General features: G+C 60.5%; 50 protein-coding genes, 1 tRNA gene and 1 pseudogene (2 of these 52 only partly in view). 20 read left to right on the top strand and 32 right to left on the bottom strand.

The features are described 5' to 3' along the window. Both AB3G35_RS10105 and AB3G35_RS10100 read right to left on the bottom strand, forming a co-directional pair. Positions 1-1,213: the 5' portion of a hypothetical protein gene (locus AB3G35_RS10105; RefSeq protein WP_369782603.1), read on the bottom strand. 20 nt of this gene lie to the left of the window's left edge; only the first 1,213 of its 1,233 coding nucleotides appear in the window; the start codon lies at positions 1,211-1,213; the stop codon falls past the left edge of the window. A gap of 28 nt (positions 1,214-1,241) precedes the next feature. Continuing rightward, entirely contained in the window at positions 1,242-1,691 is a 450-nt protein-coding gene (locus AB3G35_RS10100) for a YcgN family cysteine cluster protein (protein ID WP_016780096.1), read from the bottom strand. 155 nt (positions 1,692-1,846) lie between these two features. On the opposite strand from AB3G35_RS10100, the gene AB3G35_RS10095 reads away from it, so the two are divergent. Then, positions 1,847-2,440: a nitroreductase family protein gene (locus tag AB3G35_RS10095; RefSeq protein ID WP_016780095.1), complete on the top strand. Its 594-nt coding sequence runs from the start codon at positions 1,847-1,849 to the stop codon at positions 2,438-2,440. A gap of 101 nt (positions 2,441-2,541) precedes the next feature. Here the strand turns inward: AB3G35_RS10095 and AB3G35_RS10090 are convergent, their stop codons facing one another. The 3 genes from AB3G35_RS10090 to rnd all read right to left on the bottom strand — a co-directional run bounded on the left by AB3G35_RS10090 (position 2,542) and on the right by rnd (position 5,024). Further along, positions 2,542-3,474, bottom strand: coding sequence for a D-2-hydroxyacid dehydrogenase (locus AB3G35_RS10090; RefSeq protein ID WP_106117370.1), 933 nt, complete (start codon positions 3,472-3,474; stop codon positions 2,542-2,544). A gap of 126 nt (positions 3,475-3,600) precedes the next feature. Then, a complete protein-coding gene (locus tag AB3G35_RS10085; protein WP_016780093.1) occupies positions 3,601-3,894 on the bottom strand; it encodes a YcgL domain-containing protein in 294 nt (97 codons plus the stop codon). Continuing rightward, positions 3,891-5,024: a ribonuclease D gene (rnd, locus tag AB3G35_RS10080; protein WP_016780092.1), complete on the bottom strand. Its 1,134-nt coding sequence runs from the start codon at positions 5,022-5,024 to the stop codon at positions 3,891-3,893. The genes AB3G35_RS10085 and rnd overlap by 4 nt, the downstream gene beginning before the upstream one ends. 254 nt (positions 5,025-5,278) lie before the next feature. Between rnd and ampC the strand changes: the two genes are divergently transcribed. Then, positions 5,279-6,439: a class C beta-lactamase gene (ampC, locus tag AB3G35_RS10075; RefSeq protein ID WP_106117372.1), complete on the top strand. Its 1,161-nt coding sequence runs from the start codon at positions 5,279-5,281 to the stop codon at positions 6,437-6,439. On the opposite strand, the gene AB3G35_RS10070 is transcribed toward ampC, so the two are convergent. Further along, positions 6,436-7,086: a class I SAM-dependent methyltransferase gene (locus AB3G35_RS10070; protein ID WP_369782601.1), complete on the bottom strand. Its 651-nt coding sequence runs from the start codon at positions 7,084-7,086 to the stop codon at positions 6,436-6,438. The genes ampC and AB3G35_RS10070 overlap by 4 nt on opposite strands. A 184-nt stretch (positions 7,087-7,270) precedes the next feature. Continuing rightward, positions 7,271-8,650, bottom strand: a complete 1,380-nt coding sequence (locus tag AB3G35_RS10065) for a glutamine synthetase family protein (protein ID WP_095040159.1) — start codon at positions 8,648-8,650, stop codon at positions 7,271-7,273. A 444-nt stretch (positions 8,651-9,094) separates the two neighbouring features. On the opposite strand from AB3G35_RS10065, the gene poxB reads away from it, so the two are divergent. From poxB to AB3G35_RS10045, 4 genes are all read left to right on the top strand, one after another. Continuing rightward, entirely contained in the window at positions 9,095-10,816 is a 1,722-nt protein-coding gene (gene poxB / locus AB3G35_RS10060; RefSeq protein ID WP_169908774.1) for a ubiquinone-dependent pyruvate dehydrogenase, read from the top strand. A 226-nt stretch (positions 10,817-11,042) separates the two neighbouring features. Continuing rightward, positions 11,043-11,285, top strand: coding sequence for a ParD-like family protein (locus tag AB3G35_RS10055; protein WP_016780087.1), 243 nt, complete (start codon positions 11,043-11,045; stop codon positions 11,283-11,285). Then, positions 11,282-12,073 carry a type I methionyl aminopeptidase gene (gene map, locus AB3G35_RS10050; RefSeq protein ID WP_086796128.1) on the top strand — a complete coding sequence of 264 codons (792 nt, stop codon included), beginning with the start codon at positions 11,282-11,284 and terminating at the stop codon, positions 12,071-12,073. The genes AB3G35_RS10055 and map overlap by 4 nt, the downstream gene beginning before the upstream one ends. 24 nt (positions 12,074-12,097) lie before the next feature. Then, the gene (locus AB3G35_RS10045) at positions 12,098-12,991 is read left to right on the top strand and encodes a LysR family transcriptional regulator (protein ID WP_369782599.1); all 894 of its coding nucleotides are present in this window, start codon (positions 12,098-12,100) and stop codon (positions 12,989-12,991) included. Here AB3G35_RS10045 and AB3G35_RS10040 read toward each other — a convergent pair. The 3 genes and pseudogenes from AB3G35_RS10040 to AB3G35_RS10030 all read right to left on the bottom strand — a co-directional run bounded on the left by AB3G35_RS10040 (position 12,979) and on the right by AB3G35_RS10030 (position 15,295). Beyond that, positions 12,979-13,761, bottom strand: coding sequence for a carboxymuconolactone decarboxylase family protein (locus tag AB3G35_RS10040; protein ID WP_095040161.1), 783 nt, complete (start codon positions 13,759-13,761; stop codon positions 12,979-12,981). The two genes, AB3G35_RS10045 and AB3G35_RS10040, sit on opposite strands and share 13 nt — an antisense overlap. Next, positions 13,744-14,230 (bottom strand): annotated as a pseudogene (locus tag AB3G35_RS10035) (cupin domain-containing protein); the annotation flags it as partial. The pseudogene AB3G35_RS10035 and the gene AB3G35_RS10040, both read right to left, overlap by 18 nt. Before the next feature lie 15 nt (positions 14,231-14,245). Further along, positions 14,246-15,295, bottom strand: coding sequence for an alpha/beta hydrolase (locus AB3G35_RS10030; protein ID WP_095040163.1), 1,050 nt, complete (start codon positions 15,293-15,295; stop codon positions 14,246-14,248). 227 nt (positions 15,296-15,522) lie between these two features. Between AB3G35_RS10030 and AB3G35_RS10025 the strand changes: the two genes are divergently transcribed. Next, positions 15,523-16,950 carry a mechanosensitive ion channel domain-containing protein gene (locus AB3G35_RS10025; protein WP_369782596.1) on the top strand — a complete coding sequence of 476 codons (1,428 nt, stop codon included), beginning with the start codon at positions 15,523-15,525 and terminating at the stop codon, positions 16,948-16,950. Positions 16,951-17,143: 193 nt separating this feature from the next. Here the strand turns inward: AB3G35_RS10025 and ycaC are convergent, their stop codons facing one another. After that, positions 17,144-17,770 (bottom strand): isochorismate family cysteine hydrolase YcaC, encoded by a 627-nt coding sequence (gene ycaC, locus AB3G35_RS10020; RefSeq protein WP_169844610.1) that lies wholly within the window; start codon positions 17,768-17,770, stop codon positions 17,144-17,146. Between the two features lie 32 nt (positions 17,771-17,802). Beyond that, positions 17,803-19,635, bottom strand: coding sequence for an amidohydrolase (locus AB3G35_RS10015; RefSeq protein ID WP_369782594.1), 1,833 nt, complete (start codon positions 19,633-19,635; stop codon positions 17,803-17,805). A gap of 345 nt (positions 19,636-19,980) precedes the next feature. Between AB3G35_RS10015 and AB3G35_RS10010 the strand changes: the two genes are divergently transcribed. Then, positions 19,981-21,555 carry a sensor domain-containing diguanylate cyclase gene (locus tag AB3G35_RS10010; RefSeq protein ID WP_324708142.1) on the top strand — a complete coding sequence of 525 codons (1,575 nt, stop codon included), beginning with the start codon at positions 19,981-19,983 and terminating at the stop codon, positions 21,553-21,555. Between the two features lie 86 nt (positions 21,556-21,641). Here AB3G35_RS10010 and AB3G35_RS10005 read toward each other — a convergent pair. From AB3G35_RS10005 to dapA, 5 genes are all read right to left on the bottom strand, one after another. Further along, positions 21,642-21,731 (bottom strand) — tRNA-Ser (locus tag AB3G35_RS10005). Positions 21,732-21,822: 91 nt separating this feature from the next. After that, positions 21,823-22,536, bottom strand: a complete 714-nt coding sequence (gene purC / locus AB3G35_RS10000; protein WP_019410660.1) for a phosphoribosylaminoimidazolesuccinocarboxamide synthase — start codon at positions 22,534-22,536, stop codon at positions 21,823-21,825. Between the two features lie 28 nt (positions 22,537-22,564). Further along, a complete protein-coding gene (locus AB3G35_RS09995) occupies positions 22,565-23,323 on the bottom strand; it encodes an MBL fold metallo-hydrolase (RefSeq protein ID WP_016780075.1) in 759 nt (252 codons plus the stop codon). Positions 23,324-23,327: 4 nt separating this feature from the next. Beyond that, complete coding sequence (bamC, locus tag AB3G35_RS09990; RefSeq protein WP_029611313.1) at positions 23,328-24,443, bottom strand: outer membrane protein assembly factor BamC; 1,116 nt, start codon at positions 24,441-24,443, stop codon at positions 23,328-23,330. A 17-nt stretch (positions 24,444-24,460) separates the two neighbouring features. Then, complete coding sequence (dapA, locus tag AB3G35_RS09985) at positions 24,461-25,339, bottom strand: 4-hydroxy-tetrahydrodipicolinate synthase (protein ID WP_016780073.1); 879 nt, start codon at positions 25,337-25,339, stop codon at positions 24,461-24,463. A gap of 327 nt (positions 25,340-25,666) precedes the next feature. Between dapA and AB3G35_RS09980 the strand changes: the two genes are divergently transcribed. Beyond that, positions 25,667-26,227 (top strand): glycine cleavage system protein R, encoded by a 561-nt coding sequence (locus tag AB3G35_RS09980; RefSeq protein ID WP_016780071.1) that lies wholly within the window; start codon positions 25,667-25,669, stop codon positions 26,225-26,227. A 13-nt stretch (positions 26,228-26,240) separates the two neighbouring features. Further along, positions 26,241-26,714, top strand: a complete 474-nt coding sequence (locus AB3G35_RS09975) for a peroxiredoxin (protein WP_169908760.1) — start codon at positions 26,241-26,243, stop codon at positions 26,712-26,714. 116 nt (positions 26,715-26,830) lie between these two features. Here AB3G35_RS09975 and queF read toward each other — a convergent pair whose 3' ends face one another. Both queF and AB3G35_RS09965 read right to left on the bottom strand, forming a co-directional pair. Continuing rightward, positions 26,831-27,661 (bottom strand): NADPH-dependent 7-cyano-7-deazaguanine reductase QueF, encoded by an 831-nt coding sequence (gene queF / locus AB3G35_RS09970; protein ID WP_088379328.1) that lies wholly within the window; start codon positions 27,659-27,661, stop codon positions 26,831-26,833. A gap of 81 nt (positions 27,662-27,742) precedes the next feature. Beyond that, entirely contained in the window at positions 27,743-28,279 is a 537-nt protein-coding gene (locus AB3G35_RS09965; RefSeq protein ID WP_016780068.1) for a plastocyanin/azurin family copper-binding protein, read from the bottom strand. A 155-nt stretch (positions 28,280-28,434) separates the two neighbouring features. Here AB3G35_RS09965 and AB3G35_RS09960 point away from each other — a divergent pair, with 155 nt between their 5' ends. Together AB3G35_RS09960 and AB3G35_RS09955 are read left to right on the top strand one after the other, a co-directional pair. Then, positions 28,435-29,115 (top strand): heavy metal response regulator transcription factor, encoded by a 681-nt coding sequence (locus AB3G35_RS09960; RefSeq protein WP_086796117.1) that lies wholly within the window; start codon positions 28,435-28,437, stop codon positions 29,113-29,115. Further along, entirely contained in the window at positions 29,115-30,464 is a 1,350-nt protein-coding gene (locus tag AB3G35_RS09955; RefSeq protein ID WP_369782592.1) for a heavy metal sensor histidine kinase, read from the top strand. Before AB3G35_RS09960 ends, AB3G35_RS09955 begins: the two co-directional genes overlap by 1 nt. A 118-nt stretch (positions 30,465-30,582) precedes the next feature. Here the strand turns inward: AB3G35_RS09955 and AB3G35_RS09950 are convergent, their stop codons facing one another. The 3 genes from AB3G35_RS09950 to AB3G35_RS09940 all read right to left on the bottom strand — a co-directional run bounded on the left by AB3G35_RS09950 (position 30,583) and on the right by AB3G35_RS09940 (position 33,832). Then, a complete protein-coding gene (locus AB3G35_RS09950; RefSeq protein WP_086796115.1) occupies positions 30,583-31,827 on the bottom strand; it encodes a lipoprotein-releasing ABC transporter permease subunit in 1,245 nt (414 codons plus the stop codon). 63 nt (positions 31,828-31,890) lie between these two features. Then, complete coding sequence (lolD, locus tag AB3G35_RS09945) at positions 31,891-32,574, bottom strand: lipoprotein-releasing ABC transporter ATP-binding protein LolD (RefSeq protein WP_162939374.1); 684 nt, start codon at positions 32,572-32,574, stop codon at positions 31,891-31,893. A gap of 7 nt (positions 32,575-32,581) precedes the next feature. Next, positions 32,582-33,832: a lipoprotein-releasing ABC transporter permease subunit gene (locus AB3G35_RS09940; RefSeq protein WP_016780064.1), complete on the bottom strand. Its 1,251-nt coding sequence runs from the start codon at positions 33,830-33,832 to the stop codon at positions 32,582-32,584. 94 nt (positions 33,833-33,926) lie between these two features. Here AB3G35_RS09940 and AB3G35_RS09935 point away from each other — a divergent pair, with 94 nt between their 5' ends. Further along, a complete protein-coding gene (locus AB3G35_RS09935; protein ID WP_369782590.1) occupies positions 33,927-34,511 on the top strand; it encodes a PilZ domain-containing protein in 585 nt (194 codons plus the stop codon). Positions 34,512-34,547: 36 nt separating this feature from the next. Next, a complete protein-coding gene (locus tag AB3G35_RS09930; protein WP_088379322.1) occupies positions 34,548-35,270 on the top strand; it encodes a glycerophosphodiester phosphodiesterase in 723 nt (240 codons plus the stop codon). 42 nt (positions 35,271-35,312) lie between these two features. Here AB3G35_RS09930 and sthA read toward each other — a convergent pair whose 3' ends face one another. Further along, complete coding sequence (gene sthA, locus AB3G35_RS09925; RefSeq protein ID WP_016780061.1) at positions 35,313-36,707, bottom strand: Si-specific NAD(P)(+) transhydrogenase; 1,395 nt, start codon at positions 36,705-36,707, stop codon at positions 35,313-35,315. A 384-nt stretch (positions 36,708-37,091) separates the two neighbouring features. Between sthA and AB3G35_RS09920 the strand changes: the two genes are divergently transcribed. Continuing rightward, positions 37,092-37,655 carry a chalcone isomerase family protein gene (locus AB3G35_RS09920; protein WP_369782736.1) on the top strand — a complete coding sequence of 188 codons (564 nt, stop codon included), beginning with the start codon at positions 37,092-37,094 and terminating at the stop codon, positions 37,653-37,655. A 155-nt stretch (positions 37,656-37,810) separates the two neighbouring features. After that, a complete protein-coding gene (locus AB3G35_RS09915; protein ID WP_106117163.1) occupies positions 37,811-39,109 on the top strand; it encodes an MFS transporter in 1,299 nt (432 codons plus the stop codon). A 152-nt stretch (positions 39,110-39,261) separates the two neighbouring features. Here AB3G35_RS09915 and AB3G35_RS09910 read toward each other — a convergent pair whose 3' ends face one another. Beyond that, positions 39,262-40,725 (bottom strand): glyceraldehyde-3-phosphate dehydrogenase, encoded by a 1,464-nt coding sequence (locus tag AB3G35_RS09910; RefSeq protein ID WP_083369829.1) that lies wholly within the window; start codon positions 40,723-40,725, stop codon positions 39,262-39,264. Between the two features lie 286 nt (positions 40,726-41,011). On the opposite strand from AB3G35_RS09910, the gene mfd reads away from it, so the two are divergent. Together mfd and AB3G35_RS09900 are read left to right on the top strand one after the other, a co-directional pair. Continuing rightward, the gene (gene mfd / locus AB3G35_RS09905) at positions 41,012-44,461 is read left to right on the top strand and encodes a transcription-repair coupling factor (RefSeq protein ID WP_083369828.1); all 3,450 of its coding nucleotides are present in this window, start codon (positions 41,012-41,014) and stop codon (positions 44,459-44,461) included. A gap of 11 nt (positions 44,462-44,472) precedes the next feature. Then, the gene (locus AB3G35_RS09900; protein WP_203304174.1) at positions 44,473-47,175 is read left to right on the top strand and encodes a DEAD/DEAH box helicase; all 2,703 of its coding nucleotides are present in this window, start codon (positions 44,473-44,475) and stop codon (positions 47,173-47,175) included. A 119-nt stretch (positions 47,176-47,294) separates the two neighbouring features. Here the strand turns inward: AB3G35_RS09900 and AB3G35_RS09895 are convergent, their stop codons facing one another. The 3 genes from AB3G35_RS09895 to AB3G35_RS09885 all read right to left on the bottom strand — a co-directional run bounded on the left by AB3G35_RS09895 (position 47,295) and on the right by AB3G35_RS09885 (position 49,933). Then, on the bottom strand, positions 47,295-48,032 hold the full coding sequence (locus tag AB3G35_RS09895; protein WP_088379317.1) for an S-methyl-5'-thioinosine phosphorylase: 738 nt from the start codon (positions 48,030-48,032) through the stop codon (positions 47,295-47,297). Between the two features lie 13 nt (positions 48,033-48,045). Then, a complete protein-coding gene (nagZ, locus tag AB3G35_RS09890) occupies positions 48,046-49,044 on the bottom strand; it encodes a beta-N-acetylhexosaminidase (protein ID WP_169844879.1) in 999 nt (332 codons plus the stop codon). 181 nt (positions 49,045-49,225) lie between these two features. Continuing rightward, positions 49,226-49,933 (bottom strand): TetR/AcrR family transcriptional regulator, encoded by a 708-nt coding sequence (locus AB3G35_RS09885; protein WP_016780054.1) that lies wholly within the window; start codon positions 49,931-49,933, stop codon positions 49,226-49,228. Between the two features lie 260 nt (positions 49,934-50,193). Between AB3G35_RS09885 and lexA the strand changes: the two genes are divergently transcribed. Both lexA and sulA read left to right on the top strand, forming a co-directional pair. Further along, positions 50,194-50,802, top strand: coding sequence for a transcriptional repressor LexA (gene lexA, locus AB3G35_RS09880; RefSeq protein ID WP_369782589.1), 609 nt, complete (start codon positions 50,194-50,196; stop codon positions 50,800-50,802). An 11-nt stretch (positions 50,803-50,813) separates the two neighbouring features. Next, entirely contained in the window at positions 50,814-51,287 is a 474-nt protein-coding gene (sulA, locus tag AB3G35_RS09875) for an SOS-induced cell division inhibitor SulA (RefSeq protein ID WP_088379316.1), read from the top strand. A gap of 69 nt (positions 51,288-51,356) precedes the next feature. On the opposite strand, the gene AB3G35_RS09870 is transcribed toward sulA, so the two are convergent. From AB3G35_RS09870 to fadA, 5 genes are all read right to left on the bottom strand, one after another. After that, positions 51,357-51,590, bottom strand: a complete 234-nt coding sequence (locus tag AB3G35_RS09870) for a hypothetical protein (protein WP_003446620.1) — start codon at positions 51,588-51,590, stop codon at positions 51,357-51,359. A gap of 119 nt (positions 51,591-51,709) precedes the next feature. After that, a complete protein-coding gene (locus AB3G35_RS09865) occupies positions 51,710-52,231 on the bottom strand; it encodes a DUF6586 family protein (RefSeq protein WP_095041341.1) in 522 nt (173 codons plus the stop codon). Positions 52,232-52,540: 309 nt separating this feature from the next. Further along, the gene (topA, locus tag AB3G35_RS09860; protein ID WP_106117168.1) at positions 52,541-55,168 is read right to left on the bottom strand and encodes a type I DNA topoisomerase; all 2,628 of its coding nucleotides are present in this window, start codon (positions 55,166-55,168) and stop codon (positions 52,541-52,543) included. A gap of 114 nt (positions 55,169-55,282) precedes the next feature. Beyond that, complete coding sequence (locus AB3G35_RS09855) at positions 55,283-55,519, bottom strand: DUF1653 domain-containing protein (RefSeq protein ID WP_016780048.1); 237 nt, start codon at positions 55,517-55,519, stop codon at positions 55,283-55,285. 87 nt (positions 55,520-55,606) lie between these two features. Beyond that, positions 55,607-56,583: the 3' portion of an acetyl-CoA C-acyltransferase FadA gene (gene fadA / locus AB3G35_RS09850; protein WP_086796108.1), read on the bottom strand. It continues 199 nt past the right edge of the window; 977 of the gene's 1,176 nt are visible here — the last part of the coding sequence; its start codon lies beyond the right edge, outside the window; its stop codon occupies positions 55,607-55,609.

Here is a 56,583-nt window from a genome sequence, read left to right as displayed (position 1 = left end):
CCAGTACCTCGGAGGCGCCGCCCAGCACGCTTTCGCTTAGCTGGATAAAGCTCGCGGTGTTGACCTTGTCCATGCGCATCAGCGCCTGACTGACATCATCCAGCGAGCGCTTGCTGTGGGTCTGCAAACGGATTTCACGGTCCAGTGCCTGTAACAGCGTGACTGCCCGCGCAACCATTGCCGCGTTGGCCTGTTGGCCGCGCAGGCGGGTGACGTTTTTACCGGCAGCGTTGAGCTTGTGCTGCAGGGTCTGGTAACGCTCGTCGCTCATGCCGCCAGCGCGGCGCAGCAGTTCAATGGCGTAATACTCGCTCAATCCCTCGCCGATCCAGTCATGCCCCGGCTCGTCATTGATGCCGCTGAACAACTGCACCACTTCACGCAACAGCGGGCTGCTGCCGCTCTCGCTGACCAGCGGCAAACCGCTATAGAGGTAAATCGAGTTGCGCGCTGCCGCGCTGCCTTTCCACATCGGGCTGCCCGCACCGACGATCAACAGTTTGGGCGGGTTACGCGGGAACACCGCCTGCACCTGCGGCCAGACAAACGTCAGCAGGGTCAGCACATCCATACGGTGCATGCCCTGCCCCTTCGGCGCGCTGACCGTGACTTCAGTTTCGCCCAGGGTGGTGCGGCGGCTGCCCAGGTTGCCCGCGAGCATCCAGCCGGTGGGGCGGTCAAACAGACGCGACACATCATCGATACGAAAGCGATTTTTACCGATACGCGGCCAGGCGGTTTCAACGCTTTTCCAGCCTTTGGGCAGTTCGAATTCAAGCCGCGACACCAGCTCGACCCCATCCTGCTGGTCAAGGTTGGCAGGCGGGATCAGTTGTTCACCGCGAATCAACGCCCAGTCAGGGGTAATGCGGGTGTCGAACGCGCCGTTCTTGCGCGGCTGGCTCAGGCGCACGCGGTAACTCAGGCTGGCACTGCCCGATGCCGGGCGCCATAGGCCACGGCTATGTGCCGGGTCAGTGCTCAGTTGCCATTGCCCGTCGGCCTTGAAATCGCTGTAACTGCCCGGCGCGCCCAGGTCGAAGTCCAGGCTGCGCACGGCTGCCCCTTCGGCCAGGGTGATCCGCACCTCGGCCTGATCGCTTTTGGGCAGCAACTGTACGTGATAGTCGAGCGCAACTCTTTGCGCCGCCCACAGCGGGCCCGCCGCCAGCAACAGCAGCAAACCCAGGGGCAATGTGTAACGCAGCGGCATATACGCTCCTTGCTAACCGCTCCGGCACTTAGCCGGCGCGGAAAATCAGATGATCTTCCCAGTCGTCTTCCGGCACGCTGCCTTCGGCCAGCATGCGCCCTGACTGTGAAATGCGTTCATGGTGCACAGCATCCGGGTCGCCGCACACCAGGTGATGCCACAGCGGCAGATCCTTGCGCTCGCTCACCAGCCGGTAACCGCAGGTCGGCGGCAGCCACTTGAACTCTTCGGCCTTGCCCGGCGACAGTTGAATGCAGTCCGGGACTGAATCACGACGGTTGGGGTAGTCAGTGCACTGGCACGTCTTCAGGTCGAGCAGCTTGCAGGCGATGCGCGTGTAGTAGACGCTGTTGTCGTCTTCATCTTCGAGCTTTTGCAAGCAGCACAACCCGCAGCCGTCGCACAGCGACTCCCATTCCTCTTGATCAAGTTGATCGAGGGTCTTGCGGATCCAGAACGGTTCAACGATTGCGGCCATGGTTCAAACATCAACATCAGGGAGTGGAAAAGGCCGCCAGTCTAGTGCCCAAGGCCCCGCGGGCCAAGGGCTTGTCGTCAGACTTGTCAGCTTGACGGCATCCCAGTAGTTTTAGCCGCTGAATTGAGCCGTTACATTTACCTCAGGAAACCGCCATGCCCGCTAGCAGCCGCAAAGCCGATCACAGCATTCACGAGCAATTTACCCAGCGCTGGTCGCCCCGCGCCTTTACCGACGCGACCATCGACAAGGCCACCCTGCTGAGCTTTTTTGAAGCTGCACGCTGGGCGCCGTCGGCCTACAACGCACAACCCTGGCGTTTTCTGTTCGCCCTGCGCGGCACCCCGGAATTCGACCGCTACCTGAGCCTGCTGGTGGAGTTCAACCAGGGTTGGGCCAAGCATGCGGCGGCCCTGGTGGTGATTGTGTCCAAGACTACTTTCGCGGCCCCCGGCACCACCGAAGAAAAACCGGCCCCGACCCATGCCTTTGATACTGGCGCAGCCTGGGGCCACCTGGCCCTGCAGGCGCACTTGAGCGGCTGGCATACCCACGGCATGAGCGGGCTGGATTTTGAGCGCGCGCGCCAGGAACTGAAAATCCCTGAGGGCTACCAGGTCCAGGCGATGGTTGCGATCGGCAAGATCGGCGACAAGTCGAGCCTGGTGGACTACCTGCAAGCCAAGGAAGTGCCAAGCCAGCGCGAACCGCTGAGCAAGCTGGTGGCTGAGGGTGATTTCAGCCTGTAACCCGGCCCTTTGTGGGAGCGAGCTTGCTCGCGATGGCTTCGACGCGATTTACCGAATAGACCGCGTCGCCTGCATCGCGAGCAAGCCCGCTCCCACAGGTTTCAATACCCGCGGTCGAAATCCACTTCGCCACGCAATGGCTCACCTGCCTGATAGGCCCGCAGGTTGTCGACAAACAACTGCACCATCATCGGCGGCGAAGTCGGCGCCGAACTATGACCGGTCAGCAGCAAGCCCCAGGCGGTCCAGAACGGGTGCTTGGCCGGCAACGGCTCCTGACGGCATACGTCAATCACCGCCCCCGCCAGATGCCCCACGCGCAAGGCCTCGACCAGGTCAGCATCGACCACGGCCACGCCACGCCCGGCATTGATAAACACGGCATTGGGGTTGAACTGCGCAAACAGCTCGGCATCGTACACATCATGGGTGTCCGGGGTATTGGGCAGCAGGTTGATCACGTAATCCACCTGCCCGACCAGGCGCGGCAAATCGCTCAGCACGCCCACTTCCTGGAACGGCGCCAGTTCACGGGGGGTATTGGCAATGGCATACAACTCGACGCCAAAAGGCAGCAGAAACTTCGCCACGGTCTGGCCAATATCCCCGGCCCCGACAATCAGCACCTTGCGCCCTACTAGGCTCTGGCCCATGCGGTTATCCCACTTGCGCTCGACCTGGCTGACCAGCCGGGCCATGACTTCACGCTCGTGGCCCAGCATGTACGTCAATACGTACTCGGCCATCACCTGACCAAAAATCCCCACCGCACGGGTCAGCCGGTAATCACGGTTAAGGCCATCGGCCAGCAACGGCGTAATCCCCGCCCAGGTCGACTGCAACCACGCAGGCTTGTGGCCCTGACGCATCAAGGTAGCCAGCAGGTCCGGCTGGCCCAGCCACACCGGGCACTCGCCAGCCATGCGTGACAATTGCTCGGAGTCGCCGCTGGAGTGCACCTCAAGATCGGGGGCAAGGCGTTGCAGCAGTTGGGTGTAGAGCGGGTAATCGTTCTCGGCAATCAGGACGCGCATGTTTGCAACCTTTCCAGAACACTGCCAGCGCCCGCCGCCGGGGTTTGCCCCGGCGCGTTCGGGCACCGCCAATCAAAATGAGTCCGTTTCAGACAGGCGCCCGGAACCGGGCACCTGGCGCTGCACTTACATCGGGTCGTTGCGACGCAACAGCTCTTCGGGCAAGTGCTCGATGTATTCGTCTTCGGCAGGTGGCATTTGCAGGTGGTAGCCCTGGGTCTCCAGGTTTTCCAGCACCTTGGTGATGTCTTCACGCGACAGCTTACGCTCCGGCGTCAGCACCAGGTCAAAGGCATGGATCGCCTTGCCGAACGCCAGCATCAGGGTTTCCGGCACGCGCTCCAGGGCATCGGCCTTGAGCACATACAGGTACATTTCGTTGCGTTTGGTGCTGCGGTAGATCGAGCAAATACGTTTCAAGACGGTTCTCCAGCGGTGGCCAGGCAATCGAGCAAGGCCTGGCCCATCAGCTCACGGCGCCAGCCGCGCAGTGAGTCCGGCAATTGATAAGGGCCATTGGGGAAGCCACTTTTAAGCAGGGCTTCCAGGGTTTTCTTGCGCAGCATCAGTTCCGGCGCGATGTTCAGGCGCTCGGCCTCGGCCTGGCCGATGGCTCGCAGGCGCTTGATCAGCAGCGCGGCCTCAACCGGCAACGGCTCGGGCACGGCAGGCGGCCATTGCTCCGGCGGTAGACTGCCAGCACGCTTGATCAGATCAAGCAAAAACTCGCCGTCCTGACGCACGGTACGCGGGTGCATGTCTTCGATACGCGCCAGCGCCACCAAGTTGTCGGGTTGGGTCTTGGCCAAAGGCCACAAGGCGTGTTCACGAATCACCCGATTGCGCGGCAGGTCCCGGGCACGGGCTTCGTGCTCGCGCCAGGCGCAGATTTCACGCAGTACCGCCAGTTGCGCCCGTGACAGTTTCCAGGCCAGCTTGGCGTCGCGGTACACCTCGTAGGGGTCTGTTTCGCGGCGCAGGTTGGCGACCAGTTCGGCGCCATCTTCCAGCACCCAGTTGTACTTGTCGGCCGACAGGCGCGGGTGCAGCAACTTGTAGACTTCGGCCAGGTGCACGGCATCTTCGGCGGCGTAGCTGATCTGGGTTTCCGACAGCGGGCGCTGCAGCCAGTCGGAGCGGGTCTCGCCCTTGGGCAGGTCGATGTCCAGCACTTCCTTGACCAGGCGCGAATAGCCCATCGAGAAGCCCAGGTTCAGGTAGGCTGCGGCAAGCTGGGTGTCGAACAACGGCACGGGCAGGCTGCCGGTCAGGCGCAGCAACACCTCAAGGTCTTCGCTGCAGGCGTGCAGCACTTTGACCACCGCCTGGTTTTCCAGCAAGGCGGCCAGGGGTTGCCAGTCGTCGATGGTCAACGGGTCGATCAGGTACGCCCGGGTGCCGTCGCCAATCTGGATCAGGCCGGCAATCGGGTAAAAGGTATCGACCCGCATAAATTCGGTGTCGAGGGCTACGAACGGCAATTGTTGCCATTCGGCGCAATGTTGGCCGAGGCTATCGTTGTCGCGAATCCAGTGAATATCGATGGCCACACGGCTCTCCCTTGAAGAATGGCGCGCAGTATATATCGCCGCCAGGGATTTCCGGAGACTGACTCGACACGTTGTACGCGAAAAAGCCTACGAAGTTTCAATCTAAAACCTGCAGCCACTTACTGTTTTTAGTTGTAGGCTGCTCGATTTCCCCTCAAAACGGTTTTGTTACAACACATTATGTGACAAGCCTGATGGGCCACCGCGCGAGGACACGCGTAGATTTACGCCCTATAAGAACCGAGGATGACCCCATGCATATGCCCCGCAAACTGTCAGCTGTTGCGCTTTCACTGGCAGGCCTGAGCGCGTTCGCCAACGTCGCCTGGGCTGAACAGACCGCCCCCAACATCGAGGCCGTTGTGCAAGACGGTGCCAAACAAGTCATGCAACGTTACAACGTGCCCGGCCTGGTCATTGCGGTGAGCGTTAACGGCAAGCAACAGTTTTACACCTTTGGCGTGGCATCAAAGGCCACCAACGCCCCCGTCACCCCTGACACGCTGTTTGAAGTCGGCTCCATCAGCAAGGCGTTTACCGCCACCCTGGCCACCTATGCCCAGGCCCAAGGCAAGCTGTCTCTGAGCGACACCGTCGGCAACTACGAGCCGCAACTTCAGGGCACGCCCTTTGGCAAGGTAGCACTGACTCACCTGGCCACCCATACGGCCGGCGGGTTCCCCTTGCAAGTCCCGGACAGCGTGCAGAACGAACTCCAACTGATGGATTATCTCAAGGACTGGAGGCCGGTGTACCCGACCGGCACCCAGCGCAGCTATGCCAACCCCAGCATCGGCATGCTCGGCGTAATTGCCGCCAAAAGCCTGGACCTGCCGTTTACCCAGGTCATGGAGCAGCAACTGTTTCCGGAACTGGGCCTCACAAGCAGTTACTACACTGTCCCCGAAGGCAAAATGGCGCTGTATGCCCAGGGTTACGACAAGCAGGATGCACCGGTTCGGCTCAACTCAGGCGTACTGGGCAATGAAGCCTACGGCTTGAAGACCACAGCCCGCGACCTGATCCACTTTACCGAACTGAACCTGGGCAGGGGTGAAGCCAGCCCGTTGCTGCGCAAGGCCCTGAATGACACCCACACCGGTTACTTCCGCATAGGCCCCATGACACAGGACCTGATATGGGAACAGTACCCTTATCCGGTCGAACTCAAATCGCTACTGGTGGGCAACTCGAACAAGATGGCCTATGAGAACAATGGTGCCATTGCCCTGAACCCGCCTTTGCCCCCCCAGCAAGCGGTTTGGGTCAACAAGACCGGTTCTACTTCAGGCTTTGGTGGCTACGCTGTGTTTGTGCCGGCGGAGCAAAAAGCGATCGTGATCCTGGCCAACAAGAACTACCCCAACGACGCACGGGTCGAGTTGGCCTACAAGATCCTCAAAGCCGCAGATTAAGTGTCTTTGCGCAAGATGTAGATGCTGCCCAGGCCACAGCCGGGCAGCACCTCATACTGTTTGAGGATGCTGAAGCCGGCCAGCTCAAACTGGGCTTCAATCTCGTCCTTGCTCACCACGATGGGTTGCGGGTCCTGGGGTTGCCCCGCGGGGCGACCAAGGGTGACTGACAGGATCAGGCTGTCACGGCTCACCCGGTGCAACTCGCGCAAAATAGCCAGGCGATGATCAATGTCACGCACATGATGAAACAGCTGCATGCAAAAAATGCAGTCCACCGCGTTTTCCGAAATATCAATGGAAAACACCGAGCTCTGGAACAGCTTGATGCGCGCCAGCAAGCTGGCGGGATGGTGGGTCTGGGCATGACTGAGCATGTCCCGGGATGAATCGCAGGCCAGGATCACCCGGTTGCCGTGCTCGGCCAGCACCGGCCAGTAACGCCCGGCGCCGCAGGCCAGATCGAGGATAAGGCCGGGCTCGCCCGCGACCTTGAGCGCCCGGCGCACCAGGCGCCGTTCGCGCCACAACGCCAGCCTGCGCACAAAGCCTTGCGGCTGTGCCTGCTGGCAAACCTTCGCATGCTCGCGGTCATAACGCTCGGCGAACTCATGCTCAATCGGGGTGGAAGGTGGCTGCGACGACATGGTCCGCGAACTCTTGTGTTTGATGATGATCGACACAGAGATTAACGGGGCGCCAGTGAAAAAATTGTCAGAAATCCATGAAAATAGACATGGCGCGGTTGGAGCGGACTTGCTCGCGATTGAATGGCCCCGTTTACTCAGACAAATCGCCTCACCGCATCGCGAGCAAGCCCGTTCCCACAGGTCAAGCCTGCTGCAAATACCAGCGCCAGTCCTGCTCCCCCACCTCGCCCATAAACTGGCGATACTCCGAATGTTTGACTGCCAGGTACACCTTCAAAAATGGCGCCCCAAACGCTTCCTTTGCCCACTCTGACCCCTTGAGCGCCCGCAAGGTGGTCAGCCAGTCGGTGGGCAGCCGCTCGCTGGCCTGGGCATAGCCGTTGCCTTCAACCGGCGCACCCGGGTCCATCTGCTGGCGAATGCCGCGATGAATCCCGGCCAGAATGGCCGCTGCAGCCAGATACGGGTTGGCATCGGCGCCACAGATGCGGTGCTCGATATGCCGCGAAAAAGCCGGACCGCCCGGCACCCGCAAACTCACCGTGCGATTGTCCACGCCCCATGTTGCAGCCAGCGGCGCATAGCTGTTGCTCTGGAAACGGCGATAGGAGTTGGCATTGGGGCAAAACATCAATAACGAATCGAGCAAGGTGCTGAGCATGCCGCCCACCGCCTGCTTGAGCAACGGCGTGCCCTCTGGTGCTTCGCTGGCAAACAGGTTGTTGCCGTGCTTGTCGGCCAGGCTCACATGCATATGCATGCCGGTGCCAGCCAGATCATCGAAGGGCTTGGCCATGAAACAGGCCTGCATGCCGTGCTTGTGCGCCACGCCCTTGACCAGACGCTTGTAGCGCACCGCTTCGTCCATCGCCTGCAAGGCATCGCTGCGGTGCTCCAGGGTGATTTCCACCTGCCCCGGCGCATATTCGGAAATTGCCGTGCGCGCAGGTATCCCCTGGAGCTTGCAGGCGCTGTACAGATCGGCAAGGAATGGCTCGATCTGCTCCAGCTCGCGCAGGCCGTAGACCTGGGTTGCTCGCGGACGCTGGCCATCGGCATCGCGGGCCGGTTGCGGGCGGCCGTTGCTGTCACGCTGCTGGTCGAGCAGATAAAACTCCAGCTCGGCGGCCATCACCGGGTAATAACCGTCGGCCTTGAGATCGTCGATCACCCGGGCCAGCAAGTGCCTGGGGTCGGCCACCGTGGCGGGCATGCCCTGCTGCGGGTGCATACTGACCTGCACCGCCGCTGTCGGTATCAGGCGCCACGGCATGCGCTGCAAACTGCCACTGATCGGGTAGGCGCGGCAGTCGATATCGCCCACATCCCACACCAGCCCGGTGTTCTCCACATCATCGCCATTGATGCTCAAGCCCAGGATCGTGCTGGGCAACGGCCGCCCGCTTTCATAGACCGCCAGCAGCTCGTCACGGTGCAGCAACTTGCCTCGGGGCACACCGTTGTTGTCGATGATAAACAGCTCGAACATCTCGATGTCCGGGTTCAGTTGCAGAAAATCCAGGGCTTCTTGCAACGGGGCAAAGGCGGTTGTGGCACTCATGGCAATACTCATCGGCTCGTATCAGAAAGGCGCACGGGGGCGCAGTCATTCAGGATTTGACGGGGCGACAAGATCCGGCGGGCGGGCATGACGGCAGTGAAACAAGGCCCAAAAGGCCTGCCAGGGGCACTGAGTGCTGCTCATACCTGCAACCGTTGCCAAAAAGGGAACCCAGCCTCACACGCCCGGGTCGGTTGTTTAAATGCAGGGTTTTATACCTTTGGTTACATCGGCGCTAAACATACGCCCCACTCTGTGGGAGCGGGCTTGCCCGCGATGCAGGCGCTGCGATCATCCGGCAAACCAGGGTGATGCAATCGCGAGCAAGCCCGCTCCCACAACAAGCCACCTTCCAGCGCTCTGGTGAACGTTTCAAACCCCGGCAAGGTCGCATGCAGTGTCTATCCTGCTTGATCCACCCTACTGCTTCGAGGAGCCCGCACCATGACCAGAACCGTTGCCGATTTCATCACCGAAACCCTGCAGCAAGCCGGCGTAAAGCGTGTGTTTGGCGTGGTGGGCGATTCCCTCAACGGCTTTACCGATGCCCTGCGCCGCCAGGAACAGATCGAGTGGATCCATATGCGCAACGAAGAGTCCGCCGCGTTTGCCGCCGGTGCCGAAGCCCATCTGACCGGTGAACTGGCGGTATGCGCCGGCAGTTGCGGGCCAGGCAACCTGCATTTGATCAATGGCCTGTTCGACGCCCATCGCAGCGGCGTACCGGTGCTGGCCCTGGCCGCGCATATTCCCGGCAGCGAAATCGGTATTGATTATTTCCAGGCCACTCACCCCGAAAGCCTGTTCAAGGAATGCAGCCACTACGTCGAACTGGTGTCTGATGCCGGGCAGTTGCCGCAGATTTTGCATCGAGCCATGCGCACAGCCATCGCCAAACGCGGGGTGGCCGTAGTGGTGATACCCGGCGACGTGGCGCTGCAAGCCACCGAGGCCAAGGTACCCCAGTGGCTCAAGCCTGCCACGCCGCAGATTTGCCCGGCCCCTGCCGATATCGACCGGCTGGCGTCATTTCTCAATGATGGCAAGAAAGTCACGCTGCTCTGCGGGGCCGGCTGCGCCGGTGCCCACAGCGAAATCCTCGCCCTGGCCGAACGCCTCAACGCGCCCATCGTGCATGCCCTGCGCGGCAAGGAACACGTGGAATACGATAACCCCTATGACGTTGGCATGACCGGCCTGATCGGCTTCGCCTCGGGGTACAAGGCGATGATGAACTGCGACACCTTGCTGATGCTCGGCACCAACTTCCCGTATCGCCAGTTCTACCCCGAACACGGTTACATCGCGCAAATCGACCTGCGCCCCGAAGCGCTGGGCAACCGCTGCCCGCTGGAGCTGGGGCTGCTCGGTGATGTGAAGCTGACGCTGCAGGCAGTGCTGCCCAAGGTGATGCAAAACCCCGACCGCGAGCACCTCGACAAAGCACTCGACGACTACAAGAAAGCCCGCGAAGACCTCGACGCCCTGGCCGAAAGCGGCCCTGACAGCGCCATCATCCACCCGCAGTACCTCAATCGCCTGGTTAGCGAACTGGCGGCAGAGGATGCGATTTTCACCTGCGATGTCGGCACGCCCACCGCGTGGGCTGCACGTTACTTGAAGATGAACGGCAAACGGCGCCTGATCGGCTCGTTCAACCACGGTTCCATGGCCAATGCCATGCTGCAGGCCATTGGCGCCCAGGCAACATTCCCTGAGCGTCAGGTCATTTCCATGTCGGGTGATGGCGGCTTCACCATGATGATGGGCGACTTCCTGACCCTCAACCAGGTGGGTTTACCGATCAAGGTCATCGTGCTCAACAACGGCACCCTGGGTTTTGTGGAAATGGAAATGAAAGCCGCGGGGTTCCCGGATGTGGGTTGCGACCTGAAAAACCCGAACTTTGCGGCAATGGCCCAGGCGATGGGCGTGAAAGGCATCCGGGTCGAGCACCCGGCCGAACTCGAAGCCGCCCTGCGCGAAGCCCTCAGCCATGATGGCCCGGTACTGGTGGACGTGGTCAGCGCACGCCAGGAACTGGTCATGCCACCGACCAAGACCTTCGAGCAGGCCAAGGGCTTCAGCCTGTTTATGCTCAAGACCGTCATGGACGGCCGCGCACGGGAGCTGATCGACCTGGCCAAAGTCAATTTGTGGCGTTAATGAACTCCCTGTAGCCGCAGTACTTTGTGGGAGCGGGCTTGCTCGCGATGCATACGGCGCGGTCTGTCAGGTAAACCGCGTCGATTTCATCGCGAGCAAGCCCGCTCCCACAGGGAGGCCTTGACCGGCAACAGAGTCTCTACATGATTGAAAAACGCTTCAGCTTGCGATCCCGGGCGGCTCTCGCCTAATATACGTTCCATATACATTTCATATTGGAACGCTAATGGGCATCGTCAAGATATCCGAGCAAATGCACGAAAACCTGCGGGTCGCCAGCAACGCGCTGAGCCGCTCGATCAATGCGCAAGCCGAACACTGGATGCGTATTGGCATGCTGTCCGAACTGCACCCCAACCTTGATCACAACCAGATCTGCCGCCTGCTGGTGCGGGCCGAGCAGGCGGGCGGCCTGGACTTGAATGTGGCACTGCAAGACACCCCCCTCGCAACCGGAGCACATTCATGAAGGCCAGCGTCGTTATCAACACCCCGGCACAGATCGCCCAGTCCAAGGTCGCGGGCAAGCTGGCCGCCGAAGTGCTGGCCATGATCGGCGAGCACGTCAAGGCCGGGGTCACCACCGACCAGCTCGACAAGATCTGCCATGACTATATCGTCAACGTGCAAAAGGCCATCCCCGGCAACGTGGGCTACCACGGCTTTCCCAAAACCGTGTGCGCTTCGGTCAATGAAGTGGTGTGCCACGGTATTCCGTCAAACCGGGTGCTGCAGGACGGCGACATCGTCAATATCGATATCGCGGTGGTCAAGGATGGCTGGTTCGGCGATACCAGCCGCATGTACTTCGTCGGCGAGCCAAGTGCCGCGGCGCGGCATCTGGTGAAAACCACCTACGACGCCATGTGCGCCGGGATCCGCATGGTGCGCCCCGGCGCGACCCTGGGCGACATCGGCCACGCTATCCAAAGCCTGGCTGAAAAGGAAGGCTTCAGTGTGGTGCGCGAATACTGCGGCCACGGTATCGGCAAGGTCTACCACGACGAGCCGCAAGTGCTGCACTACGGCTATCCGGGCCAGGGCATGAAGCTCAAGACCGGCATGATTTTCACCATCGAACCTATGCTCAATGCCGGCAAGCGCCATGTCAAAACCCTGCCCGACCACTGGACCGTGGTCACCAGGGACGGCTCGCTATCAGCCCAGTGGGAACATATGGTGGCCGTGACTGACAACGGCTTCGAGGTGCTGAGCCCGTGGCCGGACACCATGGCCGACTACCCCGCCATTGTTTGACGGGCACTGCACAGGGATGGCGATATGACGGTTGAAAGCTACGACCAGCTGGCGATCTTCGCAGTGGTTGCCCAGGAGCGCAGCTTTACCCGCGCCGCCGCTCGCCTGGGCATGTCGCAACCCGCCCTGAGCCGGGCCATGCGCCAGCTCGAGGAGCGCCTGGGGGTCAGGTTGCTGGCGCGCACTACCCGCAGCGTTGCCCCCACACAAGCGGGTGAGCACCTGCTGCAGGTAATTGCACCACGCTTCGACGAGATCAACAACGAGCTGGCGCTGCTCAGCGAGTTTCGCGACCGGCCGGCAGGTAAATTGCGCATCACCGCGGGTGAGCATGCCGCGATTGCGGTCCTGCAACCGGTACTGGCACAGCTGCTGCCCGACCACCCGGACTTGAGCATCGAAATCATCGTCGACTACGGCCTGACCGATATTGTCGCCGAGGGTTACGATGCTGGCGTGCGCCTGGGCGAACAGGTGGCCAAGGACATGATCGCGATGCGCATCGGGCCTGATATGCGCATGGCGGTGGTCGGCTCCCCCGCTTACTTCAGCCGCTACCCCAAGCCGATGATCCCGGCCGATCTGGTGGCCCACAACTGCATTACCTTGCGCATGCCTACCCACGGCGGCCTGTTTATGTGGGAGTTCGAGAAAAACGGCCAGGCCCTGAAAGTGCGGATCGAAGGCCAACTGGTGTTCAACAACATTGCCATGCGCCTGGAGTCGGCACTACAGGGCCTGGGCCTGGCCTATATGCCTGAAGACGCAGTGCGGCCCCATATCGAGCAGGGCCACCTGATCCGCGTGCTGGAGGACTGGTGCGAACCGTATTCCGGCTACCACCTCTACTACCCGAGTCGACGCCAGTCCTCGCCGGCCTTCACCCTGTTGCGTGAAGCCTTGCGCTACCGCGACTGACGAGCAGCCAGTTGGGCGTCCAGTGCCTCGCTGGCGCGCCGGGCGGCATCGCCATCGCCACTTTCGGCGAGCACCTGGATCACCTCACGCAATTGCGCCTCGCTGAGACCAACACGCAGGCTGGCGCCCATATGTGAACGCAGTTGCGGCTCCACGCCTGGGGTGGCGGCCAGGGCACCGACCGTGGCCAGCTCGCGACTTTGCCAGTCCAGATTGTCCCGGGCAAAAATATCGCCGAACAAATGCGCCTGCAGGTACTGGTTGATCACCGGGGCAAAATCAAACAGCGGGCCCTGCACCGGCGCCCCGGAAATCCGCGTTTGATTGGCCTTGCCCAGAGCCAGCAGCTCTTCACCCGCAGGGATCGCAGCTTCGGGTTCACGCCCCGGGGCGTCTTCAATGCCCCGTTGACGGCGGGCATCGAGCACCTTCATCAACTGACCGAGGGCATTGAGGCTACGCGGGAAGCCCGTGTAAGCATACAACTGCACCAGGATTTCCTTGGCCTCGCTGACCGTCAGACCGGCATCGAGGCCCTGGTTCAAGGCGCTATCGAGCGCGGGCATATTGCTGCTGGCCATGGCGGCGGCGATCAGCGGGATGGCCCGCTGGCGTGGCGTCAGCCCCTGCCCGGCCACCCCGCTGACGGCCCGGGAGCCGTCGACGGGCGGGGCCGCCTGCACTGAATCGATGGTCAGCCCCAGGCTCAGGGCGAAGGCCGCAGCCAGCATGGCTGGGCTCTGGAACTTAACGGGCCTGGTATTGTTCATCCGTCACTTTCTCCATCCAGGTCACGTTTTTGCCGTCCACAGTGCCGGTGACGGCCAGATGGGTCATGGCACCGCCCGGGGCGGCACCGTGCCAGTGCTTGATCCCCGGCGGGCAGACCACCACGTCGCCGGGGTGAATCTGCTGCACCGGTTTGCCCCACTCCTGGGTCAGGCCCACCCCGGACACCACCACCAGCCGCTGTCCGGCAGGATGGGTGTGCCAGGCCGAGCGTGCGCCCGGCTCGAAGGTGACATAGGCCGCCGATGCCTTGATTTCATCGCTGGCGGCAAACAGCGGGTCGACCCGCACCTGCCCGGTAAAGTAATCCTCGGGACCGGCAGTCGAGACCTGGTCGACGCTGCGGATAATCTGCTGCGCCCGGGCCTTGTCGTCAGCGGCTGCCGAGCCGGCGGCGCCCGCCAGGGGCGCCGCTACACACATTGCCAGAGTCCATAGTGTGCGGTTCATGCAAACCTCCTCGTATCAGAGTGTTCTGGCGTAGAAATCAGCCAGCTGGCTGATGGCTGCGTCGACATACTCAGGCACCCAGTAAGTCTGAATATGGGTTGCGCCATCGATCTTGAACAGCGTCTTGTCCTTGGTGCCCGTGGCCTTGGCGAACGCCTGCTCGGTCATGTACAGGGTGTCGGCCTTGCTGCCGGCAATCATCAACAGCGGCTTGTTGAGCAGTTCAAGCTGGTTGGTGGCATCAAAGCTCATCAGGTCCATCAGGCTGCTGAGGGTGTATTTGAAGGTCGAGTTGGGGTGGGCGTGAGTCTTGCCGTAGTACTCGAAGCCTTCGCGATACAGGTCAAAAGGCAGTTTGGCGATTTGTTCGTCGGTGAGTTTGACATCACCGGTGTACACCACTTCGCCGCCTGCCGCTTCCTGGGCACGGGCATCGGAGGCCTGCTGCAGGCGTTCCTGGATGGTGTCCAGTTGCGAGTCCATAAAGCCATTACGGCGCACCAGCCCGGAGTTGAACATGCTTACGGTGGCAATCGACTGGAAGCGCTTGTCGCTCTGCCCGGCCTTCAGCGCATAACCACCGCCGCCGCAGATGCCCAGGAGGCCTATGCGTTTGGTGTCGACACCGGGGTAATTGGCAATAAAGTCGGCCATGCCGTGAATGTCTTCGACACGGTTGGCGGGTTTGTCGACGTTGCGCGGCTGGCCACCGCTGGCGCCCTGGTAGGCGGCGTCGGCGGTAATGGTGATGTAGCCCTTGTCAGCCAGGCGCTGGGCATACAGGCCCGCGACCTGTTCCTTGACCCCGCCGTTGGGGTGCGCGACGACGATGGCCGGGTATTTTTTGCCCGCATCGTAGTTGGCCGGTGTGTACACATTGGCGGCGATATCCAGGCCGTTGAGCTTGTAGGTAACAGGATGGATATTGACCTTGCCCGGTTCGTTGCGAGTGATTGCATCGGCGTAGGTCAGGGTGAACGGGTTGGCCTTGTAGTCCCCCGCCTCGGCGGCTGACATACCGACCATTGCAGCCATGAGCGTGGCTTTAAGTACTGTAAACGTCATAAATATCTCCCTCTCAAAGTTAAACTTCTGCAGGAAACGGCCACCGGGGGCGAGCGCGTATTCAATATAGAAGTAACTTAGCGACTGGGGACTGATTAATAAACGGCGCTTACCGGATAGCACTTATACCCTGTAAGCATAAATCCCCCCTTGCATCCGTGCGCCCCCTTCGCAACATCCGGCTAACCTGTGTTCAGTCCCGCCTGTTTGCTCACCGGAATTTGCCCATGTCCATTTTTCTCGATCATCCGTTGTCCTGGAGTGCCCTGCTGCTGGTGAGCGACGCCGTGCTGTGGCATCTGGCGCCCTTCAGGCAGCGCATTACGCGGGTCGCGGTGCGCCTGGCGCTATTTGCGTTATTCAGCGCGATCATTTTCAACGCCGGGGTCAGCCCGTTGCAGCCGCCGCTGTTTACCGATGATCGGGTCGCCCAGTTGGGGGCCACCGCGCTGGGGATTGTGTGGTGGCTGTATGCGGCGCGGGTGCTCACCGAGCTTATCGGCCTGGCGCTGATGCGCCGCATCGGCCACAGCGGCCGCCTGCTGCAGGATGTCATTGGCGCGCTGGTGTTTCTGGCGGCCATCGTCGCCGCGGCCGGTTATGTCCTGGAACTGCCGGTCAAGGGCCTGCTGGCGACTTCCGGGGTGGTGGCCATCGTGGTCGGCCTGGCGTTGCAGAGCACCTTGAGCGACGTGTTTTCCGGCATCGTGCTCAACACCACCAAACCGTATCAGGTGGATGACTGGGTGGTGATCGACGGGGTCGAAGGCAAGGTGCTGGACATCGACTGGCGCGCCACCCACCTGCTGACCAGCGCAGGCAGCACGGCGGTGGTGCCCAACTCGGTGGCAGCCAAGGCAAAAATCGTCAACCTGAGCCGGCCCGCCAACCTGCACGGGGTGTCGATCAGTATCCAGGTGCCCAACCATGTTCGCCCGCGGCGGGTGCTGGACGCCCTGGAGCGCACCCTGCAGGGCAGCAGCAGCCTGTTGCTCGACCCGGCGCCCCGGGCGGCGCTCAAGGAAACCGGCGAGAGCATGTCCGAATATGTGGCCAGCGGGTTTATTGCCGAGCTGGGCAAAAAAAGCGAAGTGCGCAACCAGTTGTTCGACCTGGCTCACCGGCATCTGGAGGCCGTGGGCATTTCACGCCAGCCCGACAGGGTCATCGAATCCGCGAGCCATGCCCGGGCGTTGCTCGATGAGGTAAAAATCTTCCGCTCGTTGAGTGAACAGGAGCGCGACCAGATCGCCCGCTCGATGGTTGCCCGGCAATACGCGGCTGGTGAAGTGGTGTTGGCCCATGACGAGGTACCCGACAGCCTGATGGTGATCGGCACCGGCGTGATCAGCGTCACCCTGCCGGATCCCAAGGGCCCCGTCGAAGCCGGGCGCATGGGGCCGGGGGAGATCATGGGTGAAGAAAGCGTGCTCACGGACTCGCCGTCCCTGGCGACCTTTACCGCCTTGACCTCAAGCATCATTTATCAGATCGACAAGGCCCTGACCCGGGACTGCATGGTGCAGCGGGCCGAGGTTGGCCAGGCCCTGAGCAAATTGCAGGCGGTGCGCCAGCAAAGCAGCCGCATGGCGCTGATGACCGCGCCGGCGCCGATCAGCAAAGGCGGGTTTTTGAGTTGGCTGCACCGGCATTGAGCAAGGGCAGCCAGCGCCCCGTAGCAGCTGACGAGTGGAACGAGGCTGCGTTCGATTGCGAAGCAATCGTAAACCTGAGCGCGCGGTTTATCTCACACACCGCATGCTCGGGTTTCACGAAGGCTGCCTCGGGGTGCCGCATCTCACCGAACGCAGCCTCGTCCCACTCATCAACAGATACGGAGGTTGAGGGTTATCTGGAGGTAAACGCCGAGTAGCTGTTCATCAGGTTGCGGTAGTTAGGGATGCGTGGTGACAGTAAGTTGGCCAGGCCTTCCATATCGTTGCGCCAGTCAACCTGCAGCTCGCACGCCACCGAAAACCAGTTGACCAACTGCGCACCCGCCGCTGTCATCCGCGCCCAGGCCGCCTGTTGCACGGTTTCGTTGAAGGTGCCCGAAGCATCGGTGACCACAAATACTTCAAACCCTTCCGCCAGCGCCGACAGCGTCGGAAAGGTTACGCACACATCCGTCACCACGCCCGCAATGATCAGTTGCTTGCGCCCGGTCGCCTTGACCGCCTTGACGAAATCTTCGTTGTCCCAGGCATTGATCTGACCGGGGCGCGGGATGTAGGGCGCATCGGGGAACAGCTCCTTGAGTTCGGGCACCAATGGGCCGTTGGGGCCGGTTTCAAAACTGGTGGTGAGGATGGTCGGCAACTTGAAGAACCTGGCCACATCAGCGAGCGCCAGCACGTTGTTCTTGAATTCGTTCGGCGAGAAATCCTGCACCAGCGAAATCAAACCGGTCTGGTGATCAACCAGCAGCACCACAGCATCATCTTTGTTCAGGCGTTTGTATGGAACGTTGCTCATATGGAACTCCTTGATAGATGGGTGTAACGGGATCAAAACGCAAAACAGGAGCAGCCGAAGGCGCCCCAGAAACCGGCAAAATCGCTGACTGGCGCAGTCGACAAACGCGCCTTCTCATGGCCGTGGGCATGCACCGCGCACGGCCCGTTGCACTGGTGGGCCAGGGACGGTGCGCCCGGGCGCCAGTGACCAGGGACTTGCACCACCGGCGACCAGTCGGGCAAGACCGGCAGCCGGGCCGGGCCAAGTTTTTCGAAGTCGTCGGCGGCATACACGACCTCGCCGCCCACTACGGTCAGCACCGACTCGATCCATTTGATAGCCTCTTCATCGACGCTGAAGAAGTCCGCACTAAGGACCGCGACGTCCGCCAGCTGGCCGACCTTGATCTGGCCCTTCTTGCCCTGCTCGGAGGAAAACCAGGCACTGCCGTGGGTAAACAGTTCCAGCGCGGTCAGCCGCGGCAGGCCCTCGGCATGCAGCTCGAGCCCGCCCACGGTGCGACCGCTGACCATCCAGTACAGCGATGTCCACGGGTTGTAACTGGACACCCGGGTGGCATCGGTGCCCGCACCCACCGGCACGCCTTCGGCCAGCATGCGCTGGATCGGTGGCGTGGCTTCGGCGGCTTTGGCGCCGTAACGTTCGACGAAATACTCGCCCTGAAACGCCATGCGATCCTGAATCGCGATACCGCCGCCCAGCGCCCTGACCCGTTCGATGTTCTGAGGGGTGATGGTCTCGGCATGATCGAAAAACCATGGCAGGCCATTGAACGGCATATCCCGATTGACCTTCTCGAACACGTCGAGCATGCGGCTGATGGACTCGTTGTAGGTGGCGTGCAGGCGGAACGGCCAACGCTGCTCCACCAGATGGCGCACCACCGGCTCCAGTTCGTCTTCCATGGTCTGGGGCAGGTCAGGGCGCGGTTCGAGGAAGTCTTCGAAGTCAGCCGCCGAGAACACCAGCATTTCCCCGGCACCGTTGTGGCGCAAATAGTCATCGCCCTGGTGCAGCTTGACGCTGGAGGTCCAGTTCTTGAAGTCAGCGAGTTCTTCCTTGGGCTTTTGCGTGAACAGGTTGTAAGCGATGCGAATGGTCAGTTGTCGGTTTTTGGCCAGTTGCTCGATGACCCGGTAGTCGTCGGGGTAGTTCTGGAAGCCACCACCGGCATCAATCGCGCTGGTGAGCCCGAGGCGATTGAGTTCACGCATGAACTGGCGGGTCGAATTGACCTGATACTCCAGCGCCAGCGCTGGCCCCTTGGCCAGGGTCGAATAGAGGATCATCGCATTGGGTCGCGCCACCAGCATGCCGGTGGGGTTGCCCTTGGCATCACGCACGATCTCGCCACCTGGCGGGTTCGGCGTGTCACGGCTATAGCCGGCCACTCGCAGCGCGGCCCGGTTGAGCAAGGCGCGGTCATACAAATGCAGCACAAACACCGGGGTGTCCGGGGCCGCCTGATTGAGTTCGTCCAGGGTCGGCATACGCTTCTCGGCGAACTGGAATTCGTTCCAGCCACCCACTACGCGCACCCACTGCGGTGTGGGCGTGCGTGCGGCCTGCGCCTTGAGCATGCGCAACGCATCGGCCAGCGATGGCACGCCTTCCCAGCGCAGTTCGAGGTTGTAGTTCAGGCCACCGCGGATCAGGTGCAGGTGCGAGTCATTAAGCCCGGGAATGACGCAGCGGCCCTTGAGATCGATTACTTGCGTGCCCGGACCGCGCAGGGCCATCGCCTGGGCATCGGTGCCGACCGTGACAAAACGGCCTTCACGGATGGCCACGGCACTGGCCTGCGGATTGTCGCGGTCGACGGTGTTGAATTGACCATTGAACAGGATCAGATCGGCGTTCATCACGTTTCCTTGGGCGCACAAAGGACTGGGGAGCTGCGGGATCGAGTTTCAGCGTAGATCCTTTAAGCAAATCCGATGCCGCCATCGGGCGGGAGATTCTGTGCGGGAGCTGGCGGACTAGCGCAGCAAATGGCGCCCTATTGGCAAACGATCGGTGCACTGGCCGCGTTGCCAGGGCGGCAGCCGAGCTTGCCCATGACCGCAGGGGAATAGCAGGTCAGCATTTTTCTTGTTCACGGGTGTGACAGAGCGCTCACCCGTACCTATTCTGCAAATGACCTGCGCGCCGCCAGGTTCTGGAATCCGATCCTCCACTGCAGCTTATTACGCTTATCGAACCTGCCCATGACCGACCGTTTCAAACCATCACGACCATTGCCCGTAAACCTGCGCGGCCTGATCCTTTGCATTGTTCTGATGTCGGTCCTGGCGACGCTGTGCAACAGTCTTGTCGTGGCTTATCGAGTACAGCGCGACGCCCTGATCCATTCGACCCTGGAGTCCAATGCAGCCTATGCAGCAAAAGTCGCCTCCAGTATCGGTGAGTTTTTGCGGGCGGCGCACAGCAACCTCAACTACAGCGCCAAAATTCTCGGCAAGCACTGGGACGATCCGCAGGTACTGCATGAAGAAGCCTTGCGCCTGAAGGCACAGGACCTGTACTTCAATGCCATTGAAATCATCGACGCCAACGGCAACGTCCTCGCAGCGAACCCGCCTGCCTCGCAAGTTGGCGACTCCAGTTTCAGCGCAGACGGCATCCAGCAGGCACTCAAGGAGCGCCGCCCGCTGGTCAGTTCGACCCATATTTCCAGGCAGGGCAATCTGGTCGTGTTCATCTCACAACCGGTTTTCGGTAAAGACGCAGAGTTTCTCGGCGTGGTGGTGGGCTCGGTTTTCCTGCTTGAGCAAAGCGCCTTGCACACCGTCATCAGCAGCCACTTTCATCACGAAGGCACTTTTGCATTTGTTGCCGACAGCAATCGTCGGCTGCTCTACCACCCTGACCCCAAGCGGATTTCCGAAGTGCTGAGCTGGAGCCCGGCGATCGATGCCGCATTGCGCGGCGAACGCGGCTCAATGGAAGTAGCCAACTCGCGGAACGTCGACATGCTGGCCGGTTACGCCCAGGTGCCGGACTCGAACTGGGCGGTGGTCGTGCAACGGCCCAGGGCGCTGAGCCTGGCCACCTTAAGGCAACTGATGCACGACATGCTTATGGGCATGGTGCCGGCAGGTGTTTTGGGGCTGGGCCTGGTACTTGCCGGCACCACCCTGATCGCCCGACCGCTGCGCCAGCTGTCCGCAGCCGCCCAACAGTTATCGGCAGCGCAAACCCCACAGCAACTGCAACGTATCAACGCCTGGTACCACGATGCCTCGGCCATCCGCCAGGCCATGCTGGCGGGCGTACAGCTGCTGCAGCAAAAGCTTGGCCGGCTCAGCCACGAGGCACAAAGTGACCCTCTGACCGGCCTGGCCAATCGCCGGGCCATGGATGAGTTGCTCAATGTACTGGAGCAGACTGAGCAAGCGTACTCGGTACTGGCACTGGATATCGATCACTTCAAAAAGGTCAATGACACATTCGGGCATGACGCTGGCGACGTGGCACTCAAGCAGGTTGCCGAAATCCTCAAGCAAAACTCCCGGGCAAACGACCTGGCATGTCGCAGCGGTGGTGAGGAATTTTCGCTGCTGCTACCGGACACGACACAAGAAACAGCCGGAGCCATTGCCGAACGCATACGCCAAAGCATCGCCGAGGCGCGTATACCGCAAGTCGGCAACCTGACTATTTCCATAGGGGTGGCCAGCAAGGCGAACGCGCCAATGACCGCACAACAGGTACTTAAACTGGCCGACGAACACCTTTACCGCGCCAAGGAAAGCGGTCGCAACCGGGTGGTGTCGGCCTGAGAGTAGATTGGCGGCGCATTTATCGACGCCCACGAAAAAGCCCCTGAAATGTTCAACCATTTCAGGGGCTTCGTCTTGTTCAATAATGGCGGAGAGATAGGGATTCGAACCCTAGGTACTGTCGCCAGTACAACGGATTTCGAATCCGTCCCATTCGGCCACTCTGGCATCTCTCCAACGGCGCGAATAATAGCGCGGTTTTTGATTTTGGCAAAGCCTTTTTTCAAAAAAACCGCGCTGTATCAGTTGCTTGCGCGCCTTTACTGCTTAAAGCGGGACGCCGAGGCGGTTTGCAACTTCTTCGTAGGCTTCGATAACGTCGCCCAGACCCTGACGGAAGCGGTCCTTGTCCATTTTCTTGCCGGTCGCCTTGTCCCACAGACGGCAGCCGTCCGGGCTGAATTCGTCACCCAGGACGATGGAACCGTCGTGGAATACGCCGAACTCAAGTTTGAAGTCGACCAGCAACAGGCCGGCGTCATCGAACAGTTTGTTCAGTACGTCGTTAACCTTGAGCGACAGTTCTTTCATGCGCACCAGTTGCTCAGCCGTGCCCCAACCGAATGCCACAACGTGGGATTCGTTGATGAACGGGTCGCCCTTGGCGTCGTCTTTCAGGAACAGTTCGAAGGTGTAAGGGTTGAGCTTCATGCCCTCTTCCACACCCAGGCGCTTGACCAGGCTGCCCGCTGCGTAGTTACGCACAACGCACTCGACCGGGATCATGTCGAGTTTTTTCACCAGGCATTCGTTGTCGCCCAGCAGTTTGTCGAATTGGGTCGGCACGCCGGCTTCTTCGAGTTTCTGCATGATGAAGGCGTTGAACTTGTTGTTCACCATGCCCTTGCGATCAAGTTGTTCGATACGCTTGCCGTCGAACGCCGAAGTGTCGTTGCGAAACAGCAGGATCAAGCGGTTTTCGTCGTCGGTCTTGTAAACCGATTTCGCTTTACCGCGATAGAGTTCTTCACGTTTTTCCATGATGGGCTCCGCATGCTAAGTAGGTGGGCTAGGCGATTGTGCGCCAGTCGAGCCCTGAATCTTGATCGGCCAGTTGCAGCCAGTCCGGGTCGCACCCGAGGGTGTCGACAAAACATTGCCGGGCCAGCTGCGGCAGGTTGTTCTTGCTGCTCAGGTGGGCCAGTACCAGGTGTTGCAGGTCTTGCCAGCCCAACTCGGCCACCAGGCTTGCGGCCTGGTGGTTGTTCAAATGTCCTTCCTGGCCTCCTACCCGCTGCTTGAGAAAAGCCGGGTAGTGACCACGCGCAAGCAGGTCGCGACAGTGGTTGGCCTCGATCATCAATGCATCCAGACCGCTGTAGCTGTCCAGTACCCCGGCGCAATACGAGCCCAGGTCGGTGAGCAAGCCAAAACGCCGCTTGCCGTCACTGAATACATACTGGGTGGGCTCCTGGGCATCATGGGCAACCAGGGTCACGCTGACGGTCAACGCGCCGATTTGCAGCGTCTGGCCACCCGCCACGTAACCGGCGGCCTCCAGAGGCTTGCGCATCCCGCGCTGGGTGCCACGGCTCATGTACACCGGCAAATTGTAGCGCCGAGACAGCAAACCCACGCCATGCACATGGTCGGCATGTTCGTGGGTGACCAGAATCGCGCTCAATTGATGGGCGCTGACGCCCAATCGTGCCAAACGACGCTCGGTTTCTCGCAACGAGAAACCGCAATCGACCAGTACATAAGTGCTGTCGCTGGCTATCAGCGTGCCATTCCCTTGGCTACCACTGCCGAGAACGGCAAAACGCATAGGATCAGCCCAGGTTGTCTTGAATCACGCCCAACACCTTGCGTGCCACTTCTGGCGAAGCCACGGTGTTGATGTTTTCTTCGACGGTAACCTGCACGCTGTCACCCACCTTGCTCAGGCGAACCTGATAACGCTGGGCACGGGCTTCCACTTCTTCCTTGTCCGGCTTGCTGCCAAAGAGACTGGAGAAGAAACCAGGTTTCTCGTCCTTCTTCTCGGCTTTTTCGGCCAGGTTGATGTAGTACAGGCCCAAGGTGCGGTTGATGTCTTCAACGCGCCATTCGCCCTGTTCAAGCGCACGGCCGACACCTGACCAGGCACGGTCGAGGTCTTCGGTCAGGGTCAGCACCGGGTTGCCGCTGCCGTCTTCACTGAGGGTAACCCGTGCCGGGGTGTCGAAATCACGCGCAGCGAGCAACGAGACCGATCCGCCCTTTTCGGCGTTACGGCTCATGCTGATCAGCATTTCATCAACCAGGGCAGCATCCAGGCCGGTGTTGACCGAACGGTTGCCGAAGTCGACATTGGCACTGCTGCCCGCAGGGCGGTTGGCACTGACCACATAGATTTCGCTGGTGTTGCGCTGCACACCCGGCTCGATGCGTACCCGCAGGCGGGTTTCGCTGTCAGAGGCCAGGCCGCTGCTGCCCACATGGCGGGCAATCGGCGCGGAAAGCTCGTCAGCGCGCTGCCAGCTCGTGGTGAACTCGCCGGTTTGCGGGCGCTGCTCGTCGATACGGAAGCCATTGTCCTGGAAGAACTGCATCGCTACCGGCCAGACTTCAGACGGCGAACGCTGCGCCATCACCCAACGGCTGTCGCCGCTTTTTTGCAGGCTGAAATCGCTGGCACTGGCAGCTACAGCCAAGGGCTGTGGACGCGGTACTTCAAACTCGCCCTTGACGTTGTCGTCGGGCACGTTGCTGGGGATCGGCAACAGCGGCACAAGGCGCTTGTCAGTCTGGACACCCGGCGGCAATTGCATCGGGGCGGTTTGACGCGCCTCCAGGTAATCGCTGCCGCGGTCGCGGAAGTAACCCTCTTGACCCCACAGCCAACCGCAACCGCTGGTGCTGGAAATAATCACGGCTAGTGCGGAAAGTCCGGCCAATCGCTTCATGCGTAGTGCTTCCTCAATTAAACCAAGACACCGGACTGGCGCATTGCCTGACGCAGTGGTTCGTGGCAAGGCTCGCTGAGCCAGGTGAGTGGCAGACGGATACCGTCCGACATCAAGCCCATCTCATGCAGCGCCCATTTCACGGGGATAGGGTTGGATTCGATAAACAGGGTTTTATTGAGCGGCATCAGCTTTTCGTGCAGCGCACGGGCCGTGTCGGCATCGCCACGCATCGCGGCGGCGCACAGGTCGCTCATGTCACGCGGGGCAACGTTGGCGGTTACCGAGATATTGCCCTTGCCGCCGAGCAGGATCAGCTCGACTGCGGTGGCGTCGTCACCGGAGTACACCAGGAAATCGCTGCTCACACCGGCCAGGATGGCGGGTACGCGTGTCAGGTCACCGGTGGCTTCCTTGATGCCGATGATGTTCGGCACGGTGGAAAGACGGATCACGGTGGCCGGCAGCATGTCACAGGCGGTACGACCCGGAACGTTGTACAGGATCTGCGGGATATCGACTGCTTCGGCGATCGCCTTGAAGTGCTGGTACAGGCCTTCCTGGGTCGGCTTGTTGTAATACGGCGTCACCAGCAGACATGCATCGGCGCCAGCGGCCTTTGCATTGGTGGTCAGTTCGATCGCTTCACGCGTCGAGTTGGCGCCCGTGCCGGCGATCACCGGAATACGCCCTGCAACCTGTTTGACGACATGACGAATCACTTCAATGTGTTCGTTCACATCCAGAGTTGCCGATTCACCTGTAGTGCCAACGGCAACAATGGCGTTGGTGCCCTCTTGCAGGTGAAAGTCCACCAGTTTGCTCAGAGCGTCCCAATCAAGACGACCTTGTGCATCCATAGGTGTGACCAGTGCCACCATACTGCCCGCAATCATGCAACCGCTCCTGCCGGAAAAAGAGAGCCGTAATGGTACTGGCGCCATGACCCTTGCACAAGCAACAGCGCGCCCGATGAGCATTCCCCTTCGCGTTGCTTTTCGCTACCCTTCAGCCTTTGATTGGTACTGATGTGCGTGCAAGTCTGTTTCACAGGCCTTCTGCAGGCGTCCAAAGCCCCGTCCAAACGCCGCCAAGCCCGGTTTGCACAGCCTGCAAACCGCCTGTTTCGCTGGCTTGGCGGGCTTGTGGCGCTCCAGCTGCGCCTGCCAGGCAACTTGCCCAGCATCGACCGTACTGACCGCTCATCGTTTTAGGAAGGTTGAATGTCCACCCCCACAGTTCGCGAACAATTCCTTGTCATCAGTGCCCTTGGCGCCAACCCAATGGAGCTGACTAACGTGCTGTGCCGCGCCAGCCATGAAAATCGCTGCGCTGTCGTGACCTCGCGCCTGACCCGCCACGGCGAATGCAGTGCCCTGGTTCTGGAAGTAACCGGTAGCTGGGACGCCCTGGCACGCCTGGAAGCAGGCTTGCCTGCGCTGGCCAAAAAGCACGCGTTCAGCGTCAACGTAGTACGCAGCGCTGCCCTGGAAACCCGCCCGCAGGCGCTGCCGTATGTGGCCTATGTCAGCTCGGCCTACCGCTCGGACATCATCAACGAGCTGTGCCAGTTCTTCATGGACCACAACGTTGAGCTGGAAAACCTGACATGCGACACCTATCAGGCCCCACAAACCGGTGGCACCATGCTTAACGCCACCTTTACCGTGACCTTGCCGGCTGGCGTACAAATCAGCTGGCTGCGTGATCAGTTCCTGGACTTCGCCGATGCGCTGAACCTGGATGCTCTGATCGAACCGTGGCGCCCACAGAACCCGATGTAAGGAAACCGACTCAATGGCCGTTGTAATTGACCAACCCGTAGACGATTTCCAGATCCCGGCAACGAGTGAAAAAACCGTCAGCCTGTCGCAGCTCAAGGGCAAGCAGGTGGTGATCTATTTTTATCCCAAGGACAGCACGCCGGGCTGCACCACTGAGGGCCAGGGCTTTCGCGACCATTACGCGGAGTTTCAGGCGGCCAATACCGAAGTGTTTGGTGTGTCCCGCGACAGCCTCAAGTCCCATGAGAACTTCAAGGCCAAGCAGGGCTTCCCGTTTGAGTTGCTGAGCGACAAGGACGAGGCCCTGTGCCAGCTGTTTGACGTGATCAAGCTGAAAAAGCTGTATGGCAAGGAGTATCTGGGCGTGGACCGCAGCACGTTCCTGATCGACAAGGACGGCGTGTTGCGTCACGAGTGGCGCGGCGTAAAAGTGCCGGGTCATGTCGAGGCCGTGCTGGAACGGGCAAAGGCATTGAATAACAGCTGAGCAATGCCCTGAACGCTGTGGGAGCGGGCTGAATCGCGATTCAGGCGACGTGGTTTGTCAGGCAAACCGCGTCGACACCATCGCGAGCAAGCCCGCTCCCACAAGGCTGAATCGTATTACTGACGCACCAGCCGCACATTCTGGAACTCGACCGCTTCGGTGCTGCGGTACGGGTTGATATCCAGCCCGCCACGGCGCACATAGCGCGCATACACGGTCAACTTCTCGGGCTTGAGCAAACGCTGCAGGTCGAGAAAGATCCGCTCCACGCATTGTTCGTGAAAGTCCGAATGCTGGCGAAAGCTCACCAGATAGGCCAGCAAACTGGCGTGATCCAGTGCCGCCCCACGGTACTCGACCACCACCGTGCCCCAGTCCGGCTGGCTGGTGACCGGGCAGTTGGATTTGAGCAAATGGCTGTAGACGCTTTCTTCGACTACCTGGGAATCGTCGCACTTGAGCAATTCCGGGCGCGGCTGCGCGTAATCACTGACCGTGATATCCAGGCCATCAATGCACACACCCGGCAAAACGCCTACACCATCAGCCTGAACTTCATCCAGACTGCGTACGCGCACGCTGACAGGCTTGCCGGAAGCGGCTGACAAATCTGCACGCAACGTGGCCTCAAGGCTTGGCGTATCGGCAAACACCGTCTGGTTCAGCGAGTTCAGATACAGCTTGAACGACTTGGACTCGACGATATTCGGCGAATCGGCGGCAAAGCAGAATTCGGCGATGGCCACCACCGGCTTGCCCGAGGGCAGCAGCCAGGACAGCTCGAAGCAGGTCCAGAAATCCACGCCGACATACGGCAGGGTTTCGGCGCTCAGCCCCAGCTCGGCCCATTTCGCCGCGCGCGGGATCGGGAACAGCAAGGACGGGGTGTAGGTGCTGATGTATTCACTGGACTTGCCCAGCGGGGAATGTTCGGCGGCGGGATGCATGACAAAAACCTGGCTAGAAAAACCCGGCAATTCTATCGGGTTTAAGCCAGGCTTTCAGCGTTGACTGACGATCAGGGCGTTTTAAGGTGCAACCTTGACCTTGCCGACCATGCCCGCCTGGTAGTGACCGGGCACATTGCAGGCAAATTCCAGGTTGTCGGCGCGGGTGAAGGTCCAGGTCAGCTCGGCGGTTTTGCCCGGCTCGACCAGCACGCTGTTGGGGTCATCGTGCTTCATGCCCGGCATATCCATCGAACCGTGCCCCATCGCCGAGTGATCCATGCCGCCGTGGCCCATGCCGGTCGGGGTGAGCATGCCGCTTTGTTGCATGTCGAGCATTTCCTTCTGATGGGCCGCATGCATCGCCGCATTGCCCAGGTTGAATTCGTGCAGTAACTGGCCTTTGTTGACCAGTACGAAACGCACGGTTTCACCGGCTTTAACGTCCAGCGTCTTGGGGCTGAAGGCGATATCGCTCATCTCGACCTGCACCGTACGCGTCGCGCTGGCGGCAGGTGCAGGCTGGCCGAAATCGAAATGAGCCGCCGGTGATGCCATGACCGGCAGGCTCAAGGCCAATAAACAGCCAGCGAGCGACAAACGGATACGTGCGGTCATACTTACTCCCAGAAACAAAAATGTCAGGCTTGGCAGCACTTTAAAATAGCGGCACTGGCATTTAACTGACCGCAAGATTACAACTTTGTCAGCTTGCCCCCGCATAACCTGCACCAAGGTATAAGGCTGAGGTTAATTTTTACGATGAGTCGATCATGAAACTGCTGATTGTCGAAGACCAGGTGAAAACCGGGCAGTACCTGCGCCAGGGCCTGAGCGAGGCCGGGTTCACCACCGAACTGGCGGCCGATGGTATTACCGGGCAACACCTGGCATTGACCGGCGATTATTCGCTGCTGATTCTCGACGTCATGTTGCCCGGGCGCGACGGCTGGCAAATCCTGCAGGCCGTGCGCAGCGCAGGGCTGAGCATACCGGTGCTGTTTTTGACCGCACGCGATGCAGTCGAAGACCGCGTCCACGGCCTGGAACTGGGCGCCGATGATTATCTGGTCAAGCCGTTCGCCTTTTCCGAGTTGCTGGCGCGGGTGCGCAGCCTGCTGCGCCGCGGCAGCAACACCCCCCAGGAAACCAACCTGCAACTGGCCGACCTGCGCCTGGACCTGATCCGTCGCCGCGCCGAGCGCAACGGCCAGCGCATTGACCTTACTGCGAAGGAATTCTCCCTGCTTGAACTGCTGCTGCGCCGTCAGGGCGAAGTGCTGCCCAAGTCCCTGATCGCCTCGCAGGTCTGGGACATGAACTTCGACAGCGACACCAACGTCATCGAAGTGGCAATTCGCCGCTTGCGCCTGAAAATCGACGACAGTCATGAGCAAAAGCTGATCCACACCGTGCGCGGCATGGGTTATGTGCTTGAGGAGCGCAGCAGTTGATGCGCCGCCTGTCCCTGAGCAGTCGCCTGGCCCTGCTGTTTGCCGGCTGTACCGCAGTGGTGTCGCTGTTTGCCGGGGTGCTGTTCGGGCGGGCCAGTGAGGTGCATTTTGTCGAGCTGGACCAGCAACTGATGGAAAGTCGCCTCGCCGTTTTGCGCAGCACGCTGCACGGGGCTGACACCCTGGAGCGCTTCACCCTGCGCCTGCCCGCCCTGCTGCAGGATCTGGCCCATCAGCCGGACCTGGCAGTGCGGGTACGCGGCCCGGACGGGCACCTGTGGTTTGACAGCTCGCCGCGCCTGCCGCTGGAGCTTGAGACACAACCGGGCCTGGGCAGCCTGCAGATCAACGGCACCGATTACCGTGTGCTGGTGCCACAAAACGACAGCCCGGATGCACCGCAACTGACACTGCTGCTCGACATCACCCATCACCAGCACTTTTTGCAGCGCATGCAGCGGCTGATCTGGATGACTGTCGGCCTCTCGGCGCTGGCCACGGCGATTCTCGGCGCCTGGGCTGCCCGTAGCGGCCTGCGCCCCTTGCGGCGCATGAGCGCGATTGCGGCCAGTGTGTCGGCCGACTCGCTCAACTCACGCCTGCCCGAGAAACAAATGCCTGCCGAGCTGGCAGAGCTGGCCGCAGCCTTTAACGCCATGCTGGCGCGACTGGACGATTCATTTCAGCGATTGTCGGCGTTCTCCGCCGATATTGCGCATGAACTGCGCACGCCCCTGTCCAACTTGCTGACCCATACCCAGGTCACCCTGACCCGCCCCCGGGACATTGAAGAATACCGTGAGGCCCTGCACAGCAACCTCGAAGAGCTGCAGTGGATGGCGCAACTGGTCAACGACATGCTGTATCTGGCCAAGGCCGATCACGGCCTGCTGACGCCGCGCCGCGAGCCGCTGGAGCTGGGTCGCGAAGTGGAGGCGCTGCTGGAGTTTTATGCGCTGCTGGCTGAAGACTCGCACATCGAACTGACCGGCGAAGGCAACGCGCACATGCCAGGCGACCGCAGCATGCTGCGCCGCGCCCTATCCAACCTGCTGGATAATGCATTGCGCTATACGCCGGCGGGTGGCGCGATAAGGGTGCTGATTGAGGCTTTGCCGAGCAGCGCACGCATCAGCATCGAGAACACGGGCCCAGGGATTCCTGTAGAACTGCTGCCACGCCTGTTTGACCGGTTTTACCGGGCAGACCCGGCTCGGCGCGAAGGCAGCAGTGAGCATGCGGGGTTGGGGTTGGCGATCACCCAGTCGATTATTCGCGCCCATGGCGGGCAGATTCGTTGTGAGTCGCAGGAGGGGGTAACGCGGTTTGTGATTGAGTTGCCAGCCTGACCGGTTTATTCAACTGTGGGAGCGGGCTTGCCCGCGATGCAGGCGGCGCGGTGCTTAAGTCACACCGCGTCGATGCCATCGCGAGCAAGCCCGCTCCCACAGAACAGTGCAAATTTGATCAGGAATACCGCAACGCATGGGCCGGCTGGATTTTGGCCGCCCGATACGCCGGATACAGCGTGGCCAGAAAGCTTAGCACAAAGCCCGCGCCGCAGATCAACGCCACATCGCCGCCCTGCAGCTCTGATGGCAGATTACTGACAAAGTACACATCGGAACTGAAGATGTGCTGGCCGGTCACCCGCTCCATCCAGCCCACCAGCTCACTGACATTGAGCGCCGCAATCACCCCCAGCACGCCGCCGATCAAGGTGCCGACAATACCGATCACCGTACCCTGCACCATAAAGATGGCCATGATCTGGCGCGGCGTCGCGCCGATGGTGCGCAGGATGGCAATGTCGGCCCCCTTGTCGTTCACCACCATGATCAGCGTGGCGATGATGTTGAAAGCAGCCACGGCCACGATCATCAGCAGCAACAGGCCAATCATGGTTTTTTCCATTTTCATCGCACTGAACAGACTGCCCTGGGTGTGGGTCCAGTCGTCAGCCTTGTAACCATCCCCCAGGCCGGCAGCCACCTGCTGCGACACCTGCGGCGCCGCGTACAGGTCCTTGACCGCCAGGCGCACGCTTTGCACCTGGTTCGGTTCCCAGTGTTGAATCGCCGCGGCATCGGCCATGTGGATCAGGCCCATAGTGCCGTCCAGCTCGGCCCCGACCTTGAAGATGCCCACCACGTTCAAGCGCTGCAGGCGCGGGGTAATTCCCCCCGGTGCAGTACTGGCCTCGGGCACGATCAGGGTGATCTTGTCACCCACACCCAGACGGAAACGCCGCGCAACAATATCGCCCAACACCACGCCATACTCGTCGGGCTTAAGGTCCTGGAGGCTGCCCTGCACGATATGCTGGGTCACGATCGAGACCTTGCCTTCCTGCGCCGGATCGATGCCGCTGATCTGGATCGGCTGCATCGAGCCTTTATAGGACAGCATGCCGTCCAGCTCGGTAAACGGTACGGCTGCCGTCACCTCGGGGTTTTTCATCGCCGCCTCGGCCACCGGGCGCCAGTCATCGATGGGCTTGACGCCAACGATGGTCGCGTGGGGCACCATGCCGAGGATTCGGTTGCTCATTTCACGCTGGAAGCCGTTCATCACCGACAACACCACGATCATTGCCAGCACGCCCAGGGCGAGGCCGATCATCGAGGTCATGGAGATAAACGAAACAAAACGATTGCGGCGCTTGGCGCGGGTATAGCGCGTGCCGATAAAAATCGATAACGGTCTGAACATTCGCGGGCACCGTATAAAAATTGAAGACCCGACGCCCGCTTGCAGGCGTCGGGTTGCGGCCGGTCAGATCGCGGTCAGGCGACCTTCCTGAAGGTGCAATACACGATCCATCTGGCGGGCCAGGCTCATGTCATGGGTCACCACCAGGAACGCAGTGCGCATTGAGGTGCTGAGTTCGAGCATCAGGTCCTGAATGCCTTGCGCGGTGTGGGAATCGAGGTTGCCCGTAGGTTCGTCGAGCATCACCAGCCCCGGCTTGTTGACCAGCGCCCGGGCAATGGCCACGCGCTGGCGCTCGCCACCCGACAGCTCCGCCGGCTTGTGCTCCAGGCGATGGCCCAGGCCGACACGGGTCAACAGCGCCGTGGCCCGCTCACGGGCCTCGGGGATCGCGGTCTTGCCGATCAACAGCGGCATGCAGACGTTTTCCAGGGCGGTGAACTCGGGCAGCAAGTGGTGAAACTGGTACACGAAACCCAGCGAGCGGTTACGCAACAGGCCACGGGCCTTTTCGCCCAGGGCCGACAGTTCTTCACCCGCCAGCCACACACTGCCGCTGGTCGGGGTATCAAGACCGCCGAGCAGGTTGAGCAAGGTACTTTTGCCCGACCCCGAAGTGCCGACGATCGCTACCCGCTCGCCGGGGTGTAATTCAAGCTGCAGGCCCGACAGTACCACCACCGATTCCGGGCCTTCCTCGTAGGACTTGCCCAGGTCACGGCAACTCAACACTGCTTGTTCTTTCATGCCCAACTCACTCATAACGAAGCGCCTGCGCAGGCTGGGTGCGCGCAGCACGCCAGGCCGGGTACAAGGTCGCGAGGAAACTCAGAACCAATGCCGCACCGCACACCATCAACACGTCCTGGGCCTGCAGTTGCGAGGGCAGGTAGTCGATGAAATACACGTCGGCATTGAGAAACTTGTGCCCGATCAGGCCTTCGAGGGCCGAGATCGCGGCGCTGACATTGAGCGCGGCCAGCATCCCGACCACAGCACCGATGGCCGTACCCACCACACCGATAACAGTGCCCTGCACCATAAAGGTGGCCATGATGGTGCCCGGCGTCGCACCCAGGGTGCGCAGGATGGCGATATCGCCCTTCTTGTCATTGACCACCATCACCAGCGTGGAAATGATATTGAACGCAGCCACGGCCACAATCAGCAGCAACAGCAGGCCGATCATGGCTTTTTCCATGCGGATGGCCTGGTACAGGTTGCCGTGGGTGCGTGTCCAGTCGCGGGCGTAATACTGGCTCTCGCCGAGCTGCTGGGCGATTTCCCACGCGGTACGCGGAGCCTGGAACAGGTCATCGAACTTCAGCCGCAGGCCCTGCACCTGGTCAGGTTTCCAGCGTTGCAAGCGCGCCAGGTCCTGCAGGTTGGTGATGCCCAGGTAACCGTCGATTTCACCGGCGCCGACATGAAAAATGCCCTGCACGGTAAAGCGCTTCATGCGCGGGAACATCCCCGCTGGCGTCACCGTGACTTCCGGTGCAACGAAGGTCAGCTTGTCGCCGACGCTCACGCCGAGCTTTTTCGCTGCCTTGTCGCCGATGATGATGCCGAAGCTGCCAGGGGTCAGCGAGTCGAGCTGGCCCTGCTGCATAAACCGGTCAATGATCGAGACATTGCGTTCCTGCGCCGGGTCGATGGCATTGAGCAGGACTTTCTGCACATTGCCATCATTGGTCAGCAAACCCTGCATCTGGGTAAACGGCGCAACCGCCTCCACCTTGGGGTTCTGCTTGACCTTCGCAGCCAGGCTTTGCCAGTCACTGATCGGTTGATCGCCGACGATGGTCGCGTGGGGCACCATGCCCAGCACGCGGGTGCGCATCTCATGATCGAAGCCGTTCATCACCGACAGCACCACAATCATCACGACCACGCCAAGGGCGAGCCCGATCATCGAGGTCAGGGAAATAAACGACACAAAATGATTGCGACGCTTTGCACGGGTATAACGCGTGCCAATAAATAACGAGAGAGGTCTGAACATGTCGGGGCTTGTTCGAGGGAAAAGAAGACGTCCTTGTGGCGGGGCCTGATAAGCAGCTTTACACTCAGACCACAGCCGCCATCATGGGTTCGCCATGTCGACATTAGATGAAGCAGATCGCCGCGAATACTACCGTATCGAGGATATGATCGCACTGGAAATAACCCCGCTGGCAGCCGCCGAAGCCGCGAGCGGCGAAGTGTTGCAGGATGCGTCGCCGCTGTTCAATTTGCTCAGTGAACTGCACCTGAGTGAATTCGAGTCCCAGCACCTGCTGCGCCAGATCAGCGAACGCGACCGCACCCTTTCCAGCTACCTCAAGACCCTGAACAAACGGGTCGAACTGCTCAGCCAGATCGTTGCCCAGACCGTATTGGGCAAGATCGGCGAGTTGCAGCCGGTGCAGCTTTCCGAAGGCGGCATCGAATTTGAGCACCCGCAGCCCTGCGCGGCAGGCAGCCATCTGTCGATAAAACTGGTACTGATGCCCCAGGCCCTGGGCTTGCTGCTGCGCGCCCGCGTAGTCGATTGCCAGGCAAAGGCTGGCGGTTACCGGATCAACACTGAATTCGAGTCCCTCACCGATACCCAGCGTCAGCTTCTGGCGCGCTACATTCTGCAAAAACAGGCCCAGGCCCGACGCCTGGCCCGCGAGCAGCAAGAGTCCGCGGGCGAGTAACCCGGAACCGGCGACCACTAGGTACAAGGAGCAAATGTGACCCTGATTTATGGCCATCGCGGCGCCAAAGGCGAAGCACCGGAAAACACCCTTGCCAGCTTTGAGCAATGCCTCAAGCATGGCGTGCGTCGCTGTGAACTCGACCTGCACCTGTCAAAGGACGGTGAGCTGATGGTCATCCATGACCCGACGCTCAAACGCACCACGGACCGGCGCGGCAAGGTCATCGAGCACACTGCCGCCGACCTGGTGACCTATGACGCACGCAAGGGCGGCCCGGGCTGGCTGCAGCCGTGCCCGATCCCGCGTCTGGAAGAGCTGTTTGAAAAGTGCGACTTCGAGCACTGGCAGCTGGAAGTCAAAAGCGCCTCGCGCACCCGTGCGGCAACCACCGTACTGGCAATTCGCGAGATGGCAGTGCGCCATGGCCTGATGGACAAGGTCACGGTCACCTCAAGTTCGCGGGAAGTGCTCAAGGCCGCCGTGGAATTGACCCCCGACCTGTCGCGTGGGCTGGTGGCCGAATACGCCTGGCTCGACCCGATCAAGGTCGCCCAGAGCTATGGCTGTGACATGCTGGCGTTGAACTGGACACTCTGTACCCCCGAGCGCCTGGAGAAGGCCCAGCGTCAGGGTTTGCATGTGTCGGTATGGACAGTCAACGAACCTGCGCTGATGCGCAGGCTCGCCGACTTCGGCGTAGATAGCCTGATTACAGACTTTCCCGGTTTGGCCACTGCCACCCTCGGGAATGGCTGAAATCGGTCTCCCCGGCCGGCTCAGGCCACCGGCCGGAGCCGCTCAAAAAAGCCGGTTGAGACCATCGTAAGCAGCTACCCGATAGGCTTCGGCCATGGTCGGGTAGTTGAACGTGGTGTTGACGAAGTATTTCAGGGTATTGAGTTCGCCCGGCTGGTTCATGATCGCCTGGCCGATGTGCACGATCTCCGACGCCTGATAACCGAAGCAGTGAACGCCCAGCACTTCCAGGGTTTCACGGTGGAACAGGATTTTCAGCATGCCCTGGGGCTCACCGGCAATCTGCGCACGCGCCATGCTCTTGAAGAAGGCCTTGCCCACTTCATACGGCACCTTGGCCTGGGTCAGCTCCTGCTCGTTCTTGCCGATCGAGCTGATCTCGGGAATCGTGTAGATGCCGGTCGGCACGTCATTGACGAAGCGCCAGCTGCCGTTATCAACGATGCTGCCCGCTGCCGAACGACCCTGGTCGTGGGCGGCACTGGCCAGGCTTGGCCAGCCGATCACATCGCCTGCGGCGTAGATGTTCGGCACCGTGGTGCGATAGTTCTCGTCAACCGTGATCTGGCCACGGCCATTGGCCTTGATGCCGATGTTTTCCAGGCCCAGCAGGTCAGTGTTGCCGGTACGGCCATTGCACCAGAGCAAGGCGTCGGCCTTGATCTTCTTGCCCGATTTCAGATGCAGGATCACGCCGTTTTCGACGCCTTCAACCCGCTCGTACTCTTCGTTGTGGCGCACGGTGATGTTGTTGTTGCTGAAGTGGTAGCTCAGCGCCTGGGAGATCTCGGAATCGAGGAAGCTCAGCAGTTGCTCGCGGTTGTCCACCAGCTCGACCAGCACACCCAGGCCACTGAAGATCGATGCATATTCGCAACCGATCACGCCGGCGCCGTACACGATCAGCTTGCGCGGGGTGTGGCCCAGGCTGAGGATGGTGTCGCTATCGTAGATGCGCGAGTGAGTGAAATCGATATCGGCCGGGCGATAAGGACGCGAGCCGGTGGCCACGATGATTTGCTTGGCCATCAGGGTTTCAACCACGCCATTGGCGCAGACCACTTCGATGGTTTGCTCGTCGGTGAAGCTGCCGGTGCCGAAGAACAGGTCTACGCGGTTGCGGGCATAGTAGCCGGTACGCGAGGCAACCTGCTTGGAGATGACTTTTTCGGCGCTCTTGAGAACGTCCGGGAACGAGAACCAGCGTGGCTCACCAATGGCCCGGAACATCGGGTTGGTGTTGAACTGCATGATCTGGCGAACCGAGTGACGCAGGGCTTTGGACGGGATGGTGCCCAAGTGCGTGCAGTTGCCACCGACCTGGCGCCGGCTGTCGACCATCGCGACCTTGCGCCCTGCTTTTGCGGCGTTCATTGCCGCACCTTCTCCTGCCGGGCCGGAACCCAGTACCACTACGTCGTAGTTGTAGACAGCCATGCGTACTCCTCAGAACAGGCCGTGGCACCGCTTTGGGCACCTACGGCTAAATCATGTCGCGGCCAGCGCCATGAAGGATCAAAACGTGGGGCACAGTCTATAGAAGCCTGAACGCCGCGAACATTAACCCTTGGTCTGGTCGTTGGCTATTTTTGTGTTCACTACATCTACATAGAGCGCAAAAGCCTGCGTAGCAGCTGCCGCAGGCTGCGTTCGGCGGCGAAGCCGTCGTAAATACGGGCACGGCGAGAAGTCAGCTAAGATTGGTTCTCCGGTTTTACGATCGCTGCGTAATCGAACGCAGCCTGCGGCAGCTGCTACGGCATGGCCAAGCCGCATACTTGGCAAAACCTCTCACAACCCATCGATCAGAGCCCATCCACCATGCGCCAGATGTTGATCGTATTGTTGCTGCTCTACTCCACCACCAGCCTGGCCGACGAGTCAGCGCGATTAAAAGAAGCCAACTTCCCGCCCCAATGGCGCGACGGTAATCAGGTCATGGCGCGTAAAGGCCAGATCGTACTGACCTACCTCTGGGCCGATATTTATGCCGCCGCCCTCTTCACTCAGCCCGACATCAACCCGCAACAGGCCTTTGACGAACAGCACGACCTGCGCCTGGAGCTGTTCTACCTGCGTGATCTGAAGCACAGCGATATCACCCGGGCCTCTGCCACCATCCTCAAGCGCCAACAACCCGCGGCCATCCTGGACCGCCTCGACGCCCCGCTAAAACAACTGCAAGCCAGCTTCGGCGATATCAAACGCGGCGATCGCTACGCCCTGGACTACAACCCGCAACGCGGGCTGAAGCTGGAGCGCAACGGCCAGGTCATTTTCACCAGCCAGAATCATCAACTGGCCAAAATCTACCTGGGCATCTGGCTGGCTCCCGAAGGCCTGCCCGACACACTGCGCCTGGACCTGCTTGCACAAAGGCCCTAGCCCGCCCGTGTAGCGCCAACAAATGTTGCCTACATACTTTGTTACACATATGGTTACAAAACTGTTTTGCACCATGGCGCAGGCCATGGCCTTGCAGTGTGGACGAGTAAAAACACGGATTGCGCATAAAAACAGATAATAGCGGGTGATTTCTGATGGCCTCCAGTACGGGCAAAGGCAAGGCGATTTTTCGCGTTGTCAGCGGTAACTTCCTAGAGATGTTCGACTTTATGGTCTTTGGCTTTTACGCCACGGCCATTGCCAAAACCTTCTTCCCAAGCGATAGCGCTTTTGCCTCACTGATGCTCGCCCTGGCCACCTTCGGTGCCGGCTTTCTTGCGCGCCCGCTGGGTGCGATATTTCTCGGTGCCTATATCGACCGGCATGGCCGCCGCAAAGGCCTGATCATTACCCTGGCCCTGATGGCAATGGGCACCGTGCTGATCGCCTGCGTGCCGGGCTACGCCACCCTGGGTGTTGCAGCGCCCCTGCTGGTGTTGCTCGGACGCTTGCTGCAAGGCTTTTCGGCAGGCGTGGAACTGGGCGGCGTGTCGGTGTACCTGGCGGAAATCGCCACACCGGGGCGCAAGGGTTTCTTCGTCAGTTGGCAATCGGCTAGCCAGCAGGCTGCCGTGGTGTTTGCCGGTTTGCTGGGGGTTGGCCTCAACCACTGGCTAAGCCCTGAAGAAATGGGTGAATGGGGCTGGCGCATTCCGTTTCTGCTGGGCTGCATGATCGTGCCGGTGATCTTTGTGATCCGCCGCTCGATGGAAGAAACCCCTGAATTCGAAGCGCGCAAACATCACCCTACCCTGCGTGAAATCCTTCGCTCGGTCAGCCAGAACTTTGGCCTGGTACTGGGCGGCATGGCGCTGGTGGTAATGACCACCGTGTCGTTCTACCTGATCACCGCCTATACCCCGACCTTCGGCAAGGCCGAGCTGCACCTGTCGGATTTCGATGCCTTGCTGGTGACCGTGTGCATTGGCCTGTCGAACTTTTTCTGGCTGCCGGTCATGGGCTCGCTGTCGGACAAGATCGGGCGCAAACCGCTGCTGCTGGGGGCGACCATCCTGGCGATCCTGACCGCTTACCCGGCTCTGTCCTGGCTGGTGGCCAACCCGAGCTTCAGCCATCTGCTGATTGTCGAGCTGTGGCTGTCGTTCCTGTACGGCTCGTATAACGGAGCGATGGTGGTTGCCCTGACCGAAATCATGCCGGTTGAAGTGCGTACTACCGGTTTCTCCCTGGCCTACAGCCTGGCGACCGCGACCTTTGGTGGCTTTACCCCGGCGGCCTGCACCTACCTGATCCATGCCCTGGACAACAAGGCCGCCCCCGGCCTGTGGCTGACCGGCGCGGCGGTACTGGGCCTGATCGCCACCGTGGTGTTGTTCCGTGGCAATCAGCATCAGTTGCGTACAGAGCAATCGGCAGTGGCCAGCAACGCCTGACCTCAGTGGGAGCGGGCTTGCTCGCGATACTGGCGACGCGGTCGGCCTGAACAACCGCGCTGATCCCATCGCGAGCAAGCCCGCTCCCACAGGTTTCCCGCACACACAAAAACGCCCCGACAAGTCGGGGCGTTTTCAGTTGCAGCGGTTGCTTAGCGCGGGAACGCTGGCGGGTTAACCCCGGCCATGTCTTCCATCACGCGTACTACTTGGCAGCTGTAACCGAATTCGTTGTCGTACCAAACGTACAGAACAACGCGGTTGTCATTGCAGATAGTCGCTTCAGCATCCACCACACCAGCGTGACGCGAACCCACGAAGTCAGTGGACACCACTTCCTGGGAGCTCACGAAGTCGATTTGCTTGTGCAGATCGGAGTGCAGCGCCATGTGACGCAGGTACTCGTTCATTTCTTCACGGGTAGCCGGCTTCTCAAGGTTCAGGTTGAGGATGGCCATCGACACGTTCGGCGTCGGAACACGGATCGCGTTACCGGTCAGCTTGCCGGCCAGCTCAGGCAATGCCTTGGCAGCAGCGGTAGCAGCACCGGTCTCGGTGATCACCATGTTCAGCGCGGCACTACGGCCACGACGATCGCCCTTGTGGAAGTTGTCGATCAGGTTCTGGTCGTTGGTGTACGAGTGAACCGTTTCAACGTGACCGTTAACGATGCCGAACTTGTCGTTGACAGCCTTGAGCACCGGCACGATGGCGTTGGTGGTGCAGGATGCCGCCGATACGATCTTGTCGTCTGCGGTGATTTCGCCGTGGTTGATGCCGTGAACGATGTTCTTCAGCTTGCCCTTGCCCGGAGCGGTCAGGACCACGCGGTCGATACCAGGGCACTGCAAGTGCTGGCCCAGGCCGTCGGCGTCACGCCATACACCGGTGTTGTCCACCAGCAAGGCGTTCTGGATACCGTACTGGGTGTAATCCACCTCGGTCGGGTTCTTCGCGTAGATCACCTGGATCAGGTTGCCGTTGGCAGTGATGGTGTTGTTGGCTTCATCGACCACGATGGTGCCATCGAACGGGCCATGTACCGAGTCACGACGCAGCAGGCTGGCACGCTTGACCAGATCGTTGTCGGCGCCTTTGCGCACGACGATGGCACGCAGGCGCAGGCCGTCGCCACCACCGGTTTTTTCGATCAGGATGCGCGCCAGCAGACGACCGATACGACCGAAGCCGTACAGCACAACGTCAGTGCCTTTACGTGCAGAAGCATTTTGCTGACCCACTACATCGGCCAGTTCTTCGCGTACAAACTGCTCAGCCGTGCGGCCATTGCCTTCGGCCTTGAATTTCACGGCCAGCTTGCCCAGGTCTACCGAGGCAGCGCCGAGCTTGAGCTCGCTCATTGCCTTGAGCAGCGGGAAAGTTTCGTGCACGGACAATTCGATGTCATCGGACTGACGATGGCGAGCAAAGCGGTGAGCCTTGAGAATCGCAATGACTGAACGGTTGATCAGGCTGCGGCCATAGATCGAGCTAACCACATTGTTATTGCGGTAAAGCTGACCGATAAGCGGAATCATCGCTTCTGCGAGTGCTTCACGGTCGATCCATTCACCAAGACACTGGTCGGGCTTCTGAGTCACGGGAACCTTCCACATGTAGGGGCTGAAAAAAGGGGCTACATTATGCCGCTGCACCCCTGCAGGGGCAATGCACGCCTGTCACACGGCTTTACTGAAACGATTAAGCATCAATAAATATAGGCGAATATTTTTTTAACACTGGCCTTTTTACCGGCCTGCAAGCCTTGCACAGCGCCTCTGGCACCCCCATGTTGAGTACCACGCGCTGTTTTGCGCAGCGGTTACAGACTGCAACTGACAGCCAACCCCTTGGCCCGTTACAATTGCCGACTTTGTCGCAACGCTTGGAGCTCAACCTTCCGTGCCCGTCCTGCGTCTACCGAAACTCCCTGCCACGGCAGGTAAACAGCACTGGAGCAATCTGCCCGGTGCCGCCCTGAGCCTCGCGATTGCCGAGGCCGCCAGCGCCGCCAGGCGCTTCACCCTGCTCCTGACCGCCGACAGCCAAAGTGCCGAACGCCTTGAGCAAGAGCTGAGGTTCTTTGCGCCCGAGTTGCCGGTGCTGCATTTCCCCGACTGGGAAACCCTGCCCTACGACCTGTTCTCGCCGCACCAGGACATCATCTCCCAGCGTATCGCCAGCCTTTACCGGTTGCCGGAGCTGAGTCATGGCGTTTTGGTAGTGCCGGTGACCACCGCCCTACATCGCCTGGCCCCGACCAAGTTCCTGCTCGGCAGCAGCCTGGTGCTGGATATCGGCCAGAAGCTGGACGTGGAGCAAATGCGCACCCGCCTTGAGGCCAGTGGCTATCGATGCGTCGATACGGTGTATGAACATGGCGAATTCGCCGTGCGCGGCGCGCTGATCGATCTGTTCCCGATGGGCAGCAAACTGCCTTACCGGATCGACCTGTTCGACGACGAAATCGAGACCCTGCGCACCTTCGACCCCGAGACCCAGCGCTCGATCGACAAGGTTGAATCGGTGCGCCTGCTGCCGGCGCGTGAGTTCCCGTTGCAAAAAGACGCGGTAACCCGCTTCAAGGCGCGCTTTCGCGAGCGTTTTGATGTCGACTTCCGCCGCTGCCCGATCTTTCAGGACTTGAGCAGCGGTATTACTCCCGCAGGTATCGAGTACTACCTGCCGCTGTTTTTCGATGAAACCTCGACCCTGTTCGACTATTTGCCGGCTGACACGCAAGTGTTCTCGCTGCCAGGCATTGAACAGGCCGCCGAGAACTTCTGGTCTGACGTACGCAACCGCTACGAAGAGCGCCGCATCGATCCGTCGCGGCCACTGTTACCGCCGGCCGAATTGTTCCTGCCGGTTGAAGACTGCTTCGCCCGTCTTAAAAGCTGGCCGCGGGTGGTTGCCAGCCAGGATGACGTGGACACCGGCAGCAGCCGTGAACGCTTCCCGGCACAACCGCTGCCCAACCTGGCCATCGAAGCCAAGGCCAACCAGCCATTGGCGGCCCTGTCCGGTTTCCTCGAACAGTTTGATGGTCGCGTGCTGTTTACCGCCGAATCGGCCGGGCGCCGCGAAGTGCTGCTCGAACTGCTGGAACGCCTCAAGCTGCGGCCTAAAACAGTCGACAGCTGGCCCGACTTCGTGGCCAGCAAACATCGCCTGGCGATCACCATCGCCCCGCTGGATGAAGGCCTGCTGCTCGACGACCCGGCGCTGGCACTGATTGCCGAAAGCCCGCTGTTCGGCCAGCGCGTAATGCAGCGCCGGCGCCGGGAAAAGCGCGCCGACGCCAATAACGATGCGGTGATCAAGAACCTCACCGAGCTGCGCGAAGGCGCCCCCGTGGTGCATATCGACCACGGTGTGGGCCGTTATCAGGGCCTGGCGACCCTGGAAGTGGACAATCAGGTGGCCGAGTTCCTGACCCTGGAATACGCCGAAGGCGCCAAGCTCTATGTGCCCGTAGCCAACCTGCACCTGATCGCCCGCTACACCGGCAGCGATGATGAGCTGGCGCCGCTGCACCGCCTGGGCTCGGAAACCTGGCAAAAAGCCAAGCGCAAGGCCGCCGAGCAAGTGCGCGACGTGGCTGCCGAGCTGCTCGACATCTACGCCCGCCGTGCCGCCCGCGAAGGTTATGCCTTTGCCGACCCGAAAGCCGATTACGCCACGTTCAGCGCCGGCTTCCCGTTCGAAGAAACCCCGGACCAGCAGACCACCATCGAAGCCGTACGCGCCGACATGCTGTCGCCCAAGCCGATGGACCGCCTGGTGTGCGGCGACGTCGGCTTCGGCAAGACCGAAGTGGCCATGCGCGCGGCATTTATCGCCGTCCACGGTGGCCGTCAGGTGGCCATTCTGGTGCCCACCACCCTTCTCGCCCAGCAGCACTACAACAGCTTCCGCGACCGTTTTGCCGACTGGCCGGTGACAGTGGAGGTGATGAGCCGCTTCAAGTCGGCCAAAGAGATCAACCAGGCGGTGGCCGACTTGGCCGAAGGCAAGATCGATATCGTGATCGGCACCCACAAGCTGCTGCAGGACGACGTCAAGATCAAAAACCTGGGCCTGGTGATCATCGACGAGGAACACCGCTTCGGCGTTCGCCAGAAAGAACAGCTCAAGGCCTTGCGCAGTGAAGTCGACATCCTGACCCTCACCGCCACGCCCATCCCGCGCACGCTGAACATGGCCGTGTCAGGCATGCGCGATCTGTCGATCATCGCCACGCCACCGGCGCGCCGGCTGTCGGTGCGCACGTTCGTCATGGAACAGAACAAAAGCACGGTCAAAGAGGCGCTGCTGCGTGAGTTGCTGCGCGGCGGGCAGGTCTACTACCTGCACAACGACGTCAAGACTATCGAGAAATGCGCCGCCGAACTGGCCGAGCTGGTGCCTGAAGCACGGATCGGCATCGGTCACGGGCAGATGCGCGAACGCGAACTCGAACAGGTGATGAGCGACTTTTATCACAAGCGCTTCAACGTGCTGATCGCCTCGACCATCATCGAGACCGGGATCGACGTGCCCAGCGCCAACACCATCATCATCGAGCGCGCCGACAAGTTCGGCCTGGCGCAACTGCACCAGCTGCGCGGTCGCGTCGGGCGCAGCCACCACCAGGCCTATGCTTACCTGCTGACGCCGCCGCGCCAGCAGATTACCGGCGACGCGCAAAAACGCCTGGAAGCCATCGCCAATACCCAGGACCTGGGTGCCGGCTTTGTACTGGCCACCAATGACCTGGAAATCCGTGGTGCTGGCGAATTGCTGGGGGATGGTCAAAGCGGCCAGATCCAGGCGGTCGGCTTTACCCTGTACATGGAAATGCTCGAACGTGCGGTCAAGTCGATCCGCAAGGGCGAGCAGCCCAACCTCGACCAGCCGCTGGGCGGTGGCCCGGAAATCAACCTGCGGGTACCCGCGCTGATTCCCGAGTCGTACCTGCCGGATGTGCATGCGCGACTGATCCTCTACAAGCGCATCGCATCGGCCACCGATGAAGAGGGCCTCAAGGACTTGCAGGTGGAGATGATCGACCGCTTTGGCCTGCTCCCCGAGCCGACCAAGAACCTGGTACGCATCACCCTGCTCAAGCTGCAGGCCGAGCAACTGGGCATCAAGAAAGTCGACGCCGGCCCGCAAGGCGGACGCATCGAGTTTGCCGCCGATACCCCGGTCGACCCGATGGTGTTGATCAAATTGATCCAGGGCCAGCCCAACCGCTACAAGTTCGAGGGCGCAACCCTGTTCAAGTTCATGGTGCCGATGGAGCGCCCGGAAGAACGCTTCAATACCATTGAGGCGCTGTTCGAGCGTCTGACGCCGAAGTCTTCCTGAATGAAAAACCCATGCCCCTGAGCCCCACTGCCCGACTGACCAAGCCGCTTGCCGCGACTTGGGTCAGTCGCTTCAAGGAACAAAGCCTTGAGCGTGGCCGACGCTACGCCAAGGAAAATCGGGTCAGGATCGTCCAGATCGGCGACAGACTAATTACTGCCAGCTGTCAGGGCTCGGGTGAAAACACCTACCGCCAAACCATTGAACTGCGCGAATCGGCCAAAGGCACCTTGCTGCTGGTCAGCGCTCACTGCACCTGCCCTGTGCGGGTCAATTGCAAGCACACCGCTGCTGTCTTACTGAAGATTGAAGAAACCTTGAACTACCCCGCCGCTGCTCAGGATGCCGAGCTTCTGGAAAAGCTCCAGGCCGTACTCGACTCACGTCGCCCCAACAATCTGCCCGAGCAACTGGTCGACGACGTGCAACCCGTGCCGCGGCTGTGGCTGGCCAGTGCCGAATTCAGCGCCTTCGAGCCGCGCAACGGCAGGATGCAGCGCTATATCCAGCACCGTGCCGCCCTGTCGTTCAACTACCTGGACCAGTACGTCAGCGGGCAAAAGAACGCTGACATCCTGCTGCGCCAGGAACAGCAAACCCTGCGCATCAAGCGCAAGCCCGAGGTCGAAAACCGCTACCGCGAGCAACTGCGCAGCCTGGGCTTCAAAATCGCCACGCGCCAGAGCAAGGCCCTGCCCGAAAGCGCTGGCGAACTGTTTGAGCTGGTCAATGACAGCGCCTGGCTGAATTTCACCCTCAACCAGCTGCAAAGCCTGAGCGATCAGGGCTGGGAGTTGCAGATCGATGAAGATTTCGGCTTTGACCTGACCCCGGTCGAAGACTGGTATGCCACTGTCGATGAAGCCCCGGAACGCGACTGGTTCGACCTGGAGCTGGGCATCATCGTCAATGGCCAGCACCTGAGCCTGCTGCCGATCCTGCTCAACCTGATGCGCTCCCACAGCGACCTGCTCAACCGCGAAAAACTGGCCCGGCGCAAGGATGACGAACTGATCCTGGTGAATATCCCGGCCAACCCGGCCAGCGGCCATGGTCCGCTGCAGGTTGCGCTGCCGTATGGGCGACTCAAACCGGTACTGGCGACTCTGGATGAGTTTTATCTGGGCGAGCCGGACGCCACTTCGCTGCGGATCAAAAGTGCCGATGCACCGCGCCTCAACGCACTGGATGCCCTGCCCCTGCGCTGGGAAGGCGGCGAGCAGATTCGCGGCTTCGCCCAGCGCCTGCGTGACATCAAGGATTTCAGCGTCGAAGCCCCCGAAGGGCTCAATGCCAATTTGCGCCCTTATCAGCTCGAAGGCCTGAGCTGGATGCAGTCCTTGCGCCAGCTGGAGGTGGGCGGCGTGCTGGCCGATGACATGGGCCTGGGCAAAACCCTGCAAACATTGGCGCATATTCTGTGCGAAAAGAACGCTGGCCGCCTGGATCGCCCGGCGATGGTGGTGATGCCCACCAGCCTGATCCCCAACTGGCTGGACGAGGCCGCGCACTTCACCCCGCAACTCAAGGTGCTGGCGCTGTATGGCGCCACGCGCAAAAAGCACTTTGCGCACCTCAATGACTACGACGTGATTCTGACCACCTACGCCTTGCTGCCCAAGGACATCGAGCATCTGGCAAAACTGCCGCTGCACCTGCTGGTGCTGGACGAAGCGCAGTACATCAAGAACCCCGGCAGCAAGGCCACCGAGGCGGCCTGCGAGCTGGTTGCACGCCAGCGCCTGTGCCTGAGCGGCACCCCACTGGAAAACCATCTGGGCGAGCTGTGGTCGCTGTTCCACTTCCTGCTGCCGGGCTGGCTGGGCGACGTCAAGACCTTCAACCGCGACTACCGTGTGCCTATCGAACGCCAAGGCAGCGACGAACGCCTGCAGCATCTCAATGCACGGATCAAACCGTTTTTGCTGCGCCGCACCAAGGAGCAGGTCGCCACCGAACTGCCGCCCAAGACCGAAATCATACACTGGGTCGATCTCAACGAGGCCCAGCGTGACGTATACGAAACCATGCGTCTGGCGATGGATAAAAAAGTGCGCGACGAAATCACCCGCAAAGGCGTGGGGCGCAGCCAGATCATCATTCTCGAAGCACTGCTGAAACTGCGCCAGGTGTGTTGCGACCTGCGCCTGGTCAGCGACACCCCGCCGAAAAAAGGCAGCACCTCAGGCAAGCTCGACAGCCTGATGCTGATGCTCGAAGAACTGTTTGCCGAAGACCGACGCATCCTGCTGTTTTCACAATTCACCTCGATGCTGGGGCTGATCGAGGCCGAGCTGAAAAAACGCAAGGTGCCCTACGCCATCCTCACCGGGCAAACCCGCGACCGGCGCACGCCGGTCAAGGACTTCCAGAGCGGCAAGCTGCAGATCTTCCTGATCAGCCTCAAGGCGGGTGGCGTTGGCTTGAACCTGACCAAAGCCGACACGGTGATTCACTACGACCCGTGGTGGAACCCGGCGGCAGAAAATCAGGCCACCGACCGTGCCTACCGCATTGGCCAGGAAAAACCGGTGTTTGTGTACAAGATGATTGCCCGCGGCACCGTAGAAGAGAAAATCCAGCACTTGCAGCAGGAGAAATCGGATTTGGCGGCAGGAGTACTGGACGGGCGAATAGCCGGGGACTGGAAACTGCAGGATGACGACATCGACGCACTGTTTGCGCCGCTGCCGCCTAAAACTGAAAAGCGCTGAAAATTGCACACCCCTATTGTGGGAGCGGGCTTGCTCGCGATGGTATCGCCTCGGTGTTTCAGACAGGCCGAGGCGCCTGCATCGCGAGCAAGCCCGCTCCCACAATTCATCGGCAAGTCTTAGCCAGCCAGCACCCGCGCCAACGTCGCTTTGACCTTGCCCATGCCGTCATGCAGCGCCTGCTCGATTTCAGCCATGGTGATAATCGCCGTCGACTTGCCCGCCGCCGGGTTGACCACCAGCGCCAGGCACGCGTAATCCAGTTCCAGCTCGCGGGCCAGAGCAGCTTCCGGCATGCCGGTCATGCCCACAATGTCGCAACCGTCACGCTCAAGACGAGCAATCTCTGCCACGGTCTCAAGACGCGGCCCCTGGGTCGCGGCATAAACGCCGTGGCTGCTGTAGGAACACCCCTCGGCTGCCAGCGCGCCAATTAACTGCTCACGCAACGACTCGGTGTAGGGATAGCTGAAGTCGATATGGGTCACATGCTCCAGATCACCGGCAAAATAGGTGTGTTCGCGACCGCTGGTGTAGTCGATCAACTGGTGCGGCACGCAAAAATGCCCGGTACCCATCGCCATGTGGATACCACCCACCGCATTGACCGCCAGAATCGCCTCGGCCCCGGCCTGCTTCAGCGCCCACAGGTTGGCGCGGTAGTTGACCTGATGCGGCGGCACCCGGTGCGGGTGGCCGTGGCGGGCCAGGAACAACACTTCGCGCCCGCCGAATTCACCGATCTGGATATCGGCCGAGGTCGGCCCGTAAGGCGTGTCCAGCGCCAGGGAGCGGCTGATGGTCAGCCCTTCCAGCTGGGTAAGCCCCGTGCCGCCGATAATTGCGTAAACCGTCATTGAGGCAGATCCCTTAATCAATTAATTGAGCATCTTTGAGTGCGCCCATCGCTACCCGCCAGCGCGGGCTCTGCCGATAATCGGTGCTGGCCCAGGCCTGACCGCGCATGCGCGCAATGCGCGGCGACGGCGTTACCTTCAGGCGCTGGGCCGCAGTCAGCGCCAGCTCTGCCGCTGCACGGTCGTTGCACACCAGCCCCATGTCGCAACCGGCCGTCAGGGCCGCCTCGATGCGGCTGGCGGCATCACCCACCACATGGGCACCTGCCATCGACAGGTCGTCACTGAAAATCACCCCGTCGAACTGCAGCTCGCCGCGCAAGATATCCTGCAGCCAGCGGCGGGAGAAGCCTGCTGGCTGGCTGTCGACTTGCGGATAGATCACATGGGCCGGCATGACGGCTGCCAGTTGTTTGCTCAAGCGGGCAAAGGGCACCAGGTCATGGGCACGGATCTGCTCCAGGCTGCGCTCATCAGTAGGGATGGCTACATGAGAATCAGCTTCAGCCCACCCATGCCCCGGAAAATGCTTACCGGTGGCAGCCATGCCCGCATCGTTCATCCCGCGAATAAATGCCCCGGCCAAAACAGCGGCGCGCTCGGGGTCGCCCTCGAACGAGCGGCTGCCCACCACCGCACTGCGCTGATAGTCCAGGTCCAGAACCGGGGCAAAGCTCAAGTCCAGCCCCACCGCCAGTACTTCAGTGGCCATGATCCAGCCACATTGCTCGGCCAGATACTCGGCATTGGGGTTGTCGGCAATCGCGCGCATGGCAGGCAGGCGCACAAAGCCCTGGCGCAGGCGCTGCACCCGGCCGCCTTCCTGGTCCACCGCCAGCAGCAGGTCCGGGCGCACGGCGCGAATTGACGCACTCAGCTCGCGCACCTGGCGCGGGTGTTCGATATTGCGTGCAAAGATGATCAACCCACCCACTTCAGGCTGGCGCAGCAATTGCCGGTCTTCAGCCGTCAGCCAGGTACCGGCGACGTCTACCATCAAGGAGCCTTGCAAGGCAGAACTCATGGGAAATCCTTAAGAAAGAGAGCGCTTGTTGCCCGGTCCGGATGCGCGGGCACGGGCCTGCGCGCCGCACTCCAGAGAGGCAGCGACGAATCGACAGACGGGAACAAGACAGGGCTGGGCATGGCAGCTAGCTTAGCGGAACAAAGCTGCCGCGCCCACCCGCAGCAGGTCAAACCTTGGCGCTGACCGGTGCGGTTTTACTGCGCGGGCGAAGCTGGGCACTGGCCATTGCCGGATCCGTGACGCCGCTCTCGGCACGCATGCCGGCCGCGAGGAACGGCACCATCAGGCGCATGACCTGCTCGATCGAGGTGTTGACGCCAAAATCGGTCTCGGCAATGGCACGCAACGCCTTGATCCCGGACATGCTGAAGGCCGCGGCGCCGAGCATGAAATGCACGCGCCAGAACAGCTCGATGGGCGGGATCTGCGGGGCCGCTTCGTTGACCAGCAACATGTAGCGACGGAACACCTTGCCGTACATGTCTTCAAGGTAGCGGCGCAAATGGCCCTGGCTCTGGCTAAAGGCCAGCCCGAGCAAGCGCATGAAGATCGACAGGTCGTTGCCGCTGCGTGGCTGGATCACCAGCGCCTGCTCGACCAGCATCTCCAGCAACTCCTCAAGCGTCGGACGATTCTCCGGCTTGCCCTGACGGCGCTCCAGCTCACGGTCCAGGTTGGCACAGAATGGCCCCAGGAAGCGTGAGAACACCGCCTGGATCAGCGCTTTCTTTGAACCAAAATGGTAATTGACCGCCGCCAGATTGACCCCGGCCTTGCTGGTAATCAGCCGCAATGAGGTTTCAGCAAACCCTTTTTCCGCGAACAGCTGCTCGGCAGCATCAAGGATACGTTCAACGGTTTCCGACTGGGCCATGACTACTCCGCCTGACAAACATTTAAACACTTGTTTGAAACATACGTTTCAGCTTGTGAAAAGTCAAGATGACGTATTCGTTTTGCGACCGGGCGGTTTCGCATTTAACCACAGCCTCGGCCAGCCAGGCCCCACCTGATAAAGTGCGGGCCACGCGACCTGGCAATGACCGTCCAGCGGACTGCCGGAAATGGATGATTGCCAATACGCCTTCACTGTATATAATCCCAGTCACTGTATAAAAAGACAGAGCGATCATCATGTTAAAACTGACGCCACGCCAAGCTGAGATCCTGGCTTTCATCAAGCGATGCCTGGATGACAACGGATACCCGCCCACCCGTGCCGAGATCGCACAGGAACTGGGTTTCAAGTCCCCCAACGCCGCCGAAGAACATCTCAAGGCCCTGGCCCGCAAGGGCGCCATCGAGATGACTCCAGGCGCCTCACGGGGCATTCGCATCCCCGGCTTTGAAGCCAAGGCTGACGAATCCACCCTGCCCATCATCGGTCGTGTCGCTGCCGGCGCGCCGATTCTGGCGCAGGAACATATCGAAGAGTCCTGCAACATCAACCCGACCTTCTTCCATCCGCGGGCCGATTACCTGCTGCGCGTACAGGGCATGAGCATGAAGGACGTCGGCATCTTCGATGGCGACCTGCTGGCTGTACACACCTGCCGCGAAGCGCGCAACGGCCAGATTGTGGTGGCACGCATCGACGACGAAGTGACCGTAAAACGCTTCAAGCGTGAAGGCAGCAAAGTCTGGCTTATCGCTGAAAATCCGGATTTTGCCCCTATTGAAGTCAATCTCAAAGAGCAGGAACTGGTTATTGAAGGCCTGAGCGTCGGCGTTATTCGCCGCTAATAGGAGGCGTCATGCAGTTTCCCCACACACCGCTGCCAGCACAACTCACCCTGTTCGAGGCGTTTATGGCACAACCCATGACACCGGCAATCCAGGGCGTGCTCGACTCACCCTGGAGCGCCGAACCTGAAGTATTCAGTGAACTGTCGCTACGCGGTGCCGCCGGAAACTGCCTGAACCTGCTTGCCCCCATGTTGCGCGAGCTGAGCGAGCAACAAAACGCCCGCTGGCTGACCCTGATCGCACCGCCTGCAAGCCTGACCCAAAGCTGGCTGCGCGACGCCGGGCTGAACCGCGAGCGCATTCTGCTGCTGCAGCCCAACGGCAATAAAAGCGCCTTGCAGCTCACCTGCGAAGCACTGCGCCTGGGCCGCAGCCACACAGTGGTCAGCTGGATCAACCCGCTGGCCAGTGCTGCGCGCCAACAGTTGATCAGCGCTGCGCGTACCGGCAACGGGCAAAGCCTGAATATTCGTTTGGGCTAAACAACCGACGCCGCCACAGGGCCAGTGCAGAACGCACTTGCCTGACTGTGGCACCGGATCCGGGAGCGCTTAATGAAGAATGCGCGGCCCATCGTCTTTTTCAAGCTCGCCTTCGGCCAGCCGACCCGCCATTTGTACACCGACGCTGAGCATGGCTTTGGCCACCTCAACGTGCTGCCCCTGAAGAAAAGCCTTGGCATCTTCAGAAAAATTCAGCGTGACCAAAGACCCTTCGTCTTCAGCACGGCGCAACTCGATGCGGCCGTCTGGCAACTCGACAATTTCTAGAAAGGACGTTGGCATATAAATGTGTTCTCCACGAAAGCGTGGGAGTATATCAGCCATCCTGCTGAAAATTCCCAGGATCTGTAGTGCTTAGGCCTACAGACTGATGAATGACTGTACCGTTTCGCTTTTGACCCTCAGCACTCGTTGAGTCCATCACGGAACCGAATGGCCAGCGCCTTGAGGTTCTGGCGCCACTCTTCCAGGGTTTCGCGGCTTAGCCCCAGCGGCGCCTCGTCCTCCAGGTTGACCGTATCGATCAAAGGCTGGAACACATCCACCTTGACCTTTTTCGGCGCCTGCAGGGGCTGATAGAGCGCGGCATGGGTGGCCACCAACTGCGCCAGCCAGGTTTGCGGCGCGCAAGCCAGCTCGACCAGCTCTGCCAGCTCAGGGATGGCCTTCTCCTCCAGCACCTGGCGGGTGAGCAGCAACTCGACCCGTGGCGCGCTGGCTTGAGACAGGCGATAAAAGCCCGCAATCTCATGGCACAAGCCAAGCAAAGCGCCATACAGGTGGAAAATCGCCGATTCGCGTTCAGCCTGAACCAGCGCCTGAGCATTCATGGCCCGCCCTTCACTCGCCTTGTTCATGGCCTCCAGGGCCAGGCCAGCGAAATAGATCTTCTGATTGGTACGGGTATAGAGTTCGTGAGCCATGGGGGCGCTCCACAACGAATGGATAAAGGCAGGTGGTGCAGTCTCAGGGATCAAGGCGTGCTGGCGCAAGCGTTGCACATAGGTCTCGTAGCAGCTGCCGAGGAACGAAGGCTGCGTTCGGCGACGCAGTCGTCGTAAAACTAGAGCGCTCAATATTGCTGACACACCGAGTCGCCTGACTTACGACGGCTTCGCCGCCGAACGCAGCCTCGTTCCTTCGGCAGCTGCTACAAACCTTCTAGCCAAAACAAAAAACCGCGCAAGGCATGCAGCCCTTGCGCGGTTTTTTTATTCAGCGATCAGCTCGGATCAGGCGTCTTTTTCTTTACGCTTGTCTTCAACCTTCCAGGCCTTGCCGTCGTAGAACGCACGCCAGCCAGTCGGTTTGCCATCCACTTCAGTCTGCACGTACTGCTCTTTGGTTTTGCGACTGTAGCGGATCACTGCCGGGCGGCCATCCGGGTCTTTCTTCGGTGCTTCACACAAGAAGTGGTACTTGGGATCGATCTCGTCCTTGTGCGGAACAATCTCGATCACCAGCGGTGCGCGGGTCTCGCGGTTTTTCGGGAACTGGCTGGCAGCCAGGAACAACCCCGAAGCACCATCACGCAGGATGTATGTGTCGTTGACCTTCTCGCACTTAAGCTCCGGCATTTTCACCGGGTCCATTTTCGGCGGCGCCGCTTCACCGCTTTTCAGCAGTTTACGGGTGTTCTTGCATTCGGCATTGGTACAGCCGAAGAATTTGCCGAAACGCCCGGTTTTGAGCTGCATTTCGCTGCCGCACTTGTCGCACTCCAGGCTCGGCCCTTCGTAGCCCTTGATGCGGTAGTTGCCTTCTTCGATCTCATAGCCAACACAATCCGGGTTGTTACCGCAGATGTGCAGCTTGTGCTTCTCGTCCAGCAGGTAGGCGTCCATCGCCGTACTGCAGATCGGGCAACGGTGCTTGCCCAACAGTACCAGCGACTCGGACTCGCCTTCATCGTCCGCGGCGATTTCATCACCCGGCACCAGGTTGACCGTGGCCTTGCAGCGTTCTTTAGGCGGCAGGCTATAGCCCGAGCAACCCAGGAAAACACCGGTCGAGGCAGTACGAATCTGCATCGGACGACCGCATTCCTTACACGGGATGTCAGTCATTACCGGCTGGTTGGCGCGCATGCCGCCTTCCGGCGCCGCCGCTACTTCGAGCTTCTTCTTGAAGTCGCCGTAGAACTCGTCCAGCACGTTTTTCCAGTCGCGCTCACCCTGCGCCACGTCATCGAGGTTCTCTTCCATGCCGGCCGTGAAGCCGTAGTCCATCAGGTCGGAGAAGCTCTCGGACAGGCGCTCGGTGACGATATCGCCCATTTTTTCGGAGTAGAAACGGCGGTTATGCAGCGCCACGTAACCACGATCCTGAATGGTCGAGATAATCGCCGCATAGGTCGAAGGACGACCGATGCCACGTTTTTCCATCTCTTTTACCAGGCTGGCTTCGGAGTAACGCGCAGGCGGCTTGGTAAAGTGCTGGCTCGGGTCGAGCTCGATCAGCTTCAGGGCATCGCCCTGGGCCATGTCCGGCAGCACATCGTCGTCGCCCGGCTTGGCAATTTGCGGCATGACACGAGTGTAACCGTCGAATTTGAGGATGCGGCCCTTGGCACGCAGCTCAAAATCACCGGCCGCCACCGTGACGGTGGTCGACAGGTATTTGGCCGGCAGCATCTGGCACGCCACGAATTGACGCCAGATCAGCTCGTAGAGGCGCTCAGCGTCGCGCTCCATGCCCGTCAGCTTGCTCGGGTGCATGTTTACGTCAGAAGGACGAATCGCTTCGTGAGCCTCTTGTGCGCCCTCCTTGCTGCTGTACACGTTCGGCGCCGGCGGCAGGTAGTCCGCGCCAAATTCGCCTTCAATGTAGGTGCGCGCCATCTCGACCGCATCGGCCGACAGGTTGGTGGAGTCGGTACGCATATACGTGATGTAGCCCGCTTCATACAAACGCTGGGCCATCATCATGGTTTTCTTCACCCCGTAGCCCAGGCGATTGCTCGCGGCCTGTTGCAGGGTGGAGGTAATGAAAGGCGCCGACGGCTTGCTGCTGGTCGGTTTGTCTTCACGCTTGACGATGCTGTAGTTCGAAGCCTTGAGCTTCTCCAGCGCAGCCATTGCCTGCGCTTCGTTCAGCGGCTTGAACGCCTCGCCTTTTTCGCGGGCCACGTCGAAACGCACCTTCGCACCCTTGGCGGTGCCAAGATCGGCGTGGATTTCCCAGTATTCTTCAGGGTTGAACGCACGGATCTCGCGCTCACGCTCCACCACCAGCTTCACAGCCACCGATTGCACGCGGCCTGCCGACAAGCCACGGGCGACCTTGGCCCACAGCAGGGGCGAAACCATGTAACCCACTACGCGATCGAGAAAGCGGCGAGCCTGCTGGGCGTTAACGCGGTTGATATCCAGTTCGCCCGGTTTGGAGAAGGCTTCCTGAATCGCTTTTTTCGTGATTTCGTTGAACACCACGCGCTTGTAGCGGGTGTCATCACCACCGATGGCTTCGCGCAGGTGCCAGGCAATGGCTTCCCCCTCGCGATCCAAGTCGGTTGCGAGATAGATGGTGTCAGCATCCTTGGCGAGCCGGCGCAGCTCTTCGATAACCTTTTCCTTGCCAGGCAGGATCTCGTACTTGGCTTTCCAGCCGTGTTCGGGATCAACGCCCATGCGCGAGATCAGCTGCTTTTGAGCCTTCTCTTTCGGCGACAGGGCCGGCGCTTCGCCCGCCGCTGCCTTGCCACGCTTGGCAGCCGGTTCTTTGCTGGCGCTAGCCGAACCGCTGGTGGGCAGGTCTCGGATATGGCCGATACTCGACTTCACCACGTACTCGTTGCCCAAGTACTTGTTGATGGTCTTGGCCTTAGCCGGGGATTCCACAATGACCAGCGATTTGCCCATGGATCAGAAAATTCCTGAATTCTAGAAGTGAAAGGCGGTTCGCGCCTGACGCGGCACCGCTATATATAGTGGCTACAAGGTGAGGTCAAGCACAGGGTTCTGCGCGACCTTGCCTTATGGCCTTGAAAAAACGCTGGGTTCGGCCTGAATCAGGGCAAAGCGCGGGACCTGTTCGCCCTCCACCACCACCGATTCCAGGAACATGCTCAGCGGGCGCACCCAAAAGCCGTAATCGCCATACAGGGCTTGGTAAAACACTACGTCCTCTTCGGTTTCGGAGTGGCGTGCCACACTGAATACCCGATATTGCGGACCTTTGTAATGTTGATAGAGCCCAGGTTGTAGCGGCATGTTGCGGCCCCTCTGCAAAATAAAAAAATAAATCCGCTTAAAAACAAAAACCGGGGCACAAGGCCCCGGCTTCCATCATCGCAACGCTTAGACGCGTTCGAAGACGGTGGCAATGCCCTGGCCAAGACCAATGCACATGGTGGACAACCCGAAGGTGCCGCCATTTTGCTTCATTACATTGAGCAAAGTGCCAGAGATACGAGCGCCCGAGCATCCAAACGGGTGACCCAGTGCGATGGCACCGCCGTGCAGGTTAACCTTCTCATTCATCTTGTCGAGCACTTTCAAATCTTTCAGCACCGGCAGGGCCTGTGCAGCGAAAGCTTCGTTGAGCTCAATGAAGTCGATATCGGCCATATTCAAGCCTGCACGCTTCAACGCTTTTTGCGTAGCCGGTACTGGACCATAGCCCATGATCGCAGGATCCACACCGGCAACTGCCATCGAGCGGATCACGGCCAGCGGCTCAAGACCCAGGTCTTTTGCACGCTGGGCCGACATCACGATCATGCACGAAGCACCGTCAGTGATTTGCGACGAAGTGCCTGCAGTCACGGTACCGCCTTTAGGGTTGAACGCAGGTTTCAACGCCGCCAGGCTTTCCAGGGTGGTATCTGGACGAATAGTTTCATCGTAGTCGAAAATTTTCAGGAAGCCGTTTTCGTCATACCCCTGCATCGGGATGATTTCGTCCTTGAACTTGCCTTCTACCGTCGCCTTGTGGGCGAGCTGGTGAGAACGCACGGCAAAGGCATCCTGCTGCTCACGGCTGATGCCGTGCATCTTGCCCAGCATTTCTGCGGTCAAACCCATCATGCCCGAGGCTTTCGCCGCGTACAGCGACATGTGCGGGTTAGGGTCGACACCGTGCATCATGCTCACGTGACCCATATGCTCGACGCCACCCACCACGAAAACGTCACCGTTGCCGGTCATGATCGCTTGCGCAGCTGTGTGCAGGGCGCTCATCGACGAACCGCACAGGCGGCTCACAGTCTGTGCGGCCGAGGTATGCGGGATCTGGGTCATCAACGACGCCATGCGCGCGATGTTCCAGCCCTGCT

This window comes from Pseudomonas sp. WC2401 (assembly GCF_041200115.1).
GTDB lineage: Bacteria > Pseudomonadota > Gammaproteobacteria > Pseudomonadales > Pseudomonadaceae > Aquipseudomonas > Aquipseudomonas fragi.
This window is presented reverse-complemented; position numbering and strand designations above follow the sequence as displayed.

Bases quoted from the DNA above. Each gene is read 5' to 3' on its own strand.
- AB3G35_RS10025 (WP_369782596.1), top strand. From the start codon at position 15,523: ATGTCCATTTTTCTCGATCATCCGTTGTCCTGGAGTGCCCTGCTGCTG.
- AB3G35_RS10040 (WP_095040161.1), bottom strand. From the start codon at position 13,761: ATGAACAATACCAGGCCCGTTAAGTTCCAGAGCCCAGCCATGCTGGCT.
- topA (WP_106117168.1), bottom strand. From the start codon at position 55,168: ATGGGCAAATCGCTGGTCATTGTGGAATCCCCGGCTAAGGCCAAGACC.
- AB3G35_RS10015 (WP_369782594.1), bottom strand. From the start codon at position 19,635: ATGAACGCCGATCTGATCCTGTTCAATGGTCAATTCAACACCGTCGAC.
- AB3G35_RS09915 (WP_106117163.1), top strand. From the start codon at position 37,811: ATGGCCTCCAGTACGGGCAAAGGCAAGGCGATTTTTCGCGTTGTCAGC.
- AB3G35_RS09940 (WP_016780064.1), bottom strand. From the start codon at position 33,832: ATGTTCAGACCTCTCTCGTTATTTATTGGCACGCGTTATACCCGTGCA.
- AB3G35_RS09955 (WP_369782592.1), top strand. From the start codon at position 29,115: ATGCGCCGCCTGTCCCTGAGCAGTCGCCTGGCCCTGCTGTTTGCCGGC.
- AB3G35_RS09950 (WP_086796115.1), bottom strand. From the start codon at position 31,827: ATGTTCAGACCGTTATCGATTTTTATCGGCACGCGCTATACCCGCGCC.
- AB3G35_RS09895 (WP_088379317.1), bottom strand. From the start codon at position 48,032: ATGACGGTTTACGCAATTATCGGCGGCACGGGGCTTACCCAGCTGGAA.
- sulA (WP_088379316.1), top strand. From the start codon at position 50,814: ATGCAGTTTCCCCACACACCGCTGCCAGCACAACTCACCCTGTTCGAG.
- AB3G35_RS10095 (WP_016780095.1), top strand. From the start codon at position 1,847: ATGCCCGCTAGCAGCCGCAAAGCCGATCACAGCATTCACGAGCAATTT.
- AB3G35_RS10045 (WP_369782599.1), top strand. From the start codon at position 12,098: ATGACGGTTGAAAGCTACGACCAGCTGGCGATCTTCGCAGTGGTTGCC.
- sthA (WP_016780061.1), bottom strand. From the start codon at position 36,707: ATGGCTGTCTACAACTACGACGTAGTGGTACTGGGTTCCGGCCCGGCA.
- AB3G35_RS10100 (WP_016780096.1), bottom strand. From the start codon at position 1,691: ATGGCCGCAATCGTTGAACCGTTCTGGATCCGCAAGACCCTCGATCAA.
- ampC (WP_106117372.1), top strand. From the start codon at position 5,279: ATGCATATGCCCCGCAAACTGTCAGCTGTTGCGCTTTCACTGGCAGGC.
- AB3G35_RS09980 (WP_016780071.1), top strand. From the start codon at position 25,667: ATGTCCACCCCCACAGTTCGCGAACAATTCCTTGTCATCAGTGCCCTT.
- AB3G35_RS10070 (WP_369782601.1), bottom strand. From the start codon at position 7,086: ATGTCGTCGCAGCCACCTTCCACCCCGATTGAGCATGAGTTCGCCGAG.
- AB3G35_RS09865 (WP_095041341.1), bottom strand. From the start codon at position 52,231: ATGGCTCACGAACTCTATACCCGTACCAATCAGAAGATCTATTTCGCT.
- AB3G35_RS09910 (WP_083369829.1), bottom strand. From the start codon at position 40,725: ATGTGGAAGGTTCCCGTGACTCAGAAGCCCGACCAGTGTCTTGGTGAA.
- AB3G35_RS10030 (WP_095040163.1), bottom strand. From the start codon at position 15,295: ATGACGTTTACAGTACTTAAAGCCACGCTCATGGCTGCAATGGTCGGT.
- AB3G35_RS09935 (WP_369782590.1), top strand. From the start codon at position 33,927: ATGTCGACATTAGATGAAGCAGATCGCCGCGAATACTACCGTATCGAG.
- ycaC (WP_169844610.1), bottom strand. From the start codon at position 17,770: ATGAGCAACGTTCCATACAAACGCCTGAACAAAGATGATGCTGTGGTG.
- map (WP_086796128.1), top strand. From the start codon at position 11,282: ATGAAGGCCAGCGTCGTTATCAACACCCCGGCACAGATCGCCCAGTCC.
- AB3G35_RS09870 (WP_003446620.1), bottom strand. From the start codon at position 51,590: ATGCCAACGTCCTTTCTAGAAATTGTCGAGTTGCCAGACGGCCGCATC.
- AB3G35_RS09920 (WP_369782736.1), top strand. From the start codon at position 37,092: ATGCGCCAGATGTTGATCGTATTGTTGCTGCTCTACTCCACCACCAGC.
- queF (WP_088379328.1), bottom strand. From the start codon at position 27,661: ATGCATCCCGCCGCCGAACATTCCCCGCTGGGCAAGTCCAGTGAATAC.
- AB3G35_RS09900 (WP_203304174.1), top strand. From the start codon at position 44,473: ATGCCCCTGAGCCCCACTGCCCGACTGACCAAGCCGCTTGCCGCGACT.
- AB3G35_RS09975 (WP_169908760.1), top strand. From the start codon at position 26,241: ATGGCCGTTGTAATTGACCAACCCGTAGACGATTTCCAGATCCCGGCA.
- AB3G35_RS09855 (WP_016780048.1), bottom strand. From the start codon at position 55,519: ATGCCGCTACAACCTGGGCTCTATCAACATTACAAAGGTCCGCAATAT.
- bamC (WP_029611313.1), bottom strand. From the start codon at position 24,443: ATGAAGCGATTGGCCGGACTTTCCGCACTAGCCGTGATTATTTCCAGC.
- AB3G35_RS10010 (WP_324708142.1), top strand. From the start codon at position 19,981: ATGACCGACCGTTTCAAACCATCACGACCATTGCCCGTAAACCTGCGC.
- AB3G35_RS09995 (WP_016780075.1), bottom strand. From the start codon at position 23,323: ATGCGTTTTGCCGTTCTCGGCAGTGGTAGCCAAGGGAATGGCACGCTG.
- AB3G35_RS09960 (WP_086796117.1), top strand. From the start codon at position 28,435: ATGAAACTGCTGATTGTCGAAGACCAGGTGAAAACCGGGCAGTACCTG.
- dapA (WP_016780073.1), bottom strand. From the start codon at position 25,339: ATGATTGCGGGCAGTATGGTGGCACTGGTCACACCTATGGATGCACAA.
- poxB (WP_169908774.1), top strand. From the start codon at position 9,095: ATGACCAGAACCGTTGCCGATTTCATCACCGAAACCCTGCAGCAAGCC.
- AB3G35_RS10065 (WP_095040159.1), bottom strand. From the start codon at position 8,650: ATGAGTGCCACAACCGCCTTTGCCCCGTTGCAAGAAGCCCTGGATTTT.
- purC (WP_019410660.1), bottom strand. From the start codon at position 22,536: ATGGAAAAACGTGAAGAACTCTATCGCGGTAAAGCGAAATCGGTTTAC.
- AB3G35_RS10090 (WP_106117370.1), bottom strand. From the start codon at position 3,474: ATGCGCGTCCTGATTGCCGAGAACGATTACCCGCTCTACACCCAACTG.
- AB3G35_RS10055 (WP_016780087.1), top strand. From the start codon at position 11,043: ATGGGCATCGTCAAGATATCCGAGCAAATGCACGAAAACCTGCGGGTC.
- AB3G35_RS09885 (WP_016780054.1), bottom strand. From the start codon at position 49,933: ATGGCCCAGTCGGAAACCGTTGAACGTATCCTTGATGCTGCCGAGCAG.
- lexA (WP_369782589.1), top strand. From the start codon at position 50,194: ATGTTAAAACTGACGCCACGCCAAGCTGAGATCCTGGCTTTCATCAAG.
- AB3G35_RS09965 (WP_016780068.1), bottom strand. From the start codon at position 28,279: ATGACCGCACGTATCCGTTTGTCGCTCGCTGGCTGTTTATTGGCCTTG.
- lolD (WP_162939374.1), bottom strand. From the start codon at position 32,574: ATGAAAGAACAAGCAGTGTTGAGTTGCCGTGACCTGGGCAAGTCCTAC.